At 70.0% G+C, this 56358-nt stretch carries 51 protein-coding genes, 4 pseudogenes and 1 riboswitch (2 of these 56 only partly in view); of the genes and pseudogenes, 30 read left to right on the top strand and 25 right to left on the bottom strand.

The features are described from left to right. The 3 genes from ACNPQM_RS12335 to ACNPQM_RS12345 form a co-directional block, all read left to right on the top strand. Positions 1 to 11 carry the final stretch of a phosphodiester glycosidase family protein gene (locus tag ACNPQM_RS12335; protein WP_418084007.1) on the top strand. It extends 1624 nt beyond the left edge of the window, so 11 of the gene's 1635 nt are visible here — the last part of the coding sequence; its start codon lies off the left edge, out of view; the stop codon is at positions 9 to 11. 697 nt (positions 12 to 708) lie between these two features. Continuing rightward, the gene (locus tag ACNPQM_RS12340; protein ID WP_418084008.1) at positions 709 to 909 is read left to right on the top strand and encodes a hypothetical protein; all 201 of its coding nucleotides are present in this window, start codon (positions 709 to 711) and stop codon (positions 907 to 909) included. Positions 910 to 1183: 274 nt separating this feature from the next. After that, on the top strand, positions 1184 to 1990 hold the full coding sequence (locus ACNPQM_RS12345; protein ID WP_418084009.1) for a hypothetical protein: 807 nt from the start codon (positions 1184 to 1186) through the stop codon (positions 1988 to 1990). Positions 1991 to 2104: 114 nt separating this feature from the next. Here the strand turns inward: ACNPQM_RS12345 and ACNPQM_RS12350 are convergent. Next, positions 2105 to 2981 (bottom strand): annotated as a pseudogene (locus ACNPQM_RS12350) (neutral zinc metallopeptidase). Between the two features lie 26 nt (positions 2982 to 3007). Between ACNPQM_RS12350 and ACNPQM_RS12355 the strand changes: the two are divergent. After that, the gene (locus tag ACNPQM_RS12355; protein WP_418084046.1) at positions 3008 to 3757 is read left to right on the top strand and encodes an RNaseH domain-containing protein; all 750 of its coding nucleotides are present in this window, start codon (positions 3008 to 3010) and stop codon (positions 3755 to 3757) included. A gap of 148 nt (positions 3758 to 3905) precedes the next feature. Here the strand turns inward: ACNPQM_RS12355 and ACNPQM_RS12360 are convergent, their stop codons facing one another. After that, a complete protein-coding gene (locus tag ACNPQM_RS12360; RefSeq protein ID WP_418084010.1) occupies positions 3906 to 5252 on the bottom strand; it encodes an alpha/beta fold hydrolase in 1347 nt (448 codons plus the stop codon). Between the two features lie 334 nt (positions 5253 to 5586). Between ACNPQM_RS12360 and ACNPQM_RS12365 the strand changes: the two genes are divergently transcribed. The 5 genes from ACNPQM_RS12365 (at position 5587) to ACNPQM_RS12385 (ending at position 10371) form a co-directional block, all read left to right on the top strand. Further along, complete coding sequence (locus tag ACNPQM_RS12365; RefSeq protein WP_418084011.1) at positions 5587 to 6573, top strand: ArsR/SmtB family transcription factor; 987 nt, start codon at positions 5587 to 5589, stop codon at positions 6571 to 6573. Positions 6574 to 6811: 238 nt separating this feature from the next. Next, entirely contained in the window at positions 6812 to 8539 is a 1728-nt protein-coding gene (locus ACNPQM_RS12370) for a PHP domain-containing protein (RefSeq protein ID WP_418084012.1), read from the top strand. Continuing rightward, positions 8536 to 9180, top strand: a complete 645-nt coding sequence (locus ACNPQM_RS12375; RefSeq protein ID WP_418084013.1) for a hypothetical protein — start codon at positions 8536 to 8538, stop codon at positions 9178 to 9180. The genes ACNPQM_RS12370 and ACNPQM_RS12375 overlap by 4 nt, the downstream gene beginning before the upstream one ends. A 132-nt stretch (positions 9181 to 9312) precedes the next feature. After that, positions 9313 to 9456 carry a LysR family transcriptional regulator gene (locus ACNPQM_RS12380; RefSeq protein ID WP_418084014.1) on the top strand — a complete coding sequence of 48 codons (144 nt, stop codon included), beginning with the start codon at positions 9313 to 9315 and terminating at the stop codon, positions 9454 to 9456. A gap of 21 nt (positions 9457 to 9477) precedes the next feature. Beyond that, positions 9478 to 10371: a LysR substrate-binding domain-containing protein gene (locus ACNPQM_RS12385; protein WP_418084015.1), complete on the top strand. Its 894-nt coding sequence runs from the start codon at positions 9478 to 9480 to the stop codon at positions 10369 to 10371. Here the strand turns inward: ACNPQM_RS12385 and ACNPQM_RS12390 are convergent. The 4 genes and pseudogenes from ACNPQM_RS12390 to ACNPQM_RS12405 all read right to left on the bottom strand — a co-directional run bounded on the left by ACNPQM_RS12390 (position 10322) and on the right by ACNPQM_RS12405 (position 13415). Continuing rightward, positions 10322 to 11617, bottom strand: a complete 1296-nt coding sequence (locus ACNPQM_RS12390; protein ID WP_418084016.1) for an MFS transporter — start codon at positions 11615 to 11617, stop codon at positions 10322 to 10324. The genes ACNPQM_RS12385 and ACNPQM_RS12390 overlap by 50 nt on opposite strands. Continuing rightward, positions 11614 to 11931: pseudogene (locus tag ACNPQM_RS12395) on the bottom strand (isochorismatase family protein); the annotation flags it as partial. The pseudogene ACNPQM_RS12395 and the gene ACNPQM_RS12390, both read right to left, overlap by 4 nt. 395 nt (positions 11932 to 12326) lie before the next feature. Then, the gene (locus tag ACNPQM_RS12400) at positions 12327 to 12749 is read right to left on the bottom strand and encodes a secondary thiamine-phosphate synthase enzyme YjbQ (RefSeq protein ID WP_418084017.1); all 423 of its coding nucleotides are present in this window, start codon (positions 12747 to 12749) and stop codon (positions 12327 to 12329) included. Positions 12750 to 12854: 105 nt separating this feature from the next. After that, complete coding sequence (locus ACNPQM_RS12405; protein WP_418084018.1) at positions 12855 to 13415, bottom strand: GNAT family N-acetyltransferase; 561 nt, start codon at positions 13413 to 13415, stop codon at positions 12855 to 12857. 188 nt (positions 13416 to 13603) lie between these two features. Between ACNPQM_RS12405 and ACNPQM_RS12410 the strand changes: the two genes are divergently transcribed. After that, on the top strand, positions 13604 to 14731 hold the full coding sequence (locus tag ACNPQM_RS12410) for an NAD(P)-binding domain-containing protein (protein ID WP_418084019.1): 1128 nt from the start codon (positions 13604 to 13606) through the stop codon (positions 14729 to 14731). Positions 14732 to 15062: 331 nt separating this feature from the next. On the opposite strand, the pseudogene ACNPQM_RS12415 reads toward ACNPQM_RS12410, so the two are convergent. Together ACNPQM_RS12415 and ACNPQM_RS12420 are read right to left on the bottom strand one after the other, a co-directional pair. After that, a pseudogene (locus tag ACNPQM_RS12415) lies at positions 15063 to 15383 on the bottom strand (hypothetical protein); the annotation flags it as partial. Then, positions 15384 to 17189, bottom strand: coding sequence for an ABC transporter ATP-binding protein (locus tag ACNPQM_RS12420; RefSeq protein ID WP_358856097.1), 1806 nt, complete (start codon positions 17187 to 17189; stop codon positions 15384 to 15386). A 117-nt stretch (positions 17190 to 17306) separates the two neighbouring features. Here ACNPQM_RS12420 and ACNPQM_RS12425 point away from each other — a divergent pair, with 117 nt between their 5' ends. The 5 genes from ACNPQM_RS12425 (at position 17307) to ACNPQM_RS12445 (ending at position 26391) form a co-directional block, all read left to right on the top strand. Further along, a complete protein-coding gene (locus ACNPQM_RS12425; protein ID WP_418084020.1) occupies positions 17307 to 17750 on the top strand; it encodes a MarR family winged helix-turn-helix transcriptional regulator in 444 nt (147 codons plus the stop codon). 164 nt (positions 17751 to 17914) lie between these two features. Next, on the top strand, positions 17915 to 20839 hold the full coding sequence (locus ACNPQM_RS12430) for an FAD-binding and (Fe-S)-binding domain-containing protein (protein ID WP_418084047.1): 2925 nt from the start codon (positions 17915 to 17917) through the stop codon (positions 20837 to 20839). A gap of 230 nt (positions 20840 to 21069) precedes the next feature. Next, positions 21070 to 22530, top strand: a complete 1461-nt coding sequence (locus tag ACNPQM_RS12435) for a Gfo/Idh/MocA family protein (protein ID WP_358856100.1) — start codon at positions 21070 to 21072, stop codon at positions 22528 to 22530. A gap of 199 nt (positions 22531 to 22729) precedes the next feature. After that, complete coding sequence (locus ACNPQM_RS12440) at positions 22730 to 24613, top strand: ABC transporter transmembrane domain-containing protein (RefSeq protein WP_418084021.1); 1884 nt, start codon at positions 22730 to 22732, stop codon at positions 24611 to 24613. Then, on the top strand, positions 24610 to 26391 hold the full coding sequence (locus ACNPQM_RS12445) for an ABC transporter ATP-binding protein (RefSeq protein ID WP_418084022.1): 1782 nt from the start codon (positions 24610 to 24612) through the stop codon (positions 26389 to 26391). The genes ACNPQM_RS12440 and ACNPQM_RS12445 overlap by 4 nt, the downstream gene beginning before the upstream one ends. A gap of 194 nt (positions 26392 to 26585) precedes the next feature. Here the strand turns inward: ACNPQM_RS12445 and ACNPQM_RS12450 are convergent, their stop codons facing one another. Next, a complete protein-coding gene (locus ACNPQM_RS12450) occupies positions 26586 to 27377 on the bottom strand; it encodes a metal-dependent hydrolase (RefSeq protein ID WP_358856103.1) in 792 nt (263 codons plus the stop codon). 138 nt (positions 27378 to 27515) lie between these two features. Between ACNPQM_RS12450 and ACNPQM_RS12455 the strand changes: the two genes are divergently transcribed. Both ACNPQM_RS12455 and ACNPQM_RS12460 read left to right on the top strand, forming a co-directional pair. Beyond that, positions 27516 to 30029: a DEAD/DEAH box helicase gene (locus ACNPQM_RS12455; RefSeq protein WP_418084023.1), complete on the top strand. Its 2514-nt coding sequence runs from the start codon at positions 27516 to 27518 to the stop codon at positions 30027 to 30029. A 49-nt stretch (positions 30030 to 30078) separates the two neighbouring features. Beyond that, complete coding sequence (locus ACNPQM_RS12460) at positions 30079 to 30951, top strand: acyl-CoA thioesterase (RefSeq protein WP_418084024.1); 873 nt, start codon at positions 30079 to 30081, stop codon at positions 30949 to 30951. 37 nt (positions 30952 to 30988) lie between these two features. Here ACNPQM_RS12460 and ACNPQM_RS12465 read toward each other — a convergent pair whose 3' ends face one another. The 4 genes from ACNPQM_RS12465 to ACNPQM_RS12480 form a co-directional block, all read right to left on the bottom strand. Further along, positions 30989 to 31219: a DUF6011 domain-containing protein gene (locus ACNPQM_RS12465; RefSeq protein ID WP_418084025.1), complete on the bottom strand. Its 231-nt coding sequence runs from the start codon at positions 31217 to 31219 to the stop codon at positions 30989 to 30991. A 283-nt stretch (positions 31220 to 31502) separates the two neighbouring features. Continuing rightward, the gene (locus ACNPQM_RS12470; RefSeq protein ID WP_418084026.1) at positions 31503 to 32519 is read right to left on the bottom strand and encodes a glutathione S-transferase family protein; all 1017 of its coding nucleotides are present in this window, start codon (positions 32517 to 32519) and stop codon (positions 31503 to 31505) included. After that, the gene (locus tag ACNPQM_RS12475; protein WP_418084027.1) at positions 32497 to 34026 is read right to left on the bottom strand and encodes an MFS transporter; all 1530 of its coding nucleotides are present in this window, start codon (positions 34024 to 34026) and stop codon (positions 32497 to 32499) included. Before ACNPQM_RS12475 ends, ACNPQM_RS12470 begins: the two co-directional genes overlap by 23 nt. A gap of 106 nt (positions 34027 to 34132) precedes the next feature. After that, positions 34133 to 34483 (bottom strand): DUF7144 family membrane protein, encoded by a 351-nt coding sequence (locus ACNPQM_RS12480; protein ID WP_358856272.1) that lies wholly within the window; start codon positions 34481 to 34483, stop codon positions 34133 to 34135. Positions 34484 to 34836: 353 nt separating this feature from the next. Between ACNPQM_RS12480 and ACNPQM_RS12485 the strand changes: the two genes are divergently transcribed. After that, positions 34837 to 35325 (top strand): glutathione peroxidase, encoded by a 489-nt coding sequence (locus ACNPQM_RS12485; RefSeq protein ID WP_358856108.1) that lies wholly within the window; start codon positions 34837 to 34839, stop codon positions 35323 to 35325. Between the two features lie 150 nt (positions 35326 to 35475). On the opposite strand, the gene ACNPQM_RS12490 is transcribed toward ACNPQM_RS12485, so the two are convergent. After that, positions 35476 to 36702, bottom strand: a complete 1227-nt coding sequence (locus ACNPQM_RS12490; protein WP_418084028.1) for an acyl-CoA dehydrogenase family protein — start codon at positions 36700 to 36702, stop codon at positions 35476 to 35478. Between the two features lie 183 nt (positions 36703 to 36885). Here ACNPQM_RS12490 and ACNPQM_RS12495 point away from each other — a divergent pair, with 183 nt between their 5' ends. Next, positions 36886 to 37536: a TetR family transcriptional regulator gene (locus ACNPQM_RS12495; protein WP_358856110.1), complete on the top strand. Its 651-nt coding sequence runs from the start codon at positions 36886 to 36888 to the stop codon at positions 37534 to 37536. 16 nt (positions 37537 to 37552) lie between these two features. On the opposite strand, the gene def is transcribed toward ACNPQM_RS12495, so the two are convergent. Next, positions 37553 to 38098 (bottom strand): peptide deformylase, encoded by a 546-nt coding sequence (gene def / locus ACNPQM_RS12500; protein ID WP_358856111.1) that lies wholly within the window; start codon positions 38096 to 38098, stop codon positions 37553 to 37555. A gap of 114 nt (positions 38099 to 38212) precedes the next feature. Here def and ACNPQM_RS12505 point away from each other — a divergent pair, with 114 nt between their 5' ends. From ACNPQM_RS12505 to ACNPQM_RS12535, 7 genes are all read left to right on the top strand, one after another. After that, complete coding sequence (locus tag ACNPQM_RS12505; protein ID WP_358856112.1) at positions 38213 to 39451, top strand: Mur ligase family protein; 1239 nt, start codon at positions 38213 to 38215, stop codon at positions 39449 to 39451. A gap of 34 nt (positions 39452 to 39485) precedes the next feature. Beyond that, entirely contained in the window at positions 39486 to 40214 is a 729-nt protein-coding gene (locus ACNPQM_RS12510; protein ID WP_358856113.1) for a type 1 glutamine amidotransferase, read from the top strand. A 149-nt stretch (positions 40215 to 40363) separates the two neighbouring features. Further along, positions 40364 to 41389 (top strand): 6-phosphofructokinase, encoded by a 1026-nt coding sequence (locus ACNPQM_RS12515; protein ID WP_358856114.1) that lies wholly within the window; start codon positions 40364 to 40366, stop codon positions 41387 to 41389. A gap of 111 nt (positions 41390 to 41500) precedes the next feature. After that, positions 41501 to 42451: a cytochrome c oxidase assembly protein gene (locus tag ACNPQM_RS12520; protein WP_418084029.1), complete on the top strand. Its 951-nt coding sequence runs from the start codon at positions 41501 to 41503 to the stop codon at positions 42449 to 42451. A 66-nt stretch (positions 42452 to 42517) separates the two neighbouring features. Beyond that, positions 42518 to 42676 carry a hypothetical protein gene (locus ACNPQM_RS12525; protein WP_358856116.1) on the top strand — a complete coding sequence of 53 codons (159 nt, stop codon included), beginning with the start codon at positions 42518 to 42520 and terminating at the stop codon, positions 42674 to 42676. Positions 42677 to 42793: 117 nt separating this feature from the next. Beyond that, on the top strand, positions 42794 to 43504 hold the full coding sequence (locus tag ACNPQM_RS12530) for a lysophospholipid acyltransferase family protein (protein ID WP_418084030.1): 711 nt from the start codon (positions 42794 to 42796) through the stop codon (positions 43502 to 43504). A 65-nt stretch (positions 43505 to 43569) separates the two neighbouring features. Beyond that, on the top strand, positions 43570 to 44619 hold the full coding sequence (locus ACNPQM_RS12535) for an NAD-dependent epimerase/dehydratase family protein (protein WP_418084031.1): 1050 nt from the start codon (positions 43570 to 43572) through the stop codon (positions 44617 to 44619). Between the two features lie 73 nt (positions 44620 to 44692). Here the strand turns inward: ACNPQM_RS12535 and ACNPQM_RS12540 are convergent, their stop codons facing one another. From ACNPQM_RS12540 to ACNPQM_RS12575, 8 genes are all read right to left on the bottom strand, one after another. Continuing rightward, a complete protein-coding gene (locus ACNPQM_RS12540; protein ID WP_418084032.1) occupies positions 44693 to 46270 on the bottom strand; it encodes an alpha/beta hydrolase in 1578 nt (525 codons plus the stop codon). Positions 46271 to 46429: 159 nt separating this feature from the next. Continuing rightward, a complete protein-coding gene (locus ACNPQM_RS12545; protein WP_418084033.1) occupies positions 46430 to 47203 on the bottom strand; it encodes an urease accessory protein UreD in 774 nt (257 codons plus the stop codon). Then, entirely contained in the window at positions 47200 to 47877 is a 678-nt protein-coding gene (ureG, locus tag ACNPQM_RS12550; protein WP_358856121.1) for an urease accessory protein UreG, read from the bottom strand. The genes ACNPQM_RS12545 and ureG overlap by 4 nt, the downstream gene beginning before the upstream one ends. A gap of 41 nt (positions 47878 to 47918) precedes the next feature. Beyond that, positions 47919 to 48581, bottom strand: coding sequence for an urease accessory protein UreF (locus tag ACNPQM_RS12555; RefSeq protein ID WP_418084034.1), 663 nt, complete (start codon positions 48579 to 48581; stop codon positions 47919 to 47921). A 13-nt stretch (positions 48582 to 48594) separates the two neighbouring features. Further along, entirely contained in the window at positions 48595 to 50316 is a 1722-nt protein-coding gene (locus tag ACNPQM_RS12560; protein ID WP_418084035.1) for an urease subunit alpha, read from the bottom strand. After that, entirely contained in the window at positions 50309 to 50620 is a 312-nt protein-coding gene (locus ACNPQM_RS12565; protein ID WP_418084048.1) for an urease subunit beta, read from the bottom strand. Before ACNPQM_RS12565 ends, ACNPQM_RS12560 begins: the two co-directional genes overlap by 8 nt. Positions 50621 to 50633: 13 nt before the next feature. Further along, a complete protein-coding gene (locus ACNPQM_RS12570) occupies positions 50634 to 50936 on the bottom strand; it encodes an urease subunit gamma (protein ID WP_418084036.1) in 303 nt (100 codons plus the stop codon). A 361-nt stretch (positions 50937 to 51297) separates the two neighbouring features. After that, positions 51298 to 51582: a type II toxin-antitoxin system Phd/YefM family antitoxin gene (locus ACNPQM_RS12575; RefSeq protein ID WP_358856125.1), complete on the bottom strand. Its 285-nt coding sequence runs from the start codon at positions 51580 to 51582 to the stop codon at positions 51298 to 51300. An 89-nt stretch (positions 51583 to 51671) separates the two neighbouring features. Here ACNPQM_RS12575 and ACNPQM_RS12580 point away from each other — a divergent pair, with 89 nt between their 5' ends. The 3 genes from ACNPQM_RS12580 to ACNPQM_RS12590 all read left to right on the top strand — a co-directional run bounded on the left by ACNPQM_RS12580 (position 51672) and on the right by ACNPQM_RS12590 (position 53602). Further along, the gene (locus tag ACNPQM_RS12580) at positions 51672 to 52307 is read left to right on the top strand and encodes an ATP-dependent Clp protease proteolytic subunit (RefSeq protein ID WP_418084037.1); all 636 of its coding nucleotides are present in this window, start codon (positions 51672 to 51674) and stop codon (positions 52305 to 52307) included. Between the two features lie 7 nt (positions 52308 to 52314). Further along, positions 52315 to 52623 (top strand): hypothetical protein, encoded by a 309-nt coding sequence (locus ACNPQM_RS12585; protein WP_358856127.1) that lies wholly within the window; start codon positions 52315 to 52317, stop codon positions 52621 to 52623. A gap of 315 nt (positions 52624 to 52938) precedes the next feature. Beyond that, positions 52939 to 53125, top strand: a riboswitch (cyclic di-AMP (ydaO/yuaA leader). A 3-nt stretch (positions 53126 to 53128) separates the two neighbouring features. Further along, complete coding sequence (locus ACNPQM_RS12590; RefSeq protein WP_418084038.1) at positions 53129 to 53602, top strand: C40 family peptidase; 474 nt, start codon at positions 53129 to 53131, stop codon at positions 53600 to 53602. Between the two features lie 42 nt (positions 53603 to 53644). Here the strand turns inward: ACNPQM_RS12590 and ACNPQM_RS12595 are convergent. Both ACNPQM_RS12595 and ACNPQM_RS12600 read right to left on the bottom strand, forming a co-directional pair. After that, positions 53645 to 53860, bottom strand: a pseudogene (locus ACNPQM_RS12595) (LysE family transporter); the annotation flags it as partial. Between the two features lie 57 nt (positions 53861 to 53917). Continuing rightward, positions 53918 to 55060 (bottom strand): 8-amino-7-oxononanoate synthase, encoded by a 1143-nt coding sequence (locus ACNPQM_RS12600; protein WP_418084039.1) that lies wholly within the window; start codon positions 55058 to 55060, stop codon positions 53918 to 53920. Between the two features lie 144 nt (positions 55061 to 55204). On the opposite strand from ACNPQM_RS12600, the gene bioB reads away from it, so the two are divergent. Then, a protein-coding gene (bioB, locus tag ACNPQM_RS12605; protein WP_418084040.1) for a biotin synthase BioB crosses the window boundary here: on the top strand, positions 55205 to 56358 show its 5' portion. The gene runs 25 nt beyond the window's last position; 1154 of the gene's 1179 nt are visible here — the first part of the coding sequence; it begins with the start codon at positions 55205 to 55207; its stop codon lies beyond the right edge, outside the window.

The following is a 56358-nucleotide window of genomic DNA, read 5'->3' on the forward strand; positions in this document are numbered from 1 at the left end:
ACCGCCGCTGACCCGGGCGGTACCACGTTGCAGAGGCAGGCCCCTCCCCCGCAGGGAGGGGCCTGCCGTGTCCCGAGCGGTCCGCCTCGCCCGTCCCACGGCTCCACCCGGCGTCCGTAAGACGGCCCGTCGGGTGTTCCCCAGCTGACGGGCGGTGCCGGACGGTACGGCGGTCCCGTCGGGCGCGACCCCAGGGGGCCTGTCCGGTGACGCGGACGGCACCGGACAGGCCCGTCACCGCGAGCCGCCGCTCCCAGAAGCGCGGCGAGCAGGGAGGCGGGGCGTGAGGGCTGCGGCACGACGGTCTCGCGGCCGTCGGTGATGGCCAGCAGCCCGAGCACCAGGAACCGGGGGCGGCCGGGGGCCGGTGCGGCGGTGTGCCGTTCGGCGAGTGCGCCGTCGGGCGCCAGGGCACCGGTCTTCTCCACAGCCAGCCTCTCACATCGCAGGGTGGTTGCTGTAACAACGGGCTTGCACGGAAGGACGGTTGCTCGGGCCGGGGTGCCGGGCGCGAGCAACACAGTTGCCGATAGGAGAACTTGGAATCGATCGGGGCGTGCGTCCAGTGGTTGAAGTGGAACGTCAGGTAGGGCGCGAGGTGAGCAAGGCTTGCCGTGGCGTACGGCGTCAGCGAGCGGACCGGCGGGGCATACTTCCCGACGGGGGTGCCTCGGCGCTGCCCGAAACGCCGCACCTGAAGGAGGATCCATGCCGTGGTGGGCGCTCATCCCGGTCGTCTCGATGATCACCGGGCCCGCCGCTCTGTACATCATGACCCGTCGCAAGCGCCGGGTGGACGGCACCGACGAACGGTACGAGGAGCTCTCGCGCAAGTACACCGCGCTGCTTGAGGAGTCCACGTCCGGCGAACTGCCCGACGGCCGGGGGCGCTACGCGGAGAACCGCTGAGTCCGGGCACCGCACACAAGGAACGGGACACGCGCGCCGGCCGCCTCGCGCAGACTCCTTCTCATCGCTGGAGCGGGGCCGACCGGCTCAGTGTCCCCATGTCTCTCCCCGCCACCGCGGATGGCGCATCAGCATGGCTCATTCGGGGGTTCGTTGCCGGGTTCCGGCAATGTGCGCCAGGCGAGTGTGTCCGGCCGCGGGTAAGGCGGGTGGCCCGTCCGAGACGGCAGGGTTCAAAGCCTGACGGATGAGGAACGAGGCTGGGGGAACCACGATGCGCCGACTGCGTCGACTCCCCTCCGCACCGGAGCCGCTCCTGATGGCGCATCTGCGGACCACGGTGTGGGGACCCGCGGAGTTCGTCGGCCTGCCGCCGAGGTGGCTGGTCGTGGAGGGAGTGCTTGCCGGAACGCTCGGGGCCGGCGCGATCGTCGGCACCACGCTCGTCGGTGCCTGGACCGGGCAACCCTGGCTGGCCGACGGCAAGGCCGGTCTCGTCTGCGCGGTCCTGCTGGTCCTCTATCTCGTCCTGGTCGGGGCGGGACGGGCGCTGATCGGCATCGTGGCCCTGCTCGCCGTGTGCCTCGCGATCCATGCTCCCGAGGCGTCCGCGGGCATCGTGCTGGCGCACCGGGGAGTGGTACGGCCCTCGGTGGTCATGTCGGTCGAGGACGGCGGGGAGACGGCCGACGGGCACGGCCTCTACTTCTGCTCGGTATCGGACCGGCACGGCGTACCGGTCAAGGTCCGCATCCGGCGGGGCTGTCTGCGGACCACCCGTCCGGGAGACGCGCTCCTCCTCCTGTACGACCCGGAGGTGCGGGTGCCCCCGCGCAGCGCGGAGTCCGGCAGATCACTGACCGCGCCGCTTCGCGCTCTGGGTGCCTGGAGTGCCGCACTCGTCGGCGGATGTGTGATCGCGGTGGTGCGCTCCCTCCGTCTCTCGCACACCGCCGCTGCCCCGTCCACCACCTGGGTACGCGAGGCTTCCGGGCCGGACGAAGGACCGGCCCCTGCTGTCGCCCCTCAGCCATCACGGTGGCTGTCGGGGAGCCGGAGTTCGGGCTCGGGCCCGGGGTGACGGTGAGTGTCGCGACCGGGGGTCGTCCCGGGGGTGGTGCCGGACTCCCGCGATAGGTCGTCCGGCAGCCGCCTCACCGGGAAGGGCGCACCCGGGACTCCTGGTAGGGCCTGGTCAGATGGCACCCGAGAAGGTGTCGCACCGGGCCGAGGAGCCCGTGGTGTACCCGGTGGTGAACCAGTGCACCCGTTGCGGCGAGCTGCCGTGGGTCCACCCTTCCGGGTCGACACGGCCCTGGGCGCGTTCCTGGATGCGGTCGTCGCCGACGGCCGCCGCGGCGTCGAGGGCTTCGCGGATGTCGGCGTCGGTGAGGGGCTTCTCGTAGAAGCCGGTGATGACAGCGTTCTTCGCCCAGACCCCGGCATAGCAGTCGGCCTGCAGTTCCAGACGGACCGATGCGCTCTCGGCCCCCCCTGCGGTCCCGGCCGACACGGTTCATGGTGCCCAGCAGATTCTGCACATGGTGACCGTACTCATGGGCGATGACATAGGCCTGGGCGAACGGGCCGCCCTTGGCGCCGAACTTCTCCTCCAGCTCACTGAAGAACCCGAGGTCGAGATAGACACTGCGGTCGGCCGGGCAGTAGAACGGGCCCATGGCGGAGCTGCCTTGGCCGCATCCCGTGCTCCAGGTGCCGGAGACCAGGTTGGTTCGAGCCTTGGTGTACGACTGCTGGTGGTGCTCGGGGAAAGCGCCCTGCCAGTAGCTCTGGATCCTGTTGACCACGCCCACCACTCGGCACTTCTCCGACTGGTTGGCGTCACTGCCCTTCCGGCACTTCGCCTTCAGGTCCTCCCCCTGCTGTGGCGTGGCGGAGTGTGAGCCGGTGCCGCTGAGCAGACTTGCGGGATTGACGCCCAGGAGCAGCGCGACGATCAGGACGACGACGCCGATGGCGCCTCCGCCGATCGCGAACCCCCCTCCGGAAAAGCCACTGCCATGGTCTTCGACCTGGGAAGCATCAAGATCCACATCGTCGCGGAATTCCATCGGTCCTTCACGGGCAGTGGCTGCGCATCGCGGAGGGACGTGCCCTCTTCCACTCCTCAGAGATCGGCAGCGAACGCTGGGGACGCAACGGCGACGGTGCTCGGGCCGTCCGCGACCATATCGAGACCGCCCTCGACAACCTCGTCCTGCCCGAGGGCAGCAACCGTGTCGTCCTCGTCCTGGACAAGGAAGGCAGCCGCAGCATCTACCCGGCCCTCGACGACAATCCCTTCCGCACCGCGCCGCACCCCGGACGCGGCCTCGCCCACGACGGCATCGACGTCGCCACCGTACGCATCGCCTTCGGACACCATGCAGCGCGGCCGGCAACCGTCTACCGCGATGGTGTCGACAACCTCACCACCATGAACCCCACCTACCGGCGCACCCTCATCTTCGAGAAGCATCACCCCCACGAGACCGTGTGGATGCTCACGCAACAATCACGCCAGCAAGCCGGAAACTCGCCCATGCTGCGCGAGGGCAACAAACGAACCCGCGACGACTTCAGCACCCTCACCTACAACCCCATGAACAAGGACCTCCACGCCACCAGCCGCATCGAGCTCACCGTCCCCACGCCAGGCAGCTGGCGCCCCGGCGACCTCGTCGCGTTCATCGCCCGGCAATGCGACCACGCCGTCGCGTGGGATCACCGCACGCTACGTCCGGCCCCGCTCCACCTCGCCTACAAGACCGACCAGGACCATCCCAACTTCCGCAGCCACGATCCTGGTGCCGGCGAGGCCCAAGATGACGAAGACGACCTTTCATAGCCATGCACGGACAGGGCCAGCCGAGCTCACTCCCGCCGGACAAACTGCCGCAGGCAGACCTCCGCAGAAGTGGCTGCAACGGTGCACCACCAGCAGTCGGAAACCTGCTTGACGTTCCGCACTCGTAGATCACCGACACCGCTTACTGTCAGCGCCGGTCCAGCAGGAAGTCGAACACCGCCTGGCGGCCCCTGTCGTCGGCCGCCCTGCTCTGCACCGAGTGCGCCGCACCCGGCACCACCACGACCTGGGCCCGCGGCGTCAGCTCCTTCTGGTCGTAGAGCCATTCCAGCGGGGTCGACAGGTCCCGGTCACCGCCGAGCAGCAGGACCGGCACGCCCGGCAGCCTGCGGTGCTCCGGAGGCAGCGGCGGCACCGGCGTGCGCGGCCAGTGCAGACAGCTCAGCATCGAGCCGAGGCCGGTCGCCGTGGCGGCGTCGAAGGGGCCGTAGTCGGCCGGTGTCAGCTCCGCACCGGCCTTCTCCAGCGCCTCCCGGCGTCCGGCCGGCGGCGCGTCCGCCCTGCCCCAGGGGTAACGCCCGTCCAGGCACAGCGTGGAGGCGTGCAGCCCCTGGCTGAGCTCCTCGGCGCTCGCCGCGCTTCCCTCCCGCACACCCGCGATCAGGCCCCGCAGCAGCCCGGGGTCGCCGTTCGCCGCCTTGTGCAGCGCGTCGATCATCTCCGCGTAGTCGGGGTCCACGAACTCCCAGGTGGTCAGCGCGTCGATCACGTCGACGCCGTTGCCGTACCGGGCGACCACCTCGGCCAGGTCCGCCGCCGGGTCCGTGGTGCAGCCCGTCGCCCGGCAGGCAGCCGTCAGCACGCGCGGCGCGGCGCGCAGGGCGGCGCGGTCCATCGGGTCGTATCCGGTCTGCGGCACCACCGAGTCCAGGACCAGCCGGGCCACGTGCTGCGGGTGGGCCAGGGCATACCGTTCCGCGGTGTACGTGCCGTACGAGACGCCGTCGAGCGTCATCCTGCGCACGCCCAGGGCCCGGCGCAGCAGGTCCAGGTCCGCGACCGTGTCACCGGTGCCGTAGAAGCGGCGGTCGGGACCGATGGCCGCGGCGCAGTCCGTCACCGCCCGGGCCGTGGGCGGGGTCAGGTCGGACGAGCCCATCTCCTCCTGCAACTGCGGGCACCGCAAGGCGGCTTCGCCAGTGCCGCGCTGGTCGATCATGACGAGCCGGTAGTCCTTCAGGACCGGCGTCAGCCTCTGGCTCAGCCGCTCGACGAAGGGCACGCCCGGCTGCCCCGGACCGCCCGTGAGGAAGAGCAGGACGCCCTTCGGGGCCTTGGCGTTGTCCGCCATCGCGACCTTCAGGCCCAGCCGGCCCGGCACGCCGCCGCCGTGGTCGAGCGGGACGGTCAGCGTGGCGCAGGTGAAGCCCTTCAGGCCCGGGCAGGCCGCGGCGCCGGAGAGTCCCCCGCTCTCCCCGGCCGGCGCCGCGGCTGCCCGGTCCTGTGCCGCGGACGTGCACGTCCCCGACAGCATCAGCAGGCTGACGGCGGCCAGTAGGGCCGTCCCCAGCCTCGCGGGTCTCCCGCTCCCGCGCCCCCTCGGGACCTTCCGCATCCCCCGCCAACCCCGCATTCCCCGCACCCCCGTGTCGTCGGCCCGTGTCGTCGGCGTCCCCGGCGTCCCCCGTGTTTCCGGAATCCCCGTTTCCTCCGCATCCCGGTATCCGGCCTTCGGCGCCGCACCAGCCTGCGCCGAACAGGCCTGCCGGCGCGAGCTTCCGTGCGACGATTCGAGCACGTTCGAAGCAGAACAAGAGCAGAACGAGAGCAGAACCGAAGCGGAACGAGGCGGCGGCAGGGGGCGGGCCGTGATCGAACTCATCGTGGACGCCGGGGGGTTGGCCCGCACCCGGTTCGCCGTCTCGCCACTGCACGAGGTCGCGGCGACGCTGCTCCCGTGGGGCCTGCGCCCGACCACGGACACCGATCCGTGGGTCGCGCGCGCCCGGCGCGTGCTGCGCCGGGCACGGCTGCCCCTGCTGTCGGAACTGGCCCTGGACGGCGGCGGCTACGTGCCGGACTTCCTCAGCCCGCACCCCACCGGACCCTCGCCCACCGTCGAGGAGGAACTGGAACAGGTCCGGAACACGCCGCCCGACCGGGTCCTGTTCGAGCTGGAGGCGCTGCGCGACGGCCGCCCGCACAACGGCCTGGCCGGTGCGGAGGTGCCCCCGAAGGTGAGCCGGGCCATGGACCGCGGCGGCGGGTACGTCGCCCGGCAGGTCGCGGAGGAACTGGGGCGCTACTGGGACCTGGCCTTCGCCCCGTACTGGGAGGCCGCAGGGGCGGTCCTCGAAGCGGAGGTCGACCGCTGCGCCGGTGTGCTGGCCCGGCACGGCGCGGCCGCGCTCTTCAACTCCCTGCATCCCGGCATCGCGTGGTCCGAGGGCACGCTGCGCGTCGACAGCCGGTTCACCGTGGAACTGGCCGTGCCGCTGCTCATCGTGGTGCCGTCACTGGTGGTGCCGCAGCCGGCCGTGGCCGTGGACCCGGTGCGCGGTGGACGCAGGCCGCCCATGGTCGCCTGTCCCGTGCGCCACCGGGCCGCCGTTCCGCGGCCTCCGTCCGAAGAGTTGGCCAGACTGCTCGGTCCCACCCGCGCCGGACTGCTCACCGCGCTGGCGCGCCCGGCCTCCACCACCGAGCTGGCACGACATCACTTCCTCAGTCCCGCCACGGTCTCGTACCACCTGGGCGTACTGCACAAATCGGGTCTCGTCACTCGCGCCCGCTCCGGTCGCGCGGTGCTCTACCAGCGCACCCCGGCGGGTTCCCGGCTGGCGGGCACCCGATAGGCCCGGGCGCCGGCCGTCATGCGGGCACCGTGCGCCCTCGACTCCGGAAGTGGCTTGTTCCGCTCGGTCCGACGGCGCCGGCGCGAGTGCCGAAACCACGGGCGGCCCCGTGCCACGTCCGGGTGCCGCCTGCCGTACCTGCCGTTGTCACCAGCCGTTCCCGCCGTGTTGGCGGCAGGGGCCCAGCATGGGCGCTGCTCGAACACGCTTTTTACGTACAGACGGCAGGAGTTCGGACATGGGCCACGGCCACAGTCACGCCCACGGGCACCACCACCACGACCACGGGCACGGCACGGGCGGCGGGTCCCTGCCGCCGGCGCTCGACCTGGAGGTCCCCGACACCGAGTTGACGCCCGATCAGCTTTCCCGCCGGTCCATGCTGCGCCGCACCGGCCTGCTCGGTGCCGGACTGGCGGCAGGCAGCGTGCTCGCCGGCGCCGGACAGGCGGCCGCGTCCCAGGGCCAGGACCAGGGTCAGAACCAGAGCCAGCAGTCCGCGGAGTCCTCCCGCTCCGGGGGATACCTGTGGCTGGCCGGCGACCACCACATCCACACCCAGTACAGCTCCGACGGCAAGTACCGGGTCGTCGACCACGTGCGCCAGGCCAACGCGCACGGCCTGGACTGGATGGTCATCACCGACCACGGCAGCGAGCAGCACGCCAAGATCGGTGTGGAGAAGGTCAACCCGGACATCGTCGCCGCCCGCGGGCAGATCTCCGACACGCTGGTCTTCCAGGGCCTGGAGTGGAACATCCCGGCCGCCGAGCACGGCACCGTCTTCGTCCACCCCGGCTCGAACGAGGTCGCCGTGCTGAAGGAGTTCGAGAACTCCTTCGACGGGGCCGTGAAGAAGGCCACCGCCAACACCCCCGCCAACGAGGCGCTCGCCATCGCGGGTGTCAACTTCCTCGCCGAGCAGGTCCAGCGCCGCAAGGTCAAGGACGCCCTGTTCCTGGCCAACCACCCCGCCCGCAAGGGCATCGACTCCCCGCATGAGATCCGTGCCTGGCGCGACGCGCAGCCGACGATCGCCGTCGGCATGGAGGGCGCCCCGGGCCACCAGGCCGCCGGCCTGCGCGCGCCGGGCGGCCCCGGCTCGGGCCGGGGTTACTACGACGGCAGCCCCGGCGCCGACTCCTTCTCCGGCTACCCGCTGGAGAGCTACCGCACCTGGGGCGGCTTCGACTGGATGACCGCGACCGTGGGCGGTCTCTGGGACAGCCTGCTGGCCGAGGGCAAGCCCTGGTGGATCACCGCCAACTCCGACTCCCACAGCGTCTACGCCGACTCCTCCGTCCGCGGGCCGGGCAGCGACTTCAACGCCAACGGCCACTACGAGGACCCCGTCCACGGCGGCGCGCTGAACCTGGGCGACGGCGACTTCTGGCCCGGCCAGTACTCCCGCACCCACGTCGGTGCCGCCTCCTTCTCCTACCAGGCGGTCATGGAAGGCATCCGCGCCGGCCGCGTCTGGGTCGACCACGGCGGGCTGATCAGCGGCCTCAACGCCCAGCTGCGCTCCGGCGGCAAGGCCGTCACCCTCGGCGACGTGCTGCACGTGCGCCGCGGCAGCCAGGTCGACCTGGTCGTCGAGATCAGCCTCGCCAACGGCCCGAACTGGGCGCAGTTCGTGCCGAAGCTGGCCCGGGTCGACGTGATCCAGGGCGACGTCACCGGCCGGGTCTACGACAAGGATGCCTTCATCACCCCGGACACCAAGGTCGTGAAGTCCTTCGAGGTGGACAAGTCCACCGGCTCGGTGCGTCTGACGTACTCCCTCGGCCGCGTGGACAAGCCGGTGTACGTGCGGCTGCGCGGCACGGACGGCAACCGCACGGCGGTCGGTCTGCGCGGTGCCTCCGTGGACCCGGCCGGACCGGCGATGGACGTGGTCGGCGACGCCGACCCGTGGAAGGACCTGTGGTTCTACTCCAACCCGATGTGGGTCCTGCCCGCATGACCGGTACGCCCGGCGGACCCGGCGTCCCCACCGTGATCGGTGTGGACGCCGGGTCGGCGGACCTGCGCGGCGCCGACCACCTCGCCCAGGAGCTGGTGGCGCGGCTCGGCCTGCCGGACGCCACCGTCGCCTGCACGCACCCGGTCCGCAGCGGCGAGAGGCCGCACATCGCCGTCTCCCTGGCGCTGCCGGACGCGGACACCGCGGCCTCGGTGTGGCACCGGCTCGTCGCCCTCCTCGCGGTCCTCGCGGACGAGGACCGGCCGCCGTCCGGCGCGGCCTTCGGCGCGCTGCGGCACGGCCCGGCGCCGTACGCGGACGGCGCCGCCCTGGCCGCGGCCGAGCAGCAGACCCGCGAGCAGGGACGTGCCGTCGTCTACCCCGGTGTCCAGCGTCTCGTCGGCACGGTCCCGCTGAGCTTCCTCCTCCAGCACACCGCGATCGACCGGGTCACCGTCATCGGGGCGCCGTCCGGCCCCGGCAGCGGCCCGGGACCGGACACCTCGGTGACGACCCGCGATCACGTGCGCCCTCTGTGGCAGGACGGACAGCTCGTGCTGCCGCTCGTGCCCGCCGCGGGCGGCGTCCTCGCCCCCTTCGAGGTGCCCGACCCCACGCCCTGCTGCGCCGATCACGGCTGACGCCCGCCCCGGCCGGCGGCATGCCCCGGAAGAAGTCCTTCCGCCTCGCGGTCCCAGCAGGTCACAACGGGTTCGCGGGGCAGTAGGGTCCGATCCATCGAGCCCCGTGTCGTGGTCGAAGGAGGGGCAACCGTGGATCTCGAGGCGCTTCGTTCTTTCCTGGCCGTGGCCAAGCACCGCAGTATCTCCAAGGCAGCCGCCGGCTCGTACGTCACGCAGCCGACGATGAGCCAGCGGCTGCGGCGGCTGGAGGAGAGTCTCGGGTTCGCGCTGTAGGAGCGGGGGTGGAAGGGCGCGGTGCTGACCCCGCAGGGCGCGTACTTCCTGCCGTACGCCGCCCACCTCATCCGGGATCTGTCCAACGCCTCCGCGGTCCTGGGCAAAAAGGACCCGTCCCGGCCGCGGAGCTTCGCCGAGGTGGCCGGCCATCCGCACAAGGTCGTCTTCGGCGTGGACAACTGGCTGTCGGAGCGGTCCGTGCGGGCCGTGGTGAGCAGCGCGCTGGACGTGTACGGGGCGGACGAGTTCAGGGTGACCAGCCGGCCGGCCACGACGGTGATCGACCTGCTGGAACTCAACCAGCTGGACGCCGGGCTGTTCTACTCCACGGAAGCGGACCACCCGTTCCACACCGACGTCGTCGGCATCGAGGACATGGCGCTCGTCCATCCGCCGGGGACGGTTCTGGAGGAGGTCAGCGCCCCGGCCCTGAAGGAGCTGCTGTCCCGCTACCGGTTCGTGCTGTTCGACAATCCGGTGCTGACGCACCATGCGAGGATCACGACCACGCTGATCAAGACGTACGAGATCTCCCGCTTCCACGTGGTGGACGACTACCGGACCAGGCACGCGCTGATCCGGCTGGGGGAGTGCATCACCGTGGTTCCGGCCGGTGTCGTCCTCGGCGACCGGGGGCAGCGGGCGACGGACCTGCCCTCGGCCCGGCTGCCCGGACTGCTTCCGCAGATCAACGTCACGGTGGGGGTCAGCGACGCGGGCCGGGACCACGGGGTGACCGAGGCGTTCGCGGCGTCCGTCGCGCGGTTCCTCGACGAGGACCCGCCCGGCGCCCCGGACGGCGGTCTGCCCGGGACGGAGGACCCGCGCCGACGCGCGGGTCCTCCGCTTTTCGGGCAGGTCTTCAGCGCGTGGCGGGACCGGGTTCCGGCCGGACGCCCGCGGCCGTCGTGACGGCGGCGTCCTCGTCGCCGGTACGGCCGGTCTTCTTCGGCGCCGTCTCCTGGAGGAAGGACGCGGCCACCACGCACAGCAACAGTCCGCCGAGTGCCAGGTGGAGGACGGTGTGGATGCCGTGGTGCTGGGCCAGGTATCCGGCGACGGACGGGGCCACGCCGCCGCTGAAGATCTCCGCAACACCCATCACGGTGCCCGCCGCGGCGGCCATCAGGCCGGCGGGGACGGACTCCACGGTCACGGTTCCGGCGAGCAGGGCCAGACAGCCGTTGGCGCCGAAGGCGACGAAGAACAGCAGCAGGAACAGCAGCGGCACCACCGGTCCCTGCAGGATGAAGCCGACCAGCATGCACATCGCCATCAGCAGCGCGACGACGACCACGGGCTTGCGGCCGAACCTGTCGGACAGCCCCGGAATGACCAACTGGCCCACGAAGGCGCCGAACCCGATACCGGAGGCGATGACACCCATCTGGCTGGTCCCGATGTCCTGGTGGTCGACCAGGTAGCTCGGCACCATCGCGCTCAGCACGAAGATGCACGTCATCGCGCCGCACAGGGCGAGGATGGCCAGCCGGATGTTCCGGTAGCGGAAGACGTCCAGCCAGCGGGTCTTGTCCTCGGCGGTGGGAGCGACGGCGGATTCGAAGGCCGGCAGCTGGTGGGGCTCGCGAATGGTCCGGAAGACGAACCAGGCCAGGACCAGGCCGGGGATCAGCATGAGACCGAAGACCCAGTGCCCGCTCGGCAGGACCCGCAGCAGCTGGGTGGCGATGATCGGGCCGAGGCCGATGCCGAACAGGGCGAAGGTGCTCTGCTGCATGCCCATGTTCAGTCCGCGGCGCCCCGGCCGGGACGCCTCCGCCGTGGCGGCCACCGCGGTCGGGGTGAAGGCGCCTTCGGTGACGCCCATGATGATCCGCACCATCAGGAGGCTGACGAGCCCGCCGACGAGCCCCGTCAGCAGTGAGCAGACCGAGAAGAACACGATCGAGCCGACCAGGATCCTGCGCCGGCCCAGCCGGCCGGAGAGGCCGCCTATGAGAAGGGAGGAACATCCCCAGGCCAGACCGAGAACTCCGACGATGTTCCCAAGGTCCTGGTAGTCGAGCCCGAGTTCCTTCATCATCAAGGGGAACAGCGGGCTGATGATCCAGCGGTCGAAACCGACGAGGCCGAATCCGAGGGAGAGCAGCACGACCGCCGAGCGTTCGTAGCGGACGTCGTATTCTCTTGGTCTCATGCCACTCTCCCCTCGCGGTTCGCGCGGATTTCCGCGACCAGTTCCCCGGTGGCGAGCACCCGACCGAAGAATGTGCCGATGGTCTTCTCCGTGGCCGCCTGGGCCTCCTCGCTGAGCGCCCCGGTGGCGTCGCCGACGAAAGCCACCTTGAAGTCCCGCATGTACGCCCCCCGCGTGGTGGAGTCGCAGCAGACCTCGGTGAGGGTGCCGATGATGATCACGGTGTCCACCTCACGCAGGCCGGAGATGCTGGTCAGCACGTTCTCCAGTCGCGTGTTGTGGAACGCGTCGTAGCGGTGCTTGACGACGACGACGTCGTTAGCGTCACGAGCCCCTCAACGCCCGGCCACACTCACGTAGTCAACAGTGCGCCTGGCCAGCACAACCGAGCACCTGATGCCCCATCGGAACGAGCGTCAAATGAGCGTCACGAGCGTCATTTCAGCGTCAAGATATCGCCCGTAACGCTCACAGCGCGCATAATGCGCACGGACAAAAACCCAGGTCAGGAGCCCTGAGCGGCCGGTTCAAGGATCGCGACGCACTCCACATGGTGCGTCATCGAGAACAGGTGGACGACGCGGAAGGGAGTCTGCCCTGCGCCCGAGGTGGAGCGAAGCTCAGTAACCTGCTGACCGACGGGCGACTATCCGCACCACGCAGTTGGCGCGGCCGGACTTCCCCTCTACAGTGCCACCGAAGCGACTCATTAACCGAAGAAGCTCAACCGGACTTTACGGTTGGTATTGCTCCTGTTTGTATCGACCAGGCACACCGATTGCCACGTACCCAGTTCCAGTCGTCCGTCGATCACCGGCAATGTGGCGTGCGGTGCGATCAGGGCCGGCAGGACGTGGTCGCGGCCGTGGCCGGGGCTGCCGTGGCGGTGCTGGTAGCGGTTATCCGCGGGCAGGAGTGTGTGGAGGGTGGCGAGGAGGTCCTCCTCGCTGCCCGCCCCGGTTTCCAGGATGGCGATTCCGGCGGTGGCGTGGGGCACGAAAATGTTGAGCAGGCCGTCCCGGCCGACGGCGGCGCGGGTGAGAAACCGTACGCAGTCGTCCGTCAGGTCGGTGACCGTCTCGGCGCCACCGGTCGTGATGTGCAGAACGCTGGTGCTGAAGGCATCGGGCATGCCCCCATCTTCTCGCTCGTGGCGCGAGACGGCGCGTCCACGTTCCGAGATCGGCGGTGCCGGTCGCGGTGACCGGTGAACAACACCTCGTCCGGTATGGATACGTCAGGTGGCGTGGAGCACTGGCGCCGAGTAACCGTCCTCGCGGCCTGCCCGCAAGGTCTTCTCGAGAAGTGTGAACGACTTGGGTGTACCGCCCGGCTGCGGCTTGCCCGCCTTATGGCCAACGACCCGGTAGCCGTCGTCCAGGTAGTAGGCGTTCAGGCGTGCGTTGCCGGCCAGGCAGTCCAGACGTACGAACGTCCGCCCCGCGGTGGCCACGCGGTGTTCCGCGGCTTGCAGCAGCAGTCGCCCGGTCCCGGGCAGGGCGCTGCTGCGGTCCACCATCAGCCGGTGCACGTAGCCGGCCACCGGCGGCTGCAATCCCCAGGCCTCCTCGTCCTCCCACCACAACTCCCAGGCCCCGGCCACGCGGTCGTCGACCTCGGCGAGCCAGACTTCGCCGCCGCTCCCAATGATCCGGCGGAAGTGGTCCTCATCCAGTTCGCCGGGCTGCCACTGGCCGGTGATGCCCTGGGCGAGCATCCAGCGGGCGGCATCGTCACGCAGGCGAACGAGAGTGGCGAGGTCGGCATCCTCGGCGAGGCGGAAGGTCAGATCGTTCATCGCGCGATCCTCGCACGAACCTCCGTGAGCTCCCAGAGACGCTCGGCGCTTGTCGACCGTTCCGGCATCGCCGCTGCTGGGGGGCCTGCCATGAACGGGTGCCCGGCGTCCGCTCCGGTGGGCGCCGCTGCTGATAACCGGGGCCGCCGACCGGGAAGATCCCCGGGCTCGAATTAGTTGGTAGAAGCGTGAACAACTTTGGGGTCGGGGCAGCACGGAAAGTGGACGTGGTCGTGATCGGCGCCGGACAGGCTGGTCTGTCCGGCGCCTATCATCTGCGCCGCGCAGGTCTGGAGCCCGACCGCGACTTCGTCGTGCTCGACCACGCGCCCCGTCCGGGCGGCGCCTGGCAGTTCCGGTGGCCCTCACTGACGTACGGCAAGGTCCACGGCATGCATGCGCTGCCCGGCATGGAGCTCTCCGGCGCCGACGACAGCCGCCCGTCGTCCGAAGTGATCGGCGAGTACTTCGACGCGTACGAGCGCACCTTCGACCTGCGGGTCCACCGGCCCGTGGAAGTGAGTGCGGTGCGGGAGGGCGGCGGCGGGAGATTGCTTGTCGAGACCTCCGAGGGTGCGTATGCCACGCGCGCTCTGATCAATGCCACCGGCACCTGGGACCGGCCGTTCTGGCCGCGCTACCCGGGCCAGGAGACCTTCCGGGGGCGTCAGCTGCACACCGCGAACTATCCAGGGTCTCAGGAGTTCGCCGGGCGGCGGGTGGTCGTGGTCGGTGGCGGCGCCTCCGGCACTCAGCATCTGATGGAGATCGCCGAGGTGGCGGCGGAAACCTTCTGGGTGACGCGTCGGCCTCCGGTCTTCCGCGAGGGACCGTTCGGCGAGGAGCAGGGGCGGGCCGCCGTCGCCTTGGTGGAGGAGCGCGTACGGCGGGGGCTGCCGCCGCAGAGCGTGGTGAGTGTGACCGGGCTGCCGGTCACCGACGCCGTGCGGCGGGCCCGGGAAGAGGGAGTGCTCGACCGCCTGCCGATGTTCGACCGGATCACTCCGACCGGGGTGGCGTGGGACGACGGGCGGACGGTGGACGCCGATGTGATCCTCTGGGCGACCGGGTTCCGCGCCGCCATCGACCATCTCGCGCCGTTGCGGCTGCGCGAGCCCGGCGGCGGTATCCAGGTCGAAGGCACACAGGCCGTACGGGACCCGCGGGTCCATCTGGTCGGGTACGGGCCGTCGGCGAGCACCATCGGCGCCAATCGGGCAGGGCGAGCGGCGGTGCGTGCCATCAGGCACCTGCTGAAGGCCGGCACGGACGACGCCGTCGGCCGCGGGGGCGAGCACACCGCCGCTCTGGTGTGACATCGCCCTAGGACGACACGGCTCCGCACCGCGAGAACAGAACACGCGAACAGGGGATCGGATGTTCGCTGGAACGCGTGATCGCATGGCCGATCGTTGCTCAACTCGCCTGCGGCACCTGATGATTACAGGGCGCAAACAACGGGCTGCAGACCGCGACTGCGCTGTCCCGGAGATACACCATGTACGAGGAGATACACCTGATGAACGTCCTGACCAACCTGCTTGCCGGACTCGTCCACTTCGTGGGTTGGCTCGTCTGACCTCTGCTCCGCCCCGGCGCCGCCGCTCCCCGTCCCACGGGAGCGGCGGCGCCGTCGCACGTGCGGTCTCAGCATCGGCTCCCCGGCCCGGTGAACTCGGGCAGGGCAGCGAACTCGGTTACCACGGTGACCGTCTCCGCGATCGCGCCGAGGGTGCGGCGGACCCGGGTGACGAGGTGGTCGGGGAACTCGGCGTCCCACCGCTCCTGGTCGGCCGCGTGGACGGCCGCCCGCCCAGGACGTCAGGAGCGTAGAGGGTGGGGCCGGAAGTGCTGCGCCGGCCCCACCTTGGCCAGCGCCACCACTTCCCGCATCCCTGTCATTCCATGTTCGGCCGTCTGAGCCTTCACCACCGTGCTGCGCCCGGCGCGCGGCACGGTAGAGCTTCCTCAGCTTGTCACGGGGTCGAGTTGGGTGTCCCGGCGGACCAACGCGGCATAGCGGCCGTCCTGCTGGAGCAACTCCTCGTGGCTGCCGCGCTCGGCAGTCCGGCCGCCGTCGAGGACGACGATCTGGTCCGCGTCGCGAACGGTGGAGAGGCGATGAGCGATGGTGATCGTGGTGCGCCCTGCGGACAGTGCGTCGATCGCCTCCTGTACGGCGAATTCGGTACGGGTGTCGAGGGCGCTGGTCGCCTCGTCGAGGATCAGGACGGGCGGATCTCGCAGGATGGTGCGGGCGATGGCCAGCCGCTGTTTCTCGCCGCCGGAGAAGCGGTAGCCGCGCTCGCCGACCAGGGTGTCGTAGCCGTCAGGCAGCGAGGCTATGTGGTCGTGGATCTGTGCCGCGCGGGCAGCCGCCTCGATCTCGGCATCCGTCGCGTCCGGCTTGGCGAAGCGCAGGTTCTCGGCGACGGAGGCGTGGAAGAGGTACGTCTCCTGGGAAACCACACCGACGGCCCGGGCGAGCGTGTCGAAGTCCAGTTCGCGTACGTCGACGCCGTCGAGCGTGACCCGGCCGCCGGTGACGTCGTACAGCCGTGGCACCAGGTAGCTGAGCGTGGACTTGCCGGAACCGGTGGGCCCGACAACGGCGAGGCTGCCGCCGGCCGGCACGGTGACATCGACGCCGCTGAGGGTCGGGCCGCTCTTCTCGTCGTAACTGAAGTCCACGTCCTCGAAGCGGATCTCGCCGCGGATCTTCTCCAGTTGGACGGGTTCCTCGGGCTCGGTGATGTCCACCCTGAGGTCGAGATACTCGAAGATCCGCTGGAAGAGTGCGAGGGACGTCTGCATCTGCACCCCGGTGGAGAGCAGGCTCACCGCGGGCCGGAAGAGGCCCTGCTGGAGCGAGACGAAGGCGACGAGCGTGCCGATGGAGACAGCGGCTCCGCCGAACTGCAGGGCGAGTCCCGCGGCCCAGTAGATGACGGCGGGCATGGCGGCCATGACGATGCCGATCGTCGACATCCGCCACCGCCCGGCCATGCTGGAGCGCACTTCCAGGTCGACCAGGCGCTCGGACTCGTCGGCGAAGCCCTGGGTGAGGGAGTCCGCCCGGCCCATCGTCCGGCCGAGCAGGATGCCGCTCACGGAGAGGGACTCGGTGACCGTGGCCGCCATGGCGGCCATCTGCTTCTGGCGCTGGGTGGTGATCTTCTTGCGCTCGCGGCCGACCCGGCGGCTGATCCAGACGAAGACGGGCAGCAGGAGGAGCGAGACGAGAGTGAGCCGCCAGTCGAGCGCCAGCATGGCCACGACCGTGGCGATGACCGCCGTCAGGTTGGAGACCAGCGAGGTGGCGGTGGAGGTGACGGTGGCCTGCATGCCGCCGATGTCATTGGCGATACGGGACTGCACCTCGCCGGTGCGGGTCTTCGTGAAGAAGGCGAGGGGCATCCTCTGCAGCTGGGCGTAGACGGACGTGCGCAGGTCATGCATGACGCGCTGGCCGACGGTGGTGGAGATCAGGGTCTGCAGGACGCCGAAGACGCTGTTCATCACGGCGGTGAGAATCATGCCAAGGGCGAGCAGCGAGAGCAGTCCCGTCCGCCCCTGGGGAATGGCCGTGTCGAGGATCTCGCGGAGCAGGAACGGCGAGGCAACGGACACCAACGACGAGGCGCCGACGAGGAGTCCGACCAGCGCGAGCCGGCCGCGGTACGGATGGAAGAGGCGGAGGATGCGGCGCAGCTCGGTGGGTGGCCGCGCACCGTCCCTGGGCGGGGGTGTCCACGTGGGTTCGTCGGGTTTCATGGGCTCCTTCGGCAGGCGTGACGGAGGGAGACTGCCGCATGCGGCAGTCCGACCTTTGCGAGCATAGCTCATTGTTACCTATACTCACAATGAATGTCGTCCTGATATTGTTCCTCCATGGACTCCCCCGACTCCGACGGCCTGCTGGCCGAGCAACTGCTGCGGCTCACCCGCCGGCTCCAGCGCATCCAGAGCCGCCAGCTCGAGCCGATCGGCATCACGCCGGCCCAGTTCCGGCTGCTGCGCACGGTCGCCCACTACGACGGGCCGCCCCGGATGGCGGATCTCGCGCAGCGCCTGGATGTCGTGCCGCGCGCCGTGACCAGCCTGGTCGACGCGTTGGAGGCGAGCGGCCGGGTGCGCCGCGCCCCGGATCCGGACAGCCGCCGGGTGGTCCGGATCGAGATCACCGACGACGGCCGTGCCACGCTGCGCTCGCTGCGCGACGCGCGGAGGGCGGCCGCGGAGGAGATCCTGGCTCCCTTGACCGCCGATCAGCGCGAGGTGCTGGGCGGGCTGCTGTCCACCCTGGTCGCGGGAATGCCGGAGCGCCGCTGCTGAGGCTCCGCCTTCGGATGGTGCCGGGTGCCGGGGCGAGTCGGCGCAGCCCCGTGCCGGGCCGGTTCGCCGGGCGGCCTCGAGGCCTTGCACCGATCATGAGCGGTGTGAATCTTCGCTGTAGAAAGGTGGGAGTACTGCACCGACCCACCGAGGGGGCCATCGCCATGCCGCTGCTGGAACCGAAGCCGGAAGTTCTCCGCCCGGGTGCGGCACGCACCCCGTCCCCCGACCGGGTCCCCGACGTGCGGGCCACGGGCACGCCCGAGCCGCTGCGCGGCGAACTGACCGCGCTGCTCGGACCGGAGAAGGTGTTGTGGACCGTCTCCGACCTGGTGAAATACGCCTCCGACGCCAGCCCCTATCGGTTCGTCCCACAGGTCGTCGTCGTCCCGGAGGATATCGACGACATCTCGGCGATCCTGTCGTACGCACACGGCAAGGGCCGCGAAGTCGTCTTCCGGGCCGCGGGCACCAGTCTGAACGGCCAGGCGCAGGGAGAGGACATTCTGGTCGATGTCCGGCACCACTGGGCGGGCATCGAGGTGCTGGACGACGGTGCGCGGGCCCGGATTCGCCCCGGGACCACAGTCATGCGCGCCAATGCCACCCTCGCCCGGTACGGCAGGCTGCTGGGTCCCGACCCGGCCAGCGCCATCGCGTGCACGATCGGCGGGGTCGTTGCCAACAACGCCTCCGGAATGACCGCGGGCATCACCCGCAATTCGTACCGGACCGTCGCCTCGCTCACCTTCGTGCTGCCGAGCGGCACGGTCGTCGACACGGCCGATCCGGCGGCGGACGAACTGCTCGCCCACGCCGAACCACAGCTGTGCGAGGGGCTGCTGGCCCTGAAGACGGAGATCGAGGCGGACGCGGAGCTGACCGCCCGGATCCGAGCCAAGTACGAGATCAAGAACACCAACGGCTACCGGCTCGACGCGTTCCTGGACGGCTCTACCCCCGTACAGATCCTGCGCGGACTGATGGTCGGCTCTGAAGGCACCTTCGGTTTCATCTCCGAGGTCGTCTTCGACACGCTGCCGCTGGACCGGAAGGTCTCCAGCGCCCTGCTCTTCTTCCCCTCGCTGACCGCCGCCGCCGCTGCCGTGCCCCGCTTCAACGAAGCGGGGGCGATCGCCGTGGAGCTGATGGACGGCAACACGCTGCGGGCGTCGGTGAGCGTCCGGGGAGTGCCCGCGGACTGGGCCGAGCTGCCGAAGGAGACGGCGGCGCTGCTGGTGGAGTTCCGGGCTCCGGACGAACCGGGGCAGGAGGCGTACGAGCAGGCGGCGGCCGCGGTCGTCGAGGGGCTGGACCTGGTCGCGCCGGTCGCCTCGGTGACCAATGAGTTCACCCGCGAGTCCAAGGTCATCTCGGGTTACTGGAAGGCCCGGAAGGCGTTCGTCACCGCGGTCGGCGGCTCCCGCCCGTCCGGTACGACTCTGATCACCGAGGACTTCGCGGTCCCGCCGTCGCTGCTCGCCGACGCCTGCGAAGCCCTCCTCCGGCTCCAGGCGGAGCACGGTTTCGACGCCGCCGTCGCGGGCCATGCCGCACACGGCAATCTGCACTTCCTGCTCGCGTTCGATGCGGCGAAGCCGTCCGATGTCGACCGGTACGCCGCGTTCATGGACGACTTCTGCCGGCTGACCGTGGAGCGCTTCGACGGCTCGCTCAAGGCGGAGCATGCCACCGGTCGCAATATCGCGCCCTTCCTGGAACTGGAGTGGGGCCCGAAGGCGACCGAGCTGATGTGGCGTACGAAGCAGGTCATCGACCCCGACGGGGTGCTCGCGCCGCGGATCGTCCTCGACCGTGACCCGAAGGCCCATCTGCGCGGGCTGAAGACCATCCCCGAGGTCGAGCTGATCGCCGACCCGTGCATCGAGTGCGGGTTCTGCGAACCCACCTGTCCCAGTCACGACCTCACCACCAGCCCGCGTCAACGGATCGTGCTGCGACGGGAGATGATGCGACAGCCCGGCGGTTCGCCGGTGGAGACCGAGCTCCTCGACGCGTACGGGTACGACGCCGTTGACACCTGCGCCGGTGACTCCACCTGCAAACTCGCCTGCCCGGTCGGCATCGACACCGGCGCCATGATGAAGGACTTCCGCCACCAGCGGCACTCATCGCGCGAGGAACGGATCGCAGCACTCACCGCAAGGAACTTCAAGGCGGTGGAGACCTCGGCGCGGCTCGCGGTCGCCGCGGCCGACAAGATCGGCGATCGGCTGCTGGAAACCGTCACCGGCCTCGCCCGCAAGGCCGTACGCCCCGATCTGGTGCCCGAGTGGCTGCCCGAGATCCCCGGCGCGGCGCCCCGCAAGCTGCCCCGCACCTCGCGGGTCGGGGCGAGCGCCGTCTACTACCCGGCGTGCGTGAACCGCATCTTCGGCGGCCCGGAAGGCCACCGTGGCCCGTCGCTGCCGCAGGCCGTCGTCGCCGTCTCGGCCCGCGCCGGAAAGCCGGTATGGATCCCGGAGGACGTCGCGGGTACCTGCTGCTCGACGATCTGGCATTCCAAGGGATACGACGAGGGCAACGCCGTGATGGCCAACCGCATCGTGGAGGCCACCTGGGGCTGGACAGCCGGCGGAAGGCTTCCCCTGGTCGTCGACGCCTCGTCGTGCACGCTGGGTATCGCCCATGAGGTGGTGCCCTATCTCACCGAGGACAACCGGGAGTTGCACCGGGAGCTGACCATCGTCGACTCCCTCGTCTGGGCGGCCGACGAGCTGCTGCCGGAGCTGACGATCCTGCGGAAGACCGGCTCGGCGGTGCTGCACCCGACGTGCTCCATGCAGCATCTCGGCGACGTGGAGCAGTTGCGTACAGTCGCCGAGGCGTGTGCGGAGGAGGTCGTCGTACCGGACGACGCCGGGTGCTGCGCGTTCGCGGGCGACCGCGGGATGCTGCACAAAGAGCTGACCGCGTCGGCCACGGCGAAGGAGGCGGCCGAGGTCAACTCCCGTGAGTACGACGCCTATCTCTCCGCGAACCGGATGTGCGAGATCGGCATGGACCGGGCTACGGGGCGCGCGTACCACTCGGTCCTGATGGAACTGGAGCGGGCGACGCGCCCCTGACACGTCTCTCGCACGAGCGCGTACGCAACCGGCCAACCGGGTCCGGCCACATCCACCGGGCCCGGTGGGCGGCGTTCTCCGGACACTCGGTGAGCCGCGTACAAAAGTCCATGGTTTCGGTTTCGAGAGTCCAAGCCCTTGCCTTGCGTATCAGCAGTCTCAACTATCAAGGTCGTGACCGAGGTTCAAAGCAAAAGCCGCGCACGTCAGACCCCCCTCCTGGAGGATCGATGAACGACGCAGCACAGCAGAACCACGGTGTGGAGGACGGTGACGACGGCTCGATGAGCCGTCGTTCGGTCCTGTGGACGACCGCCGCCGGCGTGGCCGGTGCCGGGCTCGGACTGGGCGGTCTCGGCAGCGGCACCGCATCCGCCGCCACCCCCCTCATCCCCGATTCCGCCGCCGGTGGCCAGGCACAGACGGCCACGCCGCAGCGCCAGGGCGCCACCATGGTGGGAGTGCCGTTCGAAGGGCGTTCCACCGTCCGGGTCGGCCTGGTCGGCCTCGGCAACCGCGGCGGGAGCATGATCGATCTCTATCTCGCCGTCCCTGGAGTGCAGGTCGTCGCCGTGTGCGACCCGGTCAAGGAGAAGGCCCAGCGGGCCGCCGCGAAGGTGACCGCCGCGGGTCAGCCGGCGCCCGCCGTCTACACCAACGGCGAGGCCGACTACGAGAATCTCTGCAAGCGCGGGGACATCGACTTCATCCATGTGGCGACTCCCTGGGACTTCCACTTCGAGATGGCGAAGACCGCCATGCTCCACGGCAAGCATGTCGGGGTGGAGTGTCCGATCGCTCTCCAGCTCGATCAGCTCTGGGAGCTGGTCAATCTTTCCGAGCGCACCAGACGGCACTGCATGCAGTTGGAGAACTGCTGTTACGGGCGGAACGAGATGCGGGTGCTCCGCATGGCGCACGCCGGTCTCTTCGGCGACCTGCTGCACGGCGCGGGCGCGTACAACCACGATCTGCGCGGCCTGATGTTCGATCCGGACTACTACGAGGGTCCATGGCGCCGGCTGTGGCACACCCGGCTGCGCGGCGACCTCTACCCCAACCACGGGTTCGGTCCGGTCGCCAACTACATGGATCTCAACCGCGGGGACCGTGCGGTGAGCATCACCAGCGTCGGTTCGCCGTCCCTGGGACTCGCCGAGTACCGGAAGAAGCACATGCCGGCAGGTGACCCGAGCTGGAAGGAGACCTATATCGAGAGTGACCGCACGATCAGTCTCGTCCAGACCGCCAAGGGACGGGTCATCCGGCTGGAGCACGACGTGTCCACACCGCATCCGTACTCGCGGATCAACAGCCTCGGCGGCACGAAGGGGCTCTTCGAGGACTATCCGGCCCGCATCTATATCGAGCCCGACCACACCAACGACACCTGGGGCAGCTTCGGCGCGTACGCCGACTGGGACCACTGGCTGTGGAAGGAACACGCCAACCCGCCCGGCGGGCACGGCGGAATGGACTACCTGCTGGTGTTCCGGCTGATGCAGTGCATGCGTCTGGGGCTCGTTCCCGACTTCGATGTGTACGACGCGGCGACCTGGACGTCTCCCGTACCGCTCAGCCACCTCTCCATCAAGGCGAAGGGCGCGCCGCAGCAGATCCCGGACTTCACCCGCGGCGAGTGGAAGAACGCCCGCCCCGGCATGGACTCGGAGAAGCCCGCGAAGGCCTGACGGCCGGCACGACACTGCGGGGCCCGGCCGCAAGGGCCGGGCCCCGCAGTGCGACCTCCCGCGGTCCGCTCGGTGACCTTGGCGCGAAATACGCATTCCGCGGAGAAAACCCTTTGCTTCGACCGGAGCCCCCGGGTGAACCTTGCACGGTTTGAGTCAGTCACCGAACAACAACCGAACCTCAGAACCACGGGACGTCATGCACATTCGCGATCTTCCCTACTCGGATCCCGGCGATCCCGATGTCCGGTCAGGCCCACGCTTCCTGCTCTGGCTCGGCCGCAACCAGATCCGCGGACAGCTCAAGTCCACGGCCTGGGGCCTGCTGCACGAGTGCTCCGTCGCGGGGCTGCCGCTGGCCGTCGGCTTCGCCGTCCAGGCCGTCGTCGACCGTTCCGGCAGTCGGCTCGCGCTGGCCGGCGGGCTGATCGCCGTCCTCGGTGTGCTGATCGCGGCCGGCGACACCATGCTCCACCGGACCGCCGTCACCAACTGGATCACCGCCGCCGCCCGCGTCCAGCAGCTACTGGCCCGCAAGACCGCCGAACTCGGGTCCGCATTGACCCGCCGGGTCGCCGCGGGCGAGGTCGTCGCAGTGTCCACCGGCGACGTCGAGAAGATCGGCTGGTTCGTCGAGGCACTCTCCCGCTTCGCCGCTGCCGCCGTCGCTCTCGTGCTGATCTGTGTCGGACTCGTCCTCTATCTGCCGTCGCTGGGGGCGCTGGTGGCACTCGCTGTGCCGCTCCTGGCACTGGCCGTGCTGCCGCTGCTCCCCCGTGCCACCCGGCGCGCGGACCTTCAGCGCGAGAAGGCCGGAAAGGCCACCGAACTGGCGTCGGACACCGTGGCCGGTCTGCGGGTTCTGCGCGGGATCGGCGGCGAGGAGCTGTTCCTCGGCCGCTACCGGCGTGCCTCGCAGGAGGTCCGCAGGGCAGCCGTCCGCAGCGCGCAGATGTGGTCGCTGATCTCGGCGATCCAGGTCCTACTGCCGGGCGTGCTGCTCATCTCGCTGGTCGTGTACGGGGCGACGCTGGCCCGCGAGGACCGGATCGAGGTCGGCCAACTGGTCACGGTGTACAGCGCGGCGACGCTGATGCTGTTCCCGCTGCGGCGCTTCGAGGAGATCGCAATGGCGTACTCCTTCTCACGGCCGTCCGCCAAGCGGGCCGTGCGGGTGCTGTCGCTGCACCGCACCGCGGAGCCGTCGACCGTCGACGTGGTGCCTTCCGGTGATCTGTACGACCCGGTCACCGGGCTGATGGCCCCTGCGGGCAGATTCACCGCGGTGGTCTGCGGCGACCCGGACGAGGCCGGCCGACTGGCCGAACGGCTCGGCGGGCACGCCGAGCCGGCCGCGGAGCAGGACACGACGGATGATGCCCCCGAGGGCACGCCGTCGCCGGAGAAGTACCCGTCCGTCCTGCTCGGTGGCGTACCGCTGGACGAGCTGTCGCTGGCGGCTGCCAGGACCGCGGTGCTGGTCCAGGACAAGGACCCGGTGCTGCTCTCCGGGACACTCCGGGAGCTCCTGGACGTGCCGTCGTCCGGCCAGGTGACCGCTGAGCAGGCGCTGGCCGCCGCCCAGTGCGATGACGTGCTCGACGCGCTGGCACAGGCCTCGGTGACCAGGGACGGCAATCCGATGACGACCAGGATCACCGAGCGCGGCCGGTCGCTCTCCGGCGGCCAGCGGCAGCGGCTCGCCCTGGCCCGCTCCCTGGTCACCGATCCGGAAGCACTGGTTCTCGACGAGCCGACGTCCGCCGTCGACTCGCACACCGAGGCCCGGGTCGCCGCCGGCATCAAGGCGCTGCGCCAGGGTCGTACGACCGTCGCGTTCGCCTCGTCGCCGCTGCTGCTGGACCTCGCGGACCGGGTGGTGCTGGTGCACCGGGGCACCGTGACAGCAGTCGGTACGCACCGCGAACTGCTGCACACCGAACCGCGGTACCGGGAGGTCGTCACCCGGGAGACAGACGACGAGATCGCGGCACTGACCGCACCGGACGAGATCGACGGGGTCAGCGAAGTCAGCGGGATCAAGGCGATCGAACAGATCGAAGGAATTGAGGAGAGGGCATGATCGGCGTCGCACCACCGACGTACGACCCGGCCGCCCCGGAGTCGGCGACAACGCTGCCGGTCGGCACCCCCATCACGGTGCGCAGCTATGTACGGGACCTGATGCGGCGCCACCGCAAGCCGTTCGCCGTACTCATCTCGGTCAACGCCGTGGCGGTGATCGCCTCGATCGTCGGGCCGTATCTGCTGGGCGGACTGGTCGAGGACCTGTCGAACGGGGTCGCCGACCTCCATCTGGAGCGCACCGCCACGGTGTTCGGGCTCGCACTGCTCGTACAGACCGTGTTCACCCGGATGATGCGGCTGCGCAGCGCGATGCTCGGCGAGGAGATGCTGGCCGATCTGCGCGAGGACTTCCTCGTGCGGTCGGTCGCGCTGCCGCCGGGCGTGCTGGAGCGGGCCGGGACCGGTGATCTGCTCTCCAGGATCACCACCGACATCGATCGGCTGGCCAACGCGATGCGGGAGGCCGTGCCGCAGCTGGCGATCGGTGTGGTGTGGGCGGGGCTGCTGCTCGGTGCCCTCACCGTGACCGCTCCCCCGCTGGCACTCTCCGTCCTGATCGCGCTGCCGGTGCTGATCCTCGGGTGCCGCTGGTACTTCCGCCGGGCGCCGTCCGCGTACCGCTCGGAGGCCGCCGGATACGCGGCGGTCGCCGCGATGCTGGCGGAGACCGTGGACGCCGGACGGACGGTGGAGGCGCACCGTCTCGGCGCGCGCCGGGTGGCGCTGTCGGACCGGCGGATCAAGGAGTGGACGGCATGGGAGCGGTACACGCTGTTTCTGCGTTCGGTGCTCTTCCCCGTCATCAATGTCACGTACGTGACGATCCTCGGCGCGGTGCTGATGCTCGGCGGCTGGTTCGTCATCGAGGGATGGCTCACCGTCGGACAGCTGACGACGGGTGCGCTGCTGGCACAGATGATGGTCGACCCGATCGGTCTGATCCTTCGCTGGTACGACGAGTTGCAGGTCGCGCAGGTCTCGCTGGCCCGGCTGGTCGGCGTGCGGGACATCGAACCGGACGCGGGCGACAAGGAGGTCGCCCCGGACGGCCGGGACGTCCGGGCGGACGATGTGCGCTTCGGCTACCGCGCCGGGGTCGACGTGCTGCACAAGGTGTCCCTCGACGTCGCCCCGGGCACGCGCCTCGCGCTGGTCGGTCCGTCCGGTGCGGGCAAGTCCACGCTCGGCCGGCTGCTGGCCGGGATCTACGCCCCGCGCAGCGGTGAAGTCACCCTGGGGGGTGCGCAGTTGTCACAGATGACAGCGGAGCAGGTGCGTACGCATGTGGCGCTGGTCAACCAGGAGCACCATGTGTTCGTCGGTTCGCTCCGCGACAACCTGCTGCTGGCCCGTGACGGCGCGCAGGACGCGGAGCTGTGGGCGTCGCTCGCCGCGGTCGACGCGGACGGCTGGGCGAAGGCGCTGGGCGAGGGTCTCGACACCGAGGTCGGTTCGGGCGGTCTGTCCCTGACCCCGGCGCAGGCGCAGCAGATCGCCCTGGCCCGGCTGGTGCTGGCCGATCCGCACACGCTGGTGCTGGACGAGGCGACCTCGCTGCTGGACCCGCGGGCGGCCCGGCATCTGGAGCGCTCGCTGGCGCGGGTGCTCGACGGCCGAACGGTCGTGGCGATCGCGCACCGGCTGCACACCGCGCACGACGCGGATGTCATCGCGGTGGTCGAGAGCGGCAGGATCAGCGAACTGGGCAGCCATGACGAGCTGGTTGCGGCGGACGGCGCGTATGCGGCGCTGTGGCGGTCCTGGCACGGCTGAGCGGCGAAGGCGGAGGTGGTGCGCGGACCGTCACCGGTTCGCGCACAGCCACGCGTCCAGAGCGGCGAAGCCCACGCCGGTGGGCCCCAGCGCGCGGTCGACACGATGGAGGACAGCCGGCCCGGGAGATCGTTCTCGCGCACCGTCTGGTGCCACGTGAATCGGCCTGATCCCCCGGCGGCCGGGTGAGGTGCTCAGATGTAGTTGAGGGCGGCCGCCCCGCCCACTCCCCCGAGCACCATGAACGCGGGCATGAGCACCTTCAGCTCCACCCAGCTGCCTGCGCGGAACCGCATGCCCTTCGGCGGCCCGATCGGGTACCAGCGCTTGCGGCCCAGCGGTATCGGCCACAGGATCGGGCAGCCGGAGACGGTCAGCGCGTCGCCGATGTCATGGACGAGTGCGCCGAGGACGATCGGCAGCCCGAGCCAGAGATACTCCTGGCCGGGGGCGCTGAAGAGCCAGTCCGAGCCGTTGCCAGGCTTGTCGAGGACACCGGCCAGTATCCAGGCGCTGGTCGCGCCGAGCAGCCACACCAGGACGTCGCTGGACATCCGGGCAGCCCGCCACAGCAGTCCTTCGACGGCGAGCACGAGGTGGACGAAGAGGATGGCGAGGACCGCCCACCGGCCGCCGGTAATCGCTGCGGCGGAGGCCCCGGCGCCGATCAGCACCGCCCAGAGCCAGGTGTGCGTCAGAGTCCGGTGACCGCCGTTGCGGCGCGGGTCGCCGGAGCCCCTGGTCGCCTTGTAGACGGCGTGCGAGAGCTTGTCGACGATCTCGCAGAGTCCGCGGGAGACCGGTCCGAAGGCGCGCGAGATGGTCGCGGACTTGTGGTCGAGGTCCGGGGCGAGCGCGGCACCCGCGGTGATCAGTGCTCCGACGACCAGGACGGGCCACGGCATCGTATGGCCCGCGGCTGCCGCCGCCGCGCCCACCCCCAGCCAGGCCGCCGCCCCGGACAGCGAGTGTGCCGGTCCCATCATGGTTCTTCCGCCCCCAAAATTTGTCCGGCCGCCATCGCCGTTGCGATGCGGCCGAGTTGAGTGGGCAGCGTATCGTCCGTGATCTTCGTACGGTCGTCCGGTTCCCTCATCCGGGCGGAAGCCAGGCAAGATGGGGGCGTGACCCTTATCGATCAGCTGCCCCCGACCGACGACCCGGACGCCCTCTTCGAGGCCTTCTCGTCATGGACCGAGACCCAGGGCATCACCCTCTACCCTGCCCAGGAGGAGGCGCTGATCGAGGTGGTCTCCGGGGCGAACGTGATCCTTTCCACCCCCACGGGCTCCGGAAAGAGCCTGGTCGCGGCGGGTGCGCACTTCACTGCTCTGGCCCAGGACAAGGTCACGTTCTACACCGCCCCGATCAAGGCGCTGGTCTCGGAGAAGTTCTTCGACCTGTGCAAACTGTTCGGTACGGAGAACGTCGGCATGCTCACCGGCGACGCCTCCGTCAACGCGGACGCCCCGGTGATCTGCTGCACCGCCGAGGTGCTGGCCTCCATCGCGCTGCGCGACGGGAAGTATGCCGACATCGGCCAGGTCGTGATGGACGAGTTCCACTTCTATGCGGAGCCGGACCGCGGCTGGGCCTGGCAGATCCCGCTCCTGGAGCTGCCGCAGGCCCAGTTCATCCTGATGTCGGCGACGCTCGGTGACGTCAGGATGTTCGAGGAGGACCTGACCCGGCGCACCGGCCGTCCCACCTCCGTGGTGCGCTCGGCGACCAGGCCGGTCCCGCTCAGTTACGAGTACCGGCTGACCCCGATCACCGAGACGCTCACCGAACTCCTGGACACCCGGCAGTCGCCCGTCTACATCGTGCACTTCACACAGGCGGCGGCCGTCGAGCGGGCGCAGTCGCTGATGAGCATCAACATGTGCACCAAGGAGGAGAAGGAGAAGATCGCCGATCTGATCGGCAACTTCCGCTTCACCACGAAGTTCGGCCAGAACCTCTCCCGCTATGTGCGTCACGGCATCGGGGTGCATCACGCGGGCATGCTCCCGAAGTACCGCCGCCTGGTGGAGAAGCTCGCCCAGGCGGGTCTGCTGAAGGTGATCTGCGGTACGGACACGCTCGGCGTCGGCGTCAACGTCCCCATCCGTACGGTGCTGTTCACGGCGCTCACCAAGTACGACGGCACCCGGGTCCGTACGCTGCGCGCCCGTGAGTTCCACCAGATCGCCGGCCGCGCGGGCCGGGCCGGCTTCGACACGGCGGGCTTCGTCGTCGCGCAGGCGCCCGAGCATGTCATCGAGAACGAGAAGGCCGTCAAGAAGGCGGGCGACGACCCGAAGAAGAAGCGCAAGGTGGTCCGCAAGAAGGCCCCCGAGGGCTTCGTCGCCTGGTCGGAGGCCACGTTCGACAAGCTGATCCAGTCCGACCCGGAGCCGCTGACCTCCCGCTTCCGGGTCACGCACACGATGCTGCTGTCCGTGATCGCGCGCCCCGGCAATGCCTTCGAGGCGATGCGGCGTCTGCTGGAGGACAACCACGAGCCGCGCAGGGCGCAGCTGCGCCACATCCGCCGGGCCATCGCGATCTACCGCTCACTGCTGGACGGCGGCGTCGTGGAACAGCTCGCCGAGCCGGACGCGGAGGGCCGCATCGTACGGCTCACCGTCGATCTCCAGCAGGACTTCGCGCTCAATCAGCCGCTGTCCACGTTCGCGCTGGCCTCCTTCGACCTGCTGGACGCCGAATCGCCGTCGTACGCCCTGGACATGGTCTCCGTCGTCGAGTCGACACTCGACGACCCGCGGCAGATCCTCGCCGCCCAGCAGAACAAGGCGCGCGGCGAAGCGGTCGGCCAGATGAAGGCGGACGGAGTCGAGTACGAGGAGCGGATGGAACGGCTCCAGGACGTCACGTACCCGAAGCCGCTGAGCGAGCTGCTGTGGCATGCGTACGACGTGTACCGCAAGAGCCACCCGTGGGTGGGTGACCACCCCGTCTCGCCGAAGTCCGTGATCCGGGACATGTACGAACGGGCCATGACCTTCACGGAGTTCACCTCCAACTACGAGCTGGCCCGCACCGAGGGCATCGTGCTGCGGTATCTGGCAAGCGCGTACAAGGCGCTTGAGCACACCATCCCGGACGACCTGAAGTCCGAGGACCTGGAGGATCTGACCGCCTGGCTCGGCGAGATGGTCCGTCAGGTGGACTCCAGTCTCCTCGACGAGTGGGAGCAGCTCGCCAACCCGGAGGTGGAGACGGCCGAGCAGGCGCAGGAGCGGGCGGACGAGGTCAAGCCGGTCACCGCCAACGCCCGCGCCTTCCGGGTGCTGGTACGCAACGCGATGTTCCGCCGGGTGGAGCTGGCCGCGCTGGACAAGGTCGCCGAGCTCGGCGAGCTGGACGGCGAGGCGGGCTGGGACGAGGACGCGTGGGGCGAGGCGATGGACGCCTACTGGGACGAGTACGAGGATCTGGGCACCGGCCCGGACGCCCGCGGTCCGAAGCTGCTGAAGATCGACGAGGACGCCGCGCACGGCCTGTGGCGGGTACGGCAGACGTTCGCCGACCCGAACGGCGACCACGACTGGGGCATCAGCGCGGAGGTCGATCTGGCGGCCTCCGACGAAGAGGGCCGGGCGGTCGTCCGGGTCACCTCGGTCGGCCAGCTGTGAGCGTGACCGCCGTGACGACGGCACCCTTGCGAGAGTGGAGACGAACCGCATGACGAACCCCGCCGAGCGCCTGGTCGACCTGCTCGACCTGGAGCGGATCGAGGTCAACATCTTCCGGGGACGCAGCCCCGAGGAGTCGCTGCAGCGGGTCTTCGGCGGCCAGGTCGCCGGGCAGGCACTGGTGGCGGCCGGCCGGACCACCGACGGGGACCGGCCGGTCCACTCGCTGCACGCGTACTTCCTGCGGCCGGGCCGCCCCGGCGTGCCGATCGTCTACGAGGTCGAGCGGGTGCGGGACGGGCGGTCGTTCACCACGCGCCGGGTCACCGCCGTGCAGCAGGGCCGGACGATCTTCAATCTGACGGCGTCCTTCCACCGGCCGGAGGAGGCGGGCTTCGAGCACCAGTTGCCGCCCGCCCGGACCGTTCCGGACCCCGAGCAGCTGCCCACCGTCGCCGATGAAGTGCGCGAGCATCTCGGGGTGCTGCCGGACGCGCTGGAGCGGATGGCCAGACGCCAGCCGTTCGACATCCGGTACGTGGACCGGCTGCGCTGGACACTGGAGGAGATCAAGGACGCGGACCCGCGCAGCGCGGTCTGGATGCGTGCGGTCGGCCCGCTGGGCGACGATCCGCTCGTGCACACCTGCGCGCTGACGTATGCGAGCGACATGACGCTCCTCGACGCGGTCCGTATCCCGGTGGAACCCCTGTGGGGGCCGCGCGGTTTCGACACGGCGTCGCTGGACCACGCGATGTGGTTCCACCGTCCGTTCCGGGCCGACGAATGGTTCCTGTACGACCAGGAGTCGCCGATCGCGACGGGCGGGCGGGGACTGGCACGCGGCCGGATCTACGACCGGGGCGGCAATCTGCTGGTGTCCGTGGTGCAGGAGGGCTTGTTCCGCCGGCTGGGCGCGTAGCCCTGCTCCTTCTCCCAACCCCATGTGCTGGTGGGTCTTACGTCCCGGGCAGGGGGTCCTGTTCGACCTCGTGGCGGCGGGTGCGGATCTCCGGCGCAGCAGGGTGCAGTTTGGCGTCGCAGGCGGGGCCGAGCCCGGTGCGCCGTGACTCCCTGCCGGTGAGCGGGCGACCGCACAGGCGGCAGCGGACCGGACGGCGGCCGGTAGCCCGGTCGGGTTCGGCCGGGGCCTCGATGTCGGATCCGGGAAACGGCTCAGGATTCTCCACGGACCGATCTTCTCAAGTCGACGGTCTACCCTGCGACTTCCGAACAGGGCGCAAGGGAGGAGTTCGCGGATGAGCGGCGTGCTGGCCATGGAACCGGTCCCGCGGGACAAGAAGGGCGCGGCACCGGGCGGCCAAGATCCCGTCGGGCATGTCATCACGTACGCGGACGCGCTCGGCGACCCGGCCCGGAACGTCGCCTACGTGGAGCGCGAACTGCCGCCGCGCACCAGAAATGCCGACGACGGGAAGACCATGACCATCTTCAGGGACCGTGACGTGCCCTTCACAGGCCAGTGCGGCCGGACGGGTCCGGCTCCGGCGGGGTGCCGTCGCCGAACGGGCGGCCGCCGAGCTGCTCACGGTGGTGCGGTGTCCCCCAACCGGAGAGATCGGGTCCCAGGGGCACGATGCCGGTGGGGTTGATGCCTGTGTGGACCCGGTAGTAGTGCTGCTTGATGTGGTCGAAATCGACCGTGTCTCCGAATCCAGGGGTCTGAAACAGGTCCCTGGCGTAGGCCCACAGCACCGGGAACTCGGTCAGTTTCGAGCGGTTGCACTTGAAGTGCCCGTGGTAGACGGCGTCGAAGCGGACGAGCGTGGTGAACAGCCGGATGTCCGCCTCCGTGAGAGTGTCCCCGACCAGATAGCGCCGGTCCGCCAGGCGTTCGGAGACCAGGTCGAGCCGGCGGAACAGCGCGCGGTACGCCGCCTCGTACTCGTCCTGTCCACAGGCGAATCCGGCCCGGTAGACGCCGTTGTTGACATCGCGGTAGATACCGTCCATGACCTCGTCGATCTCGTCCCGCAGCCGTTCGGGGTAGAGATCGGGGGCCCTGGGCCGGTGCAGCGCGGTCCACTCGGTCGCGAAGTCCAGGGTGATCTGCTGGAAGTCGTTGGTGACGAGCTTCCCGCTCGGTACGTCCACGATCGCGGGCACGCTGACGCCACCGGGGTAGCCGCGTTCGCGCGCGTCGTACGCCTCGCTCAGGTACGCGATGCCGAGCACCGGGTCCCGGCCGCCTTCGTCCAGGGTGAAGCGCCAGCTGCGGTCGTCCTGGATCGGGTCGGCGACAGCGAGCGACAGGGCGTCTTCCAGGCCCAGGAGCCGCCGGGAGACAAGTGACCGGCTCGCCCAGGGGCAGGCGCGGCTGACGACCAGCCGGTAGCGGCCCGCCTCGACCGGCCAGCCGTCCCTCCCGTCGGCCGTGATCCTGTCGGCGAAGTGGCTCCTGGACCGTTTGAAGGTCGTGCGTCCGTACGCTGCGTTGCCGTGCGGCTCACTGCCGGTCGGGTTGCTCATGGTGGTCTCCCTTCCGGTCGGACGGACCGGGGTCGGACACGTCGTCCGCATGTCTTCTGCCCCGCCGGGAGGCCACCACATCGGCCAGTGCCACCATGAGTGCCCCCATGACGAAGGCGATGGAGACGACGAGCCCGAGGTCGAACGCGGTGGTCCAGCCCTCGGAGGCCAACTGGGCGAAGAAGACCGAGCCGACTGCGGCGATCCCGATCGCGGAGCCGACGCGCTGCCCGGTCTGGAGCGTGCCGCCGGCGCTCCCGCCGCCGACCACCGGCACCTGGGACAGAGTCAGGGTCAGGTTCGGAGCGATGACAAGGCCGCTGCCCACACCCGCCAGGAGCAACGGGGCCGCCATTGCCCAGGCGACACCGCGGCCCGGGACGGCGTGCACAGCGAACACGGAGGCCCCGAGTCCGACGACCACCATGGACAGCCCCACAACGACCAGCGGTCGGCCGTAACGGTGGACCATCCGGCCACCTGGTCCCGCGGCGGCCGCCGCCCCCAGAGCGAACGGTGTGATGGCCAGTCCGGCCTGGAGGGCGGTGTAGTGCAGGCCGGCCTGCAGATAGAGCGTGCTGATGAAGAAGATCGAGGTGAATCCGGCGAAGTACAGCAGGCTCAACAGGCAGCCCAGCCAGTAGGAGTGCAGCCGGAACAGCGACAGGTCGAGGACCGGCGCGGTGCCGCGTCTGCCGCACCGGGACTCCCAGCCGACGAAGGCGGCGAGCAGAGCCGCGGCCACGGCCAGCAGCAGCCACTTCTCGTTGCCGGGCCACTGCTGTTCCTGGACGAGGGGCAGCAGCAGGGCCAGCACGCCCGCGCCGAGAAGGAGGACACCGACGGGGTCCAGGTCGCGCGGCCGTACGCGGCCGGCCGACGGGGTGTCCGGCAGGAGGCGCCGGGCGAGCAGGAAGCAGACGACGCCGAGCGGCAGATTGACGTAGAACACCCAGCGCCAGCCCTCGGCCGGTCCGGCCGCCTGGATCAGCAGCCCGCCCAGCAGAGGGCCGACGGCGGTCGAGACAGCGACCACCGTGCTGAACATGCCGAAGGCGCGGCCCCGCTCCCGGCCGGAGAACATCTGCTGGATCAACGCGGAGATCTGCGGCGAGATCAAAGCTCCACCGAGGCCCTGAATCACTCGGGCGACCACCAGCCAGAAACTGGTCTGGGCGACTCCACAGGCTGCCGACGCCAGCGTGAACACGGCCAGTCCCGCCAGGAACACCACACGGCGCCCCCGGGCGTCGCCGAGCCGTCCGGCGGGGATGAGAAGGAGTCCGAAGGCGAGGGAGTAGCCGGAGAGAACCCATTGCAGATCGGATTCCGGGCTCCGCAGGCCGTTCCGGATGGACGGCAGTGCGACGTTGACGATGGACACGTCCAATAGCGTCATGAATCCCGCCACCAGGCACACTCCAAGTGCCTGCCAGCGGCGGGGGTCGGGCGCCGGGGCCGCCCAGCTCCCCGCCGCACCTTCGATGGACGTTGCGCTCTCCGGCATGATTCGCACCTTAGGCGGCCCGTCCGGTTTCCTCATGTCCAACAGGGCCAACTGCCGTAAACGTCGCCGGCCCGGAGAAGGTGCCGGCCTGCCGGGCACGCCCGTGTCAGGCCGTCTGCCCCTCGCCCGCCTCTCGGTGCATGCCCGTGCACAGCGCCCAGACGATGAAGATGTTGACGGCGACCAGCGTCAGGGCCCAGAGGGGGTAGTACGGCACCCACAGGAAGTTGGCGATCGCGCCGAGGCCTGCGACGAAGACACCGAAGTAGCGCGCCCACAGGGCTCCAGTCAGCACGGCGCAGCCGGCGAGGACGATGACGATGCCGAGAACGAGGTGAACCCAGCCCCAGCCCGACAGGCTGAACTCGAACACGTAGTGGCGCGTCGCGAGGAACAGGTCGTCCTTGGCGATGGCCGCGACCCCCTCGAGGATCGCCATCGTTCCGCCGAAGATCATCAGGGCTGCTGCCAGGACGGTGATATCGGATGTCGGCGCGTGCGTGGGGCTCGGCCTGGCGCGGCCCGCTTTGGGTCCGATGGTCTCACTGGCCATATCGGCCTCCTCGGGTGGCTGTGCCGTCGGTCCGGCCGAGCAGGCCGCACCGGGCGTGATCCCCCGTCCCAGCGTGACACGGCGGCTCCCCGTCGGCACTCCGGCCAACGGCACCCAGCTCCCGGGCGGTGACCGTGGAGCACCCGGCGGGCGGCCGGGACCTGCTGCTGGGTCCGAACGGCCGGGCGGTCGGCTTCGTGCCGATGAACCTGCGGGCGTAAGAATGGCGTCGGAAGCGACCTTAAAAGGAGACCCTCATGACGCTGTACGACATTCCCCTCCACACGCTCACCGGCGAGCCGACCACCCTCGGCGCCTACCGCGGCCAGGCGGTCCTGTTGGTGAACGTCGCCTCCAAGTGCGGGCTCACCCCGCAGTACGCGGGCCTGGAGCGGCTGCAGAAGGAGTACGGGGACCGGGGCTTCACCGTGCTCGGTGTTCCGTGCAACCAGTTCGCGGGCCAGGAGCCGGGCAGCGCGGAGGAGATCCAGACGTTCTGCTCGACGACGTACGGAGTCAGCTTCCCGCTCCTGCAGAAGGTCGACGTCAACGGTGACGGGCGGCACCCGCTGTATGCGGAGCTGACTCGGCTCGCGGACGCGGACGGCGAGGCGGGTGACGTGCAGTGGAACTTCGAGAAGTTCCTGATCTCCCCGTCCGGCGAGCCCGTGGCCCGTATCCGCCCGCGCACGGAACCGGAGGCGCCGGAGCTCGTGGCGGCGATCGAGGCCCTGCTGCCCGCCTGACGGATGCGCATCGCCGGGCGGGCCGAACGTCGCAGCCGGCCCGCCCGGCCGAGCAGCCACCCCGCCCGCCGAATGTCCGGCCCGCCCGGCGATTGATGACAGAGGCTGGGCAGGAGGCACCGTGATCGAGCGCGGCGCCCCCGGCCCGCCCTAGCGGATCGGCATGCCCGACAGGGTGCGCGCGATCACCAGCCGCTGAATCTCGCTCGTACCCTCGAAGATCGTGTAGATGGCAGCGTCCCGGTGCATCCGCTCCACCGGGTATTCACGGGTGAAGCCGTTGCCGCCGAGGATCTGGATCGCCTGTGCGGTGACCTTCTTCGCCGTTTCGCTCGCGTACAGCTTGGACATGGAGCCCTCGGCCGACTCGAACGGCTTCCCGGTGGTCGCCATCCAGGACGCCCGCCAGACGAGCAGCCTGGCCGCGTCGATCTGTGTCCGCATGTCCGCGAGCTGGAACGCGACGCCCTGGTTGTCGATGATCGGACGGCCGAACTGGGTCCGGGTCCTCGCGTAGTCCAGCGCCACCTCGTACGCGGCGCGGGCGGTGCCGACCGCCATCGCGCCGACCGCCGGGCGGGACGCCTCGAACGTGGCCATCGCCGCGTTCTTCACGCGCTCGCCACCGGACTGGGCACGCTCGCGGGCCCGCGCCAGGCGCTGGTCCAGCTTCTCCTTGCCGCCGAGCAGGCAGTGGCCAGGGACACGGACGTCCTCCAGAACGACCTCTGCCGTGTGCGAGGCCCGGATGCCGTGCTTCTTGAACTTCTGGCCCTGCGAGAGCCCGGGGGTGTCCGGCGGCACGATGAAGGAAGCGTGGCCCTTGGAGCCGAGCTCCGAGTCGACCACGGCGACGACGACGTGGACATTGGCGATGCCGCCGTTGGTCGCCCAGGTCTTGGTGCCGTTCAGCACCCACTCGTCCTTGGCCTGGTCGTACACCGCGCGGGTCCGCATCGAGGCGACGTCGGAGCCTGCGTCCGGCTCCGAGGAACAGAAGGCTGCGACCTTCACATCGTTCGCATCACCGTACATCTGCGGGATCCAGGTGCCGATCTGCTCCTCGGTGCCGTTGGCGAGGACGCCGACAGCCGCCAGGCCCGTACCCACGATCGACAGGGCGATGCCCGCGTCGCCCCAGAACAGCTCCTCCATGGCCATCGGGATGCCGAGCCCCGTCGGGTCGAAGAATTGCTGGGCGTAGAAGTCGAGGGAGTAGATGCCGATCTTGGCCGCCTCCTGGATGACGGGCCAGGGCGTTTCCTCACGCTCGTCCCACTCCGAAGCGGCCGGACGGATCACATCCGCGGCGAAGCCGTGAAGCCAGTCACGGACCTGCTTCTGGTCGTCGTTGAGATCGAGCGTGAACTCGGCCATCTTTCCCTCCATGAACTACCGTAAAAATCACTATTACTTGCGGTAACAGAAGTCTGTTACCGGCAAGTAGTCGCTGTCAATCAGTCGGACTCCGATCAGCGCCACCGATGGTCAGGGTGTTACGTTGCGCAGGCGTAACGGACTTGCACGGCCAGTTGAACGGCCAGGGTGGGGAGAGGCGACATGGAGACCACAGGACAGGCCGAAAAACAGCGGACGGCAGCCGAGCAGCGCCGCCGGGAACTGCTGGAGGCTGCCGACCGCGTGGTGCTCAGGGACGGGCCCAAGGCCTCGATGAACGCCATCGCGGCGGAGGCCGGGATCACCAAGCCCATCCTGTACCGGCACTTCGGCGACAAGGGCGGCCTCTACCGCGCGCTCGCCAAGCGCCACACCGACGCGCTGCTGAGCGCACTGCGGGCGGCACTCGACGCCCCCGCCGAGCGCCGCCAGAGGGTGGAGGCGACGCTCGACACCTATCTCGCCGCAATCGAGGCCCGTCCGCAGGTCTACCGCTTCCTGATGCACCCGTCCGACGATCCCGCCCCCTCTCCCGAGCAGGGCTTCGACGTCGGGCGTCACTCCGCCCCGCTGCTGCGCCGGCTCGGCGAAGAGCTCGCCCTGGTGATCGCCGAGCGGGTGGACCTCGGCCCGGACAGCGAGGAGATGGCCCGCATCTGGGGCCATGGCATCGTCGGCATGATGCATGCGGCGGGCGACTGGTGGCTGGGCGAACGCCCCTGCTCACGGGCCCAGTTGGTGCGCAGCCTGGCCGATCTGCTGTGGGGCAGGCTGGCCGCCGCGGGCGACCTGCCGGGCGGGCCCGGCTTCTGACGGCGGGAGAGCGCGGTCAGTCGGTACGTCCCCAGGGCGCCCGGCGGGCCGCGCGCAGTGCCCTCGCCCGGCGCAGCCCGGTCAGCCGGTCCGTGTAGACGGTGCCTTCGAGGTGGTCGCACTCGTGCTGGAGACAGCGCGCGAACCAGCCCGTGCCGTCGACCCGCACCGGCTCCCCGTCGACGGTCATGCCCTCCACCACCGCATGGTCGAAGCGTGGGGTCCCGGCTTCCAGGCCGGGAAGCGAGAGGCAGCCCTCCGGTCCGCGCACCGTGATGCCGTCCGCCTCGACCAGCTTCGGATTGACGAGATGGCCGAGATGACGGACGTCGTCGTCGTCGGGACAGTCGTAGACGAACACCCGCAGCGGTATGCCGATCTGATTGGCGGCGAGACCGACCCCCTGCGCCGCGTACATTGTGGCGAACATGTCCTCGACAAGCCGGGCGAGCGACGGACCGAAGTCGGTGACGTCCTCGCAGGCGCCGTGAAGCACCGGGTCACCGAGCAGAGTCATGGCGCGGACGAGTCCGGAACTGCCGGGGATCGGGCGGTTTCGCATGGCCGTCATCGTACGTTCCGCGTGACCTCCACCTTCCTGGTGGTGCCGCGGTGCGGTCGCCGCGCCGGCAATCGATAGGCTGGGCGCGGACCGATGCAAGGAGGATCTAGGACGATGGCAGGCAACACGGAGCCGTTGTCGCCGCGGGCCAAGCTGGCGGTGACGGCGGGCAAGGCCGCAGCGGCGGTGTCGCGCGCTGCGGGGCGCGGCAGCGGATCGGTGATCGGCGGCCGGGTAGCGCTCAAGCTCGACCCCGACCTGCTGGGGCGGCTGGCGCAACACCTGGACGTGATCCTCGTGTCGGCGACGAACGGCAAGACCACGACGACCCGGCTGATCGCGGAGGCACTGCGGGCCGCCGGCCCGGTCGTGTCCAATGCGCTCGGCGCCAACATGCCGGCGGGTATCACCTCGGCCCTGGCCGGTGGCTCGGACGCGCAGTACGGCGTGATCGAGGTCGACGAGAAGTACCTCGCAGGTGTCGCGCGGGACACCACCCCCAAGGTGATCGCGCTGCTCAACCTTTCGCGCGACCAGCTGGACCGCGCCGCGGAGACCCGGATGCTGGCCGAGAAGTGGCGTGAGGGGCTGTCCGGCTCGAAGGCCGTGATCGTCGCCAACGCCGACGACCCGCTGATCGTCTGGGCGGCGTCCTCCTCCCCCAATGTGGTGTGGGTAGCGGCCGGGCAGGCGTGGAAGGACGACGCCTGGTCCTGCCCGTCGTGCGGCGGTGTGATGCAGCGCCCCGGCGACGACTGGTTCTGCGGCGAGTGCGGTTTCCGCCGCCCCACCCCGAGCTGGGTGCTGCACGGCGACTACGTCCTGGACCCGCACGGCTCGGCGTGGCCGATCCACCTGCAGCTTCCCGGCCGCGCAAACAAGGCGAACGCGGCCAGCTCGGCCGCCGTCGCGGCCGTCTTCGGTGTGCCGCCGCAGGTCGCCCTGGAGCGCATGTATCAGGTGCAGGCCGTCGCCGGCCGCTACGACGTGGTCTCCTTCCTCGGCCGTGAGCTCCGGCTCCTGCTGGCGAAGAACCCGGCGGGCTGGCTCGAAACGTTCTCCCTGATCGACCCGCCGCCCACGCCGGTGATCCTGTCCGTCAACGCCCGGGGCGCGGACGGCACGGACACCTCCTGGCTGTGGGACGTCGACTACACCCAGCTCGCGGGCCACCCGATCTTCGTGCTCGGCGACCGCAAGCTGGACCTCGCGGTCCGGCTCGAAGTGGCCGGTCTCGACTTCCGGGTCTGCGAGAACCTCGACGAGGCCGTGCAGCAGGCCCCGCCCGGCCGTATCGAGGTCATCGCCAACTACACCGCCTTCCAGGATCTGCGCCGTCGTGTCGGCAACTGACCCCGGACCCGGCCACCTCCGGAGAGGACGAAGCATGAGCAACAACAGTCTGCGTCTGGTCTGGGTCTACCCCGACCTGCTGAGCACCTACGGCGACCAGGGCAACGCGCTGGTGGTGGAGCGCCGGGCCCGGCAGCGCGGTCTCGACGTGCAGCGCGTCGACGTGCGCAGCGACCAGCCGATCCCGACGTCCGGCGACATCTATCTGCTCGGCGGCGGTGAGGACCGGCCACAGCGCCTCGCTGCGGAGCGGCTGCGCCGTGACGGCGGTCTCAGCCGGGCCGCGTCCAACGGCGCGATCATCTTCTCGGTCTGCGCCGGCTACCAGATCCTCGGCCACGAGTTCATCAACGACCTCGGTGAGCGCGAGCCCGGTCTCGGCCTGCTCGACGTGGTCTCCACGCGTGGCGAGGGTGCCCGGTGCGTCGGTGACGTGCTGGCCGACATCGATCCGCAGCTGGGCCTGCCGCAGCTGACCGGTTTCGAGAACCACCAGGGCGTCACCCATCTCGGCCCGACGGCACGGCCGTTCGCCCGGGTGCAGCTCGGCCGGGGCAACGGAACGGGTGACGGCACCGAAGGGGCGTACAACGACACGGTCTTCGGTACGTACATGCACGGGCCCGTGATGGCCCGTAACCCGATGATCGCGGACCTGCTCCTGAAGCTGGCCCTCGACGTCAACGCCCTGCCGCCGACGGACGATCGCTGGTACGAGGCGCTGCGCGCCGAGCGCGTCGCGTCGGCGACCCAGCCCGCGTGACCCGTATGACGCGCAATTCGCTCAACTGAGCGGAGTCCAGCAGGCGGACGCCTGGTTCGGTCCCGCCACCCTGCGCCGGTAGGGTGGCGGGGATCCAACCGGACGACGTGGTCCGGTCGTCGGCCCACGTTGCAAAGGTTTCCCGGGCAATGCGTATTGGTGTGCTCACCTCCGGCGGCGACTGCCCCGGCCTCAATGCCGTCATCCGTTCCGTCGTGCACCGCGCGGTGGTCGACCACGGCGACGAGGTCATCGGCTTCCACGACGGGTGGAAGGGCCTCCTTGAGTGCGACTACCGCACGCTCGACCTCGACGCGGTCGGCGGCATTCTCGCCCGCGGCGGTACGATCCTCGGCTCGTCCCGGGTCCAGCCCGCACATCTGCGGGACGGCGTCGAGCAGGCGAAGGGGCACGTCGCCGATCTCGGTCTCGACGCGATCATCCCGATCGGCGGCGAGGGCACGCTCAAGGCGGCCCACCTGCTTTCCGAGGCGGGGCTGCCGATCGTCGGCGTGCCGAAGACCATCGACAACGACATCGCGTCGACCGATGTGACCTTCGGCTTCGACACCGCGGTCGGCGTGGCCACCGACGCCCTCGACCGGCTGAAGACCACCGCCGAGTCGCACCAGCGGGTGCTGATCGTCGAGGTCATGGGCCGCCACACCGGCTGGATCGCACTCCACTCGGGCATGGCGGCCGGTGCGCACGCGATCGTCGTGCCGGAGCGCCCCTTCGACATGGACGAGCTGACCGAGCTGGTCGGCAAGCGTTTCTCGGCGGGCAAGAAGTTCGCGATCGTCGTCGTAGCCGAGGGCGCCAAGCCGCGCGTGGGCTCGATGGAGTTCGAGCAGGGCGCCAAGGACATCTACGGCCACGAGCGGTTCACCGGGATCGCCACGCGGCTCTCCGTCGAGCTGGAGCAGCGCCTGAGCAAGGAGGCCCGCCCGGTGATACTCGGCCATGTCCAGCGTGGCGGCACCCCGACCGCGTACGACCGGGTCCTGGCGACGCGCTTCGGCTGGCACGCGGTCGAGGCGGCGCACCGCGGCGAGTTCGGCATGATGACGGCGCTGCGCGGCACGGATATCACCATGGTGCCGCTGGCCCGGGCCGTGGAGAGCCTGAAGACGGTCCCGGCCGAGCGGTACGCCGAGGCCGAGTGCGTGCTCTGAGCAACACCAGCACCTGAGAACTGCCCCCGGCCGCAGCTGCGGCCGGGGGCAGTTCTACTCTGGTCGGGACAACCGGCACGAAACGGGGACGTCCCCAGCGGGAGTGAACAGATGGATCACAGCGGGCACGGCATGACCATGGATCTGCCGCCGTTCACGCTGGGACGTGGGCTCCAGTTCTCCGCGGACCCCGTATTCCTGATCGGCTGCGTCCTCGCGCTCGGCCTGTACGGCTACGCGGTGCTGCGACTGCGCAGACGCGGGGACGGCTGGCCGGTCAACCGGATCGTCTTCTTCACGGTCGGCGTGCTGAGCATCGCCCTGGTGATGTGCACGAAGCTCAACGACTACGGCATGGTCATGTTCAGCGTGCACATGGTGCAGCACATGGTGATCAGCATGCTGTCGCCGATCCTGCTGCTGCTGGGTGCCCCCGTGACTCTGGCGCTGCGCTCACTGCCGGTCGCGGGCCGTGACCGCACCGGCCCGCGCGAGCTGCTGCTCATGCTGCTGCACAGCCGGTACATGAAGGTCATCACGCATCCGGTCTTCACCATCCCGATGTTCATCGCCAGCCTGTACGCGCTGTACTTCACCCCGCTCTTCGACTTCCTCATGGGCTCGACGACCGGGCACCTCGCGATGATGGTGCACTTCCTCGCCGTCGGACTGGTCTTCTTCTGGCCGATCATGGGCGTCGATCCGGGACCGCACCGGCCCGGCTATGTGATGCGGATGCTGGAGCTGTTCGCCGGGATGCCGTTCCACGCGTTCTTCGGTATCGCGCTGATGATGGCGACCTCTCCGATGGTGGAGACGTACAAGCATCCGCCGGCCTCGCTCGGCATCGACGCGCTCAGCGACCAGAACTGGGCGGGCGGCATCGCCTGGGCCTTCAGCGAGATCCCTTCGGTGCTGGTGCTGATCGCGCTGGTCTTCCAGTGGTACGGATCCGAGCAGCGGACCGCGAAGCGTGCGGACCGCGCCGCCGACCGCGACGGCGACCAGGAGCTGAAGGCGTACAACGCCTATCTCGCCTCGTTGCAGGCGCGCGGACAGTAGCGGTGGAGACGCCTTCCGGGTGACGATGGGGTCCACGGCCGCGCGGCCGACGAGGAGGGTGCGCGCATGTCCGGATCCACGAAGACGATGGGGATGCTCACCGTCGGAGCCCTGGTGGCGGTCACCGCCTACACGGTGGCGCTGGGGAGCAACGGCTGGCTCTGGTTCGGCTGGGTGGTGCTCGGGCTGATCACTGTGGGAATGGTCGCCGCGCGCGACACCTGAGCGGGGCCCTTTGTCCGGCACGGCGGGCGGGCCCGGCCGGGCGCGGGCACGCCCGTCGGCCGACGTCTGGCAGAACACGGCCCCGGGGCGGGTCGGGCGGAGCGAGGAGCCAATCCGGTGTTCTACTACGTGCTCAAATACGTCATTCTGGGGCCACTGCTGCGCTTGCTGTTCCGGCCCAGGATCGAGGGACTGGAACACATCCCGGAGGACGGTGCGGCCATCGTCGCCGGCAACCACCTGTCGTTCTCCGACCATTTCCTGATGCCCGCGATCATCAAACGGCGCATCACCTTCCTCGCCAAGGCGGAGTACTTCACCGGCCCGGGTCTCAAGGGGAGGCTGACTGCCGCGTTCTTCCGCAGCGCGGGGCAGATTCCGGTGGACCGGTCCGGGAAGGATGCGGGGCAGGCCGCGATCCGTGAAGGGCTCGGGGTACTGAGCAAGGGCGAGCTGCTCGGGATCTACCCCGAGGGCACCCGTTCGCACGACGGCCGGCTCTACAAGGGCAAGGTCGGTGTCGCGGTCATGGCGCTCAAGGCGCGGGTGCCCGTCGTGCCGTGCGCGATGGTCGGTACGTTCGAGATCCAGCCTCCCGGCAGGGTCGTACCCCGCATCAAGCAGGTCACCATCCGCTTCGGTCAGCCGCTGGACTTCTCCCGCTACGCGGGCATGGAGGATCAGAAAGCGGCGATCAGGGCGGTCACCGACGAGATCATGTACGCGATCCTCGGGCTCTCCGGTCAGGAGTACGTCGACGAGTACGCGGCCAAGGTGAAGGCCGAACAGGCCGAGCAGGCGAAGAAGTTCCCCAAACGGCGACGCTGACGGCGAATCCGCGAGGGGCGAACTCCCATGGTCCGACGGGCCGGCCACCGCCTAGCGTCCACCTCATGAGCAAGGGACACGCATGGGTTCTCGGAGCAACGGGACAGATCGGGCGGGTGGCCGTGCGGGCGCTCGCCGAGGACGGCTGGAAGGTGACGGCGGCCTCGCGCGCGGGCGGCCGGGACGAGCGATGGGCCGATGAGGTCCGGGCGGTCACCCTCGACCGCGACGAGGAGGGTGCACTCGCCGCGGCGCTGGGCGACGGGTGCGATGTGCTGGTCGACATGGTGGCGTACGGCCAGCAGCACGCCCGGCAGCTGACCGGGCTCGCCGACCGGATCGGTTCGGCCGTTGTCATCTCCAGCGGCGCGGTGTACCAGGACGACCGCGGCCGCAGTTTCGACACGCAGGGCCAGGCCGACGGCGCTCCGCAGTACCCGCTACCGATCCCGGAGACACAGGCCACGGTGGCACCCGGCGATGCCACATACGGGACCCGGAAGATCCAGCTTGAGCGGGATCTGCTGGCAGCGGGTGACACCCTGCCGGTGACGCTGCTGCGGGCCGGTGCGATCCATGGCCCGTACTGCCGCTCCCCGCGCGAACTGTACTTCGTGAAAAGGCTCCTGGACGGCCGCAGGCGCCGGGTGCTCGCGCACAATGGCGCGAGCCGGTTCCATCCGGTCCATGTGTCCAACATCGCCGAGCTGATCAGGCTGGCCGCCCAGCGGCCCGGATCGCGGGTGCTCAACGCGGGCGATCCGCAGGCGCCCACGGTCGCGGAGATCGCGTCGGCGATCGACGGCGTGCTCGGCCTGGAGACGGATACGGTGCTGGTGGACGGACCGCCTCCCGCGGGGCACGTGGGCGAGACGCCGTGGAGCAGTGCCCATCCCATCGTGTACGACATGACGGCCGCCGAGAAGGAGATCGGCTACCGGCCCGTGACCGGCTATGCGGAGTCGCTGCCGGAGACCGTGGAGTGGCTCGCCGCGCGGCTGGACGGACGGGACTGGCGGGACGCCTTCCCTGCGATGCTGCGGACGTACGGCGAGGTGCTCTTCGACTACTCGGCGGAGGACGCCTGGCTGGAGCGGTACGACCGGGGGGTGTGAACGGTCCTCGTACGGAAGGACGGGCGGCCGGTGGTTCCTGTCCGGCCGCCCGTCCCCGTCACTCAGTCGCCTACTACGGCTTGGGCGTGGCGTGCGGGGTGCACGTCACATCCTGCCCGTCGGTCTGCCCGGTGAGCAGGTAGGTGTCCACCCGCCCGTTGATGCAGGGGTTGACCAGGCCCGTGACGCCGTGCGAACCGGCGTCCTGCTCGGTGATCAGACGCGAGCCCTTGAACCGCTTGTGCAGCTCGACGGCGCCCTCGTACGGGGTGGCGGCGTCACGCGTGGACTGCACGATCAGCACCGGCGGCAGGCCCTTGCCGGTCTTGACCTCCACCGGGGTCTGCTGCTTGGCCGACCAGGTCGCACAGGGCAGGTTCATCCAGGCGTTCGCCCAGGTCATGAACGGGTAGTCCTTGTGCAGCCGGGTGTTGTCGCGGTCCCACTTCTGCCAGTTGGTGGGCCACTTGGCGTCCGCGCACTCGACGGCCGTGTACACGGCGTTGCCGTTCTCGGAGGAGGCGTTCCCCGCGAGGTCCGACATGTCGGGGCCCGCGGCGTCGACCAGCGCCTGGGTGTCGCCGGCCCGGTAGTTGCTCCAGGTCCGGGCGATGCGCACCCAGGTGGAGTCGTAGTACGGCGCGCTCTGGAAGAATCCGATGAGCTCGGCGGGTCCGACGACGCCACCGATCGGGTTCTTCTTGGCCGAGGCACGCAGCTTCAGATACTCCTGCTCGACCTGGGCAGGCGTTGTGCCGATGTGGAAGGCCGCGTCGTTCTGGGCGACCCATGCCTTCCAGTCGTCCCAGCGCTTCTGGAAGGCGATGTCCTGGTTGAGGTTGGCCTCGTACCAGATGTTGTCCTTCGCCGGATTGACCACGCTGTCGACGACCATGCGCCGGACGTGGTCCGGGAACAGCGTGCCGTAGACCGCCCCGAGGTAGGTGCCGTAGGAGACGCCCAGGAAGTTGAGCTTCTCCTCACCGAGCGCGGCGCGGATGACATCCAGGTCGCGTGCGGTGTTCGGCGTGGTCATGTGCGGCAGCATGTCGCCGCTGCGCTCGGCGCAGCCGTCCGCGTACTCGGCGGCGAGCTTGCGCTGGGCGAGCTTGTCGGCCTCGCTGTCGGGCACCGGGTCGGGCTTCGGGGCCTTCACGAACTCCTGCGGGTCGACGCAGGAGATCGGCGCCGAGTGGCCGACACCACGGGGGTCGAAGCCGACGAAGTCGTACGCCTGCGCGGTCTTCGTCCACAGCGGGTTCTTACTGGTGATCCGGGTGGGGAAACGCAGCCCGGAACCACCGGGACCGCCCGGGTTGTAGAGCAGCGCCCCCTGCCGCTCATCCTTCGTGCCGGTGCTGACGTGCCGGTCGACCGCGAGCTTGATCTGCTTGCCGTCGGGCTTGGCGTAGTCGAGCGGCACGGTCACCCAGCCACACTGAATAGGTGTGGCCAGGGCCCAGTCGGCCGGGCAGTCCTTCCAGTCGATGCCCGCGTGGGCCGCCCGTGCGGCGGCGATCTGGACGCCGCGCGACTCCGAACCGGTCTGGTGGCGGCTGTCGGCTGCGGCAGTCGGTGCGACTATCGCGCCGGCTATCAGCGCGCCCGCGATCAGAGTGCCGGCCGAGCCGAGCACTGCTGTGCGTGTCAAGTGGAACCTCCCCCATTGTCTGAAGCGCCGCAGGTAGCGGCGCAATTCATATCGGGTCTTCCCGCGGATCCTGTCGCCTACGGGGTGCCTGGGAACAGGCTGCACACGCACTTCTTTACCGAATCGATAACCGGAGACCCATGTCCCGCTGAGCGGTGTTCACCCGCGTGCGGCGTCCAGCAGTTCGCCCAGGGCGCCGTCCAGGACGGTACGCAGCAGTCGAGCATCGGGGGCCACGGCGGTCACCAGCACGCCGGGGCCGGCGAGACGGGTGAGTACGGCGGTCGGCCCCAACAGTCGCGTCTCGGGGCATTCGTGCTCGAATGCCGGGTCCACGAACAGGAGTTGACCGACCGCGCGATGGCCGCCGAGTACCGCCCCACCGTCCCAGCCGCCGGGCGCCCCGGGACCGTACGCCACCTCCTGGTCGAGCAGCGGACGACCGGCGCGGTGGACGGTGAGGCGGGCGCCGAGGGTGCCGGTGGACTCGTCGTGCCGGCCGAGGATCTGCTCCTCACGCAGCACCAGTCGTGCCGTGGCGCCCAGTTCGACCCGGGTGGTCATGTGCAGCTCGCTGCCGGACGCGGAAATGAGCTGCTCCGGCAGCCAGTTGAGTACGGCCCGATTACCCACGGTCAACGTGATGTCGTACGAGGCGGGTTGCGGTGTCCGCCCCGGTCCGGGCAGCGCTACGGTGGCCGCGGCAGAGTCCACCGTGAGCCGGGCGCCCTCCTCGACGCACGCAGCGATGGAGAGCCGGTCGCCGCCCAGCGGTGCGCTCATCGCGCCGACGACGGTGACGCGGGCGTACGGGGCGGTGGCGGCTCTGGTCCGGCGCAGGGCGAGCGGCCCGTCGCTCTCCAGCACGGGAAGGGCCGTGGCACCGCGGCCGTCGAGGACGGCGGTGATCCGGGCAGCCGCCTGGACGCTCATGCGGTCCAGGCGGCGAGCTGTGCGCGCACCCAGGCAGCCACGGGTCCGACCCCTTCGCCGGAGGTGAGAGAGGTGAAGGCCACGGGAAGTGCGCCGCGCTGCTGTGCGGCATCGTGGGCCATCCGGTCCAGGTCGGAGCCGACGTACGGGGCGAGGTCGGTCTTGTTGATCACGAGGAGGTCGGAGGTGGTGACGCCGGGGCCGCCCTTGCGCGGGATGTCGTCACCGCCCGCCACGTCGATGACGAAGATCTGGGCGTCGACGAGGCCCTTGGAGAAGGTGGCGGTGAGATTGTCGCCGCCCGACTCGACGAGGATCAGATCGAGAGGTCCGACGCTGTCCTCCAGGTCCTCGACGGCTTCGAGGTTGGCGGAGATGTCGTCACGGATGGCGGTGTGCGGGCAGGCGCCGGTCTCGACTGCCTGAATGCGCTCGGGCGGGAGTACGGCGTTGCGGAGCAGGAACTCGGCGTCCTCACGGGTGTAGATGTCGTTGGTGACGACGGCGATGGACAGCTGGTCACGCAGCGCGCGGCAGAGCGCGGCGACCGTCGCCGTCTTGCCGGAGCCGACCGGCCCGCCGAGCCCGATGCGCAGGGCACGGCGGATGCCGTCCGGACGTGCGGCGTCGGCGCTCACCGCGGCCGGGCCGTCGTGGGAGTGGTCGAGATGCATGGGGGTGCGGCTCCTGGTGGTGGGGTGTGATGCGTGTGGTTCTACGACGCGAACAGGCGGACCGGCCAAGCGGCGTGGGCTTCGGCGGTGATGTCGAGCAGCGGCGCCGAGGCGGCGGGCAGCGCGTCGATACCCCTCCGTGCGGCGGCGGCAGCCTGTTCGGCGACCCGGTCGAGTTCGGGTGCCAGGCGGGCGAGGACAGCGGTGGCCTCGAACGGGTTCAGGGAGAGCAGCCGGACCACCGCGGTGGCCGGTCCGCTGACCGTCTCGTACGCCACGCAGTGCGCCGCGTCCTCGGCCCCGAGCCCCGCCGCACGTGCGGTGAGGCCGAGCACGACGGGCTGGTGGGCGCCGCGCGGGCGGGCTCGGGCGAGCGCGGCGAGTTCGGGGCTGGGCCAGGTGGCCCGGGCGGCCCGCATCAGCTGACGGCCGAGCTTGCGCGCGACCGCCCGCAGGGCCGGCGACGGGGTGCGCGCGTCGGCGGCCTCGTCGAGAGCGAGCGGGTCGAGGCCGTGGGCGGCTGCCGCGGCGAGTGCCGCGGTGGTGAGTCCGGTGGTGTGCAGGCGGCCCCGGCAGAAGGCGGCCAGGTCCTCGGCGTTTCGGATGCGTCCTGCCTCGACGGCCGGTTCGGCGCCGCCCGAGTGGGCGTGGCCACCGGCGGGGAACCGGCCGTCGGCGAGGACGAGCAGAGCTGCGCGGCTCATCACATGCCCCGTCTCAGAAGAGGAAGTAACGTTGGGCCATGGGGAGTTCGGCAGCGGGCGCGGGTTCGACCGGTTCGCCGTCGACGGTCACGGCGAAGCTGTCCGGGTCGACGTGGACGCGCGGCAGGGCATCGTTCTCCCGCATGTCCGCCTTGGTCACGCCACGGGTACTGGTGATCGGTACGAACCTCTTGCCGAGTCCGAGGCGTTCGGGCAGTCCGTCCTCGATGGCCGCGCTCGCCACGAAGTTGAACGAGTTCGCGGCGGGGGCCCTGCCGAGTGCGCCGAACATGGGCCTGGGCATGACCGGCTGCGGTGTGGGGATGGACGCGTTGGCGTCACCCATCTGCGCGTAGGCGATCTGTCCGCCCTTGATGACGGTCTGCGGTTTGACGCCGAAGAACGCCGGCTCCCACAGCACCAGGTCGGCGAGTTTGCCGGTCTCGACGGATCCGATCTCCTGGTCAAGGCCCTGGGCGACGGCCGGATTGATGGTGTATTTGGCGACATAGCGACGGACCCGGTGATTGTCGGCCCGCCCGTCGCCGGGCAAGGGGCCACGGCGCTTCTTCATCACATGGGCGGTCTGCCAGGTGCGCAGGACGACTTCGCCGACGCGGCCCATCGCCTGGGCGTCGGAGGAAATGATCGAGATCCCCCCGAGGTCGTGGAGGATGTCCTCGGCAGCGATGGTGGACGGCCGGATCCGCGATTCGGCGAACGCCAGGTCCTCCGGCACGGCGGGGTTGAGATGGTGGCAGACCATCAGCATGTCGAGGTGTTCCTCGAGGGTGTTGACGGTGTGCGGCCGGGTCGGATTGGTCGAGCTCGGCAGAACGTAAGGCTCGGAGACCACGGTGATGATGTCCGGGGCATGCCCGCCGCCGGCGCCTTCGGTGTGGTACGCGTGAATGGAGCGCCCGGCGATCGCGGCGAGGGTGTCGGCGACGAATCCGGCCTCATTGAGGGTGTCCGTGTGGATGGCGAGCTGCGCGCCGCTCTCCTCGCACACCTTCAGGCAGGCGTCGATGACGGCCGGGGTTGCCCCCCAGTCCTCATGAATCTTGAATCCAATTGCCCCGCCCCGCAGTTGGGCCCGCATGGCGTCGCCGGACATCGTGTTGCCCTTGCCGAGCAGCCCGATGTTGACGGGGTAGGTCTCCAGCGCCTCGAACATCCGGCCCAGGTGCCAGGCACCCGGGGTGACCGTGGTCGCCTTCGTGCCCTCGGCCGGTCCGGTGCCGCCACCGACGAGCGTGGTGACACCGGCGGAGAGCGCCTGGTCGACGATGGTCGGCGAGATGAAGTGAACATGCGCGTCAATGGCGCCGGCCGTCACGAACTTCCCGTTGCCCGCGATGATTTCGGTCTCGGGGCCGATGACGAGGTCGGGGTGGACGCCGTCCATCGTGTCCGGGTTGCCGGCCTTGCCGATCCCGGTGATCCGGCCGTCGCGCATGCCGATGTCCGCCTTGACGATGCCCCAGTGGTCGATAATGACGGCGCCGGTGATGACGGTGTCGGGGGCTCCTTCGGCGCGGGTGGTGCGCGCCTGGCCCATCGACTCGCGGATCACCTTGCCGCCGCCGAACACCGCCTCGTCGCCCGCGAGTCCGGGACCACCGGAGCGGTCCTCCTCGACCTCGACGAGCAGATCGGTGTCGGCGAGCCGGATACGGTCGCCGGTGGTGGGACCGAACAGATCGGCGTACACGGCACGGTTGAGCTCAGCCATCGAGGGCACCTCCGGTTTCGCCGCGCAGGCCCGGGACGACGCGCCGTCCGGCGAGCGGCACGAGTTCGATGTCGACAGGGATGCCGGGCTCGAAGCGGACGGCGGTTCCGGCGGCGATGTTCAGCCGCAGGCCGTGCGCGGCCGAACGGTCGAAGTCCAGACCGGGGTTGGCCTCGGCAAAGTGGTAGTGCGAGCCCACCTGAACGGGCCGGTCCGCGACGTTGAGGACGGTGAGGCGGGTGACGGCTCGGCCGGCGTTGAGCGGCACGGCCCCGTCCGCGTAAAGGATCTCTCCGGGGATCACGGCGGCCGCCTCGTCAGACGATCGGGTCATGGACGGTGACGAGCTTGGTGCCGTCCGGGAAGGTGGCCTCGACCTGGACGTCGTGGATCATCTCGGGGATCCCGTCCATGACGTCGTCGCGGGTGAGCACCTTCCGCCCGGACACCATCAGCTCCGAGACCGTACGGCCGTCACGGGCACCCTCCAGCAGATGCGCAGTGATCAGCGCGACCGCCTCGGGGTGGTTGAGCCGCAGTCCACGCGCCAGGCGCTTCTGCGCCACATCGGCAGCCACATGAATGAGCAGGCGTTCCTGCTCATGCGGGGTCAGTTGCAACGCGTCCACCTCACAGTCTTCCGCCCAGTCCGGTTCTGGGCGCAGCGAGCCACTCACCGCATTCAACAGACTGTTGAACGACGAATCACTGTCTTCCAGCGAGGTATCGCAGGTTAGGACGCAAGTTTTTCCGGCGCGTTAACTGCTCTTTTACAGATCCATGGACATCAGCCCGCGCAAGCCGCCCTCCAGCACCTCGGGCGCCGCGTCCCCGAGCATCGCCGGCTGCGCAATGAACCGCCGGCGGCGGCCCGGCACCCAGCAAGCCGGAGCCGGCCCTGGTGGGCCGAGCCCCACCGTCACGGCGGCCGCGCACCCCCGCCGCAGCGGACGGGAGCACGGCTTTTGCGTGCAAGGGCGGTCAGTTGCCCGCGTCGCGCTGTCCCCGGTGTTCCGCCGCGATGCCGAAGCGTCGCCGTTCGCCCGGAGCGGACACCGTGGAGCCGATCGAGGAGACCGAGCTGATCACCTGCTCCTCCACAACGGCCGCGTCGTTCTCGAGTCGCTCCAGGTCAGCGGCTGAGACGAGCGCGACGAGCGGCTTTCCGTGCCGCGTCACCACAACCCGCTCGCCGCCGTAGACGACGCGGTTGATCAGTTCGGCGAGTTCAGCTCGCGCTTGCGTCACCGGAATCTCGTAGGCCATAGTCCCCATCATAACCTTCTGTACGTCCTGTACATTTTTTACAGATGCCCGCGCAGGCCGCGTACAGACACCGGAGGAGAGGCCTCGCCATGTTCCGCCCTGCCGCCCGTTACGTACTGCCCGAGTTCACCGAGCGCACGACCGACGGGACCCGCACCCTCGACCCGTACTCCAAGCTGCTCGCCGAGCGCATCGTCTTCCTCGGCACCGCGGTCGACGACACCGCCGCCAACGACCTGATCGCGCAGTTCATGTATCTGGAGCACGCCGCGCCCGACCGGCCGATCTCCCTCTACATCAACTCCCCCGGCGGCTCATTCGGCGCCATGTCCGCCATCTACGACACGATGGGGTACCTCACCTGCGAGGTGGAAACGTTCTGCCTCGGCCAGGCCGGCTCCAGCGCGGCGGTCCTGCTCGCCGCGGGCGCTCCCGGCCGGCGGCACGCCCTGCCCGGGGCCAGGGTCGTCGTCCAGCAGCCCGAACTCCCGGAGCCGGTGCAGGGCCAGCCGTCCGATCTGGAGATCGAGGCGCGGGAACTGGCCCGCGTCCACGAGCTGCTCACCGGCATGCTGGCTCGTCATACCGGCCGCAGCACCGAGCGGATCGCCGCCGACTTCGAGCGCGACCTCATCCTCGACGCCGCCGGAGCCAAGGCGTACGGACTGGTGGACCACGTCCTGGAGAACCGCAAGACGTCGCTCCCGCGGAACAGCGCGAGGTGAACCACTGATGCAGCCACCCCACCTCCCGCCGCTGCCCGCACTGACGCGCGCCGAGGCCGAGTTCATCGACTGCTACCTGGAAGTGCTCGACCAGCTGGGCCGGATCAACCCTGCCCGCGGCAGCGACACCTACGGTGCGCTGCGCGCTGCCCAGGCACTCGCCTCGCGGGCGGGCGCCCTGCGGGACGCGCTCACATTGATGCACGAGCGGGGTGAAGCACAGATCCACGCCGCCACGTTGGCGCAGGCACTGCGCGTGTTGGACGGAGAACGGCGGGCCGGACGGGTCACCGTGCCCCCGGCCCCGATGAGTTGATCATCTCTCCGTCGGCGACACGCCCGGCGTGGTGATCGACATTTATCGCTCATCCAGCGCAAGGAATCCCCCGCGAGAGGGACGACTCGACTTGCGCCGCCGGCGTGGACGGTGAGCGAAATATGCCGTTCCCCTGCTGGTACGAGACCGCTGGAGGATGCCTGACGGGTACACAAATCACCCTCTAACCACCCAAACAGACCATCGATGTCAAATCTTCCATATCGCTGTTTTGCTCCGAAAATCCACCAGCGCGTGAGTCAAGATCCGTGGGACGACAAGCCCCCGCCACCACGGCGAGGCGGTCCGGGCGGACGCCGAGTCCTGCCGCCGCCCGGATGACTGGTCGACAGAAGTGGATCGGCAGGAGTGGAGGACCCGAGCACAACGGGTCGACCGGGCATCCGGTCGCCCCTCGGGGTGAAGCCGTATCGCGCGGCCGGGCAACTTCGCCAGCCCGAACCCGACAGGTCATCCTTCACAGGCGGCTGACGAAGGGTTGCGCATGAATGCGCAGGTTCATGTCCCGTTTCTGATCACCCGGGCCGGCACTGCCACGGTTCTGACGCTTGCCGCAGTCGGCGGCTCCGTGATCGTCCCCGGCGCCGTGGCCGACGCCCAGCCCGCAACGCGGTCAACGAAGGCACTCAAGATCGCCGCGTCGAAGAAAGGATCGCCGTACCGGTACGGGGCCACCGGCCCCCACCGTTTCGACTGCTCCGGGCTGACGCAGTACGCGTTCAAGAAGGTGGGCAAGAAGCTCCCACGCACGGCCCAGCAGCAGTACAACAAGACCCGCCACGTCTCGGCGTCGAAACGGAAACGCGGCGATCTGGTCTTCTTCCACTGGGGGCGCAGCGTCTACCACGTGGGCATCTACGCCGGCAGAGGGAAGATCTGGCACTCCCCGAAAACCGGTTCCGTCGTGCGGCTGGAGAAGATCTGGACGAGGAGCGTCTGGTACGGACGAGTTCGCTGATCCCCTCCGCCCCTCCTCCGGCTCCCCCATTCACCACGTGCTTCAGTGCACCAGGGAGCCAGTCACCAGAAACAGCCCCAGCACGGCGAGCGCCGCGCCGCTGCCGCCCTCGATGGCGCGGGCGGTACGCGGCCGGCGCAGCCACCGGCCCAGGCGGTCCACCAGGAGCGCCACGGACGGGAACCAGATCAGCGCGAGCCGCGGGACGCGCAGCAAAATCCTGGGGAGGGGCGGCTGCCCGTCAGAGACGAATTGCGGCCGCGCGCCGCCCCAGGGTCCGAATGACGGTCCGATCGGCTTGCCGGTCAGGTCAGATCAGGTCAGTGGCGCGGTCCGCAGGATGGTGGCCACCGCGGCCGCGATCTGCACCTCCGTCAGATCGGCGCGTGCGGTGAGCCGCAGCCGCGAGATGCCGTCCGGGACCGACGGCGGGCGGAAGCAGCCCACCGCGATCCCAGCCGCGCGGCAGTCGGCCGCCCAGCGCACCGCCGCGTCCGGCGAAGGCGCCCGAACCGAGACGACTGCGGCGTCGGGGCGTACGGCGGTCAGCCCTTCCGCGGTCAGCCGTTCGTACAGTGCGGTGGCGACCGTACGGGCCCTGCCCGCGCGTGCCGGCTCGCGGCGCAGTAGGCGCAGGCTCGCGAGAGCCGCGCCCGTCGCGGCCGGTGCGAGCCCGGTGTCGAAGATGAAGGTGCGGGCCGCGTTGACCAGATGGTCGATCACCCGGGCCGGCCCGAGGACCGCTCCGCCCTGACTGCCCAGGGACTTGGAGAGGGTCACGGTGGTGACGATCCCGTCACCACCCGCGAGACCGGCGGCGGCGAGGGCCCCGCGCCCGCCCTCCCCGAGCACGCCCAGGCCATGCGCGTCGTCGACGAGCAGCGCGGCGCCCTCCGTACGGCAGACATCGGCCAGTTCCCGCAGCGGCGCGGCGTCTCCGTCGACGGAGAAGACCGAGTCGGTGACGGTCAGGGCGCGGCCGCAATGCGCCTGCAGCTCCCTGGCGACGGCTGCGGGATCGGCGTGGGGTACGACGGCGGTGTCCGCCCGGGAGAGGCGGCAACCGTCCACGATGGAGGCGTGATTGCCCGCGTCGGAGACGATCAGGGAGCCACGACCGGTGAGGGCGGTGAGCGCGGCAAGGTTGGCCGCGTAGCCGGAGGAGACGACCAGGGCCGCTTCGAAACCGCAGAATTCGGCCAGTTCGCGTTCGAGGTCGGCGTGCAGCGCGGTGGAACCGGTGACCAGCCGGGAGCCGGTGGCGCCCGCACCCCACCGGTACGCGGCCTCGGCGGCGGCCGCGGTCACCTCGGGGTGGCGGGTGAGGCCCAGGTAGTCGTTGCTCGCGAGGTCCAGCAGTTCCGGCTCGGCAGGGCGGGGGCGCAGGGTACGGACGAGCCCGGCATCCGCACGGCGGCGCGCCTCGTCATCGATCCAGTCGAACGGGGCGAAGGACATGTCGGCGGTCCCTTTTGTAGGCAGCCCACAGACCCTAACCGGGGGTGCGGCCCGTCATGGTGTGGCAATACACACACACTCTGTGGGCTCTATTGTCCGGTTCCTCCTTGGCTGCGGGGGGTGCCGTAAGCCAGGATCATGACCATGGACCTCCTGAACACGTTGGTGGACAAGGGGCTGCGGCGTGAGCTGCCGACCCGCGAAGAAGCACTCGCCGTGCTGGCGACCTCGGACGACGAACTGCTCGAAGTGGTGGCCGCTGCCGGGAAGGTGCGCCGTCAGTGGTTCGGCCGACGGGTGAAGCTGAACTATCTGGTCAATCTCAAGTCCGGGCTCTGCCCCGAGGACTGCTCGTACTGCTCGCAGCGGCTCGGCTCGAAGGCCGAGATCCTCAAGTACACCTGGCTGAAACCGGACGAGGCGTCGAAGGCCGCCGCCGCCGGGGTGGCGGGCGGCGCGAAGCGTGTCTGTCTGGTGGCGAGCGGCCGCGGTCCGACGGACCGGGACGTCGACCGGGTGTCGCAGACGATCGAAGCCATCAAGGAACAGAACGAGGGCGTCGAGGTGTGCGCCTGCCTCGGTCTGCTCTCCGCCGGGCAGGCGGACCGGCTGCGTTCTGCGGGCGCCGACGCGTACAACCACAACCTCAATACGTCCGAGGGGACGTACGGGGACATCACCACCACCCACACCTATGCGGACCGGGTGGAGACCGTCCAGCAGGCGCAGGCCGCGGGGCTCTCGGCGTGCTCCGGGCTGATCGCCGGGATGGGTGAGAGCGACGCGGATCTGGTCGACGTCGTCTTCTCGCTGCGCGAGCTGGACCCGGACTCGGTTCCGGTGAACTTCCTGATCCCGTTCGAGGGGACCCCGCTCGCCAAGGAGTGGAACCTCACCCCGCAGCGCTGTCTGCGCATTCTGGCGATGGTCCGGTTCGTCTGCCCGGATGTCGAGGTCCGGCTCGCGGGCGGCCGCGAAGTGCATCTGCGCTCGATGCAGCCGCTCGCCCTGCACCTGGTCAACTCGATCTTCCTGGGCGACTATCTGACCAGTGAGGGCCAAGCGGGACAGGCGGATCTGGACATGATCGCGGACGCCGGTTTCGAGGTGGAGGGCGCGGGTACGACGACGCTGCCCCGGCACCGTACGGACGCTGCGGCCGAGACCGGTGGCGGCTGCGGCTCGCACACGGGGGGCTGTGTGCCCTGCGGTGACGTGGCCGACGAACCGGGGGACACCGAGGCCGAAGTGCCGGGCGCGCGAACGGATCTGGTGGCGGTCCGCCGTCGTGGCGCGGG

The organism is Streptomyces sp. NPDC056231 (assembly GCF_048270745.1).
GTDB lineage: Bacteria > Actinomycetota > Actinomycetes > Streptomycetales > Streptomycetaceae > Streptomyces.

Coding starts and splice junctions, on each gene's coding strand:
- ACNPQM_RS12575 (WP_358856125.1), bottom strand. CDS start 51,582: ATGGCCTACGAGATTCCGGTGACGCAAGCGCGAGCTGAACTCGCCGAA.
- ACNPQM_RS12435 (WP_358856100.1), top strand. CDS start 21,070: ATGAACGACGCAGCACAGCAGAACCACGGTGTGGAGGACGGTGACGAC.
- ACNPQM_RS12490 (WP_418084028.1), bottom strand. CDS start 36,702: ATGGCCGAGTTCACGCTCGATCTCAACGACGACCAGAAGCAGGTCCGT.
- ACNPQM_RS12440 (WP_418084021.1), top strand. CDS start 22,730: ATGCACATTCGCGATCTTCCCTACTCGGATCCCGGCGATCCCGATGTC.
- ACNPQM_RS12495 (WP_358856110.1), top strand. CDS start 36,886: ATGGAGACCACAGGACAGGCCGAAAAACAGCGGACGGCAGCCGAGCAG.
- ACNPQM_RS12585 (WP_358856127.1), top strand. CDS start 52,315: ATGCAGCCACCCCACCTCCCGCCGCTGCCCGCACTGACGCGCGCCGAG.
- ACNPQM_RS12560 (WP_418084035.1), bottom strand. CDS start 50,316: ATGGCTGAGCTCAACCGTGCCGTGTACGCCGATCTGTTCGGTCCCACC.
- ACNPQM_RS12340 (WP_418084008.1), top strand. CDS start 709: ATGCCGTGGTGGGCGCTCATCCCGGTCGTCTCGATGATCACCGGGCCC.
- ACNPQM_RS12430 (WP_418084047.1), top strand. CDS start 17,915: ATGCCGCTGCTGGAACCGAAGCCGGAAGTTCTCCGCCCGGGTGCGGCA.
- ACNPQM_RS12485 (WP_358856108.1), top strand. CDS start 34,837: ATGACGCTGTACGACATTCCCCTCCACACGCTCACCGGCGAGCCGACC.
- ureG (WP_358856121.1), bottom strand. CDS start 47,877: ATGCATCTCGACCACTCCCACGACGGCCCGGCCGCGGTGAGCGCCGAC.
- ACNPQM_RS12535 (WP_418084031.1), top strand. CDS start 43,570: ATGAGCAAGGGACACGCATGGGTTCTCGGAGCAACGGGACAGATCGGG.
- ACNPQM_RS12480 (WP_358856272.1), bottom strand. CDS start 34,483: ATGATCTTCGGCGGAACGATGGCGATCCTCGAGGGGGTCGCGGCCATC.
- ACNPQM_RS12345 (WP_418084009.1), top strand. CDS start 1,184: ATGCGCCGACTGCGTCGACTCCCCTCCGCACCGGAGCCGCTCCTGATG.
- ACNPQM_RS12475 (WP_418084027.1), bottom strand. CDS start 34,026: ATGCCGGAGAGCGCAACGTCCATCGAAGGTGCGGCGGGGAGCTGGGCG.
- ACNPQM_RS12505 (WP_358856112.1), top strand. CDS start 38,213: ATGGCAGGCAACACGGAGCCGTTGTCGCCGCGGGCCAAGCTGGCGGTG.
- ACNPQM_RS12425 (WP_418084020.1), top strand. CDS start 17,307: ATGGACTCCCCCGACTCCGACGGCCTGCTGGCCGAGCAACTGCTGCGG.
- ACNPQM_RS12420 (WP_358856097.1), bottom strand. CDS start 17,189: ATGAAACCCGACGAACCCACGTGGACACCCCCGCCCAGGGACGGTGCG.
- ACNPQM_RS12525 (WP_358856116.1), top strand. CDS start 42,518: ATGTCCGGATCCACGAAGACGATGGGGATGCTCACCGTCGGAGCCCTG.
- ACNPQM_RS12520 (WP_418084029.1), top strand. CDS start 41,501: ATGGATCACAGCGGGCACGGCATGACCATGGATCTGCCGCCGTTCACG.
- ACNPQM_RS12400 (WP_418084017.1), bottom strand. CDS start 12,749: ATGCCCGATGCCTTCAGCACCAGCGTTCTGCACATCACGACCGGTGGC.
- ACNPQM_RS12515 (WP_358856114.1), top strand. CDS start 40,364: ATGCGTATTGGTGTGCTCACCTCCGGCGGCGACTGCCCCGGCCTCAAT.
- ACNPQM_RS12555 (WP_418084034.1), bottom strand. CDS start 48,581: ATGAGCCGCGCAGCTCTGCTCGTCCTCGCCGACGGCCGGTTCCCCGCC.
- ACNPQM_RS12360 (WP_418084010.1), bottom strand. CDS start 5,252: ATGCTGTCGGGGACGTGCACGTCCGCGGCACAGGACCGGGCAGCCGCG.
- ACNPQM_RS12590 (WP_418084038.1), top strand. CDS start 53,129: ATGAATGCGCAGGTTCATGTCCCGTTTCTGATCACCCGGGCCGGCACT.
- ACNPQM_RS12580 (WP_418084037.1), top strand. CDS start 51,672: ATGTTCCGCCCTGCCGCCCGTTACGTACTGCCCGAGTTCACCGAGCGC.
- ACNPQM_RS12450 (WP_358856103.1), bottom strand. CDS start 27,377: ATGATGGGACCGGCACACTCGCTGTCCGGGGCGGCGGCCTGGCTGGGG.
- def (WP_358856111.1), bottom strand. CDS start 38,098: ATGCGAAACCGCCCGATCCCCGGCAGTTCCGGACTCGTCCGCGCCATG.
- ACNPQM_RS12375 (WP_418084013.1), top strand. CDS start 8,536: ATGACCGGTACGCCCGGCGGACCCGGCGTCCCCACCGTGATCGGTGTG.
- ACNPQM_RS12460 (WP_418084024.1), top strand. CDS start 30,079: ATGACGAACCCCGCCGAGCGCCTGGTCGACCTGCTCGACCTGGAGCGG.
- ACNPQM_RS12405 (WP_418084018.1), bottom strand. CDS start 13,415: ATGAACGATCTGACCTTCCGCCTCGCCGAGGATGCCGACCTCGCCACT.
- ACNPQM_RS12600 (WP_418084039.1), bottom strand. CDS start 55,060: ATGTCCTTCGCCCCGTTCGACTGGATCGATGACGAGGCGCGCCGCCGT.
- ACNPQM_RS12470 (WP_418084026.1), bottom strand. CDS start 32,519: ATGAGCAACCCGACCGGCAGTGAGCCGCACGGCAACGCAGCGTACGGA.
- ACNPQM_RS12445 (WP_418084022.1), top strand. CDS start 24,610: ATGATCGGCGTCGCACCACCGACGTACGACCCGGCCGCCCCGGAGTCG.
- ACNPQM_RS12390 (WP_418084016.1), bottom strand. CDS start 11,617: ATGAGACCAAGAGAATACGACGTCCGCTACGAACGCTCGGCGGTCGTG.
- ACNPQM_RS12510 (WP_358856113.1), top strand. CDS start 39,486: ATGAGCAACAACAGTCTGCGTCTGGTCTGGGTCTACCCCGACCTGCTG.
- ACNPQM_RS12370 (WP_418084012.1), top strand. CDS start 6,812: ATGGGCCACGGCCACAGTCACGCCCACGGGCACCACCACCACGACCAC.
- ACNPQM_RS12545 (WP_418084033.1), bottom strand. CDS start 47,203: ATGAGCGTCCAGGCGGCTGCCCGGATCACCGCCGTCCTCGACGGCCGC.